We start from the raw sequence: 56902 nt of genomic DNA, 5'->3' as shown, positions 1-56902 counted from the left end.
TTACCATGGATCGCACCAACAGCATTGCGCTGCTGGAGCTGGCGCAGCTGCGCTATGACGCTGCCGACTTCACTACCGCCGGTCAGTACTATGACACCTACCGCACCGTGACCCGTCAGCAATCTGCGCGGGGTTTGTGGCTGGGTATTCGCCTCGCGCGCCAGCAGGGTGACCTCAATGCCGAGGGTAGCTATGCACTGGCGCTGGAAAACCTGTATCCGACGTCGGCGGAATACGAGGCCTATAAGCGGACTCTGTAATCGTGACCAGTGACATAACCGCACAGGCAGAAATTTTTGTAACCCCGGGCAGCATGTTGCGCACCGCGCGCATCAGCCAGGGGCTGGGCGAACGGGAAGTGGCCGACCGCCTCAACCTGATGCCCAATTATGTGGACATCCTTGAGCGCGATGCCTACGACGAGTTGCGCAGCCCGGCTTTTGCCCGCGGCTATGTGCGCAGCTATGGTCAGCTGGTAGGCATGGACGAAGACGCATTGCTCAAGGCCTTTGACGAATACCGTCAGGGCCAGGGAGCCAGGAAGAAACGGGTCGAAACCAAGGCCCTGCAGTTGCAGAGCACCGGGCTGGGTGTGGTCATCGGACTGGCCACGCTGTTGTTACTCACTGCCGGCTTGTGGTTCTGGCGAGGTTAAGCATGAATACAGAATCTCCAATCAAGCGTCGCGAGTCGCGCAAGATCTGGGTGGGCGATGTGCCCGTCGGCGGCGATGCACCGATCAGCGTGCAGAGCATGACCAATACCGAGACCTGTGACGTGGCGGCCACCGTGGCTCAGGTACAGGCGATTGCCGAAGCGGGCGCAGACATTGTGCGCGTATCGGTACCGAGCATGGATGCCGCCGAGGCCTTTCGTGAAATTCGCCAGCAGGTGAGTGTGCCGCTGGTGGCAGACATTCACTTCGATCACAAAATCGCCCTCAAAGTGGCGGAGTACGGTGTGGATTGCCTGCGCATCAACCCGGGCAATATCGGCCGCGACGACAAAGTGCGCGAAGTGATCAGCTGTGCCAAGGACAAGAACATTCCCATTCGTATTGGCGTGAATGCTGGATCCCTCGGCAAAGAGTTGCAGCGCAAGTACGGTGAACCCACGCCCGCGGCGCTGGTCGAATCCGCGATGCACCATGTCGATATTCTCGACAAACACGATTTCCATGACTTCAAGGTGTCAGTGAAAGCCTCTGAAGTCTTTATGGCCGTGGAGGCCTACCGGCTGCTGGCCAAGGAAATTGATCAGCCGTTGCACCTGGGTATTACCGAGGCGGGCGGCCTGCGCGGCGGTACCGTTAAGTCGGCAGTGGGCCTGGGCATGCTGCTCATGGACGGCATTGGCGACACCATTCGCATTTCCCTGGCGGCTGACCCGGTTGAGGAAGTGAAAGTGGGCTTTGAGATTCTCAAGAGCCTCAAGTTGCGCACCAACGGCATTAACTTTATTGCCTGTCCCAGCTGTTCGCGCCAGAACTTCGATGTGATTGGCACCATGAATGCTTTGGAGCAGCGCCTGGAAGATATTCGCACGCCAATGGATGTGGCTGTTATCGGTTGCATTGTGAATGGCCCGGGTGAAGCCCGCGAGGCGGATGTCGGTATGACGGGCGCCACGCCCAGCAACCTGATTTATGTGGATGGCGAGCCCGACCACAAAGTCAGCAATGAAGAATTTGTCGATCACCTGGAGAAGGTGATCAGGGACAAGGCCGCGGAGCTGGATGCAGCGCGCGCAGAGCAAGAGGACAAACTCATCCTCAAGAGCTCGGCCTAACCCGTTTCAAGGAGTAAATGTGAGCACGATTAGAGCCATCCGTGGGATGAACGACATCCTCCCGGATGAGAGCCCCCACTGGCAGCACGTAGAATCCGTGGTGCGTCGCCTGATGACAGGTTACGGCTACAGCGAAATCCGCATGCCTGTCGTGGAGCAGACTGACCTGTTCAAGCGCGGTGTGGGCGAGGTAACCGATATCGTCGAGAAGGAGATGTATACCTTTCTCGATCGCAGTGATGACAGCCTGACCCTGCGCCCAGAGGGCACTGCAGGTTGTGTGCGCGCCGCCATTCAGCACGGCCTGCTGAATATGGCTCAGCGGCTCTGGTATGCCGGCCCCATGTTCCGCTACGAGCGGCCCCAGAAGGGACGCCAGCGCCAATTCCACCAGTTTGGTGCCGAGGCCTTTGGCATTGCCAGCCCGGATATGGACGCGGAGATGATTCTGCTGACGGCGCGCCTGTGGCGTCAGCTGGGTGTGGCCGAGCATGTGCAGCTGCAGTTGAATTCGATTGGCGGCGCCGAGGCGCGGCAAGCTTATAGAGACGCGTTGGTGGTATACCTGCGCGAGCGTTTTGATGAGCTTGACGAAGACAGCCAGCGCCGCCTCGACAGCAACCCGCTGCGCATTCTCGACAGCAAAAATCCTCAGACCCAGGCGCTGCTGGATGACGCTCCGGAGCTTGCTAACTATCTGGATGAGGAATCCCGTGCCGATTTTGCGCGCCTGTGCGAACTCCTCGACGCAGCGGGGGTAGCCTACGCGGTGAACCAGCGCCTGGTGCGTGGCCTCGATTACTACAACAAGACTGTGTTCGAGTGGGTGACCGACCAGCTCGGCTCCCAGGGCACCGTATGTGGCGGTGGCCGCTATGATGGACTGGTGGAGCAGCTCGGCGGCAATCCTGTGCCCGGTGTCGGCTTTGCTATGGGTGTTGAGCGCCTGGTACTGCTGCTGGAGGCCTGTGGCACGTTGCCCGCGGCCCCTGCCCAGGCCGATGTGTACGTGGTGAGCTTTGGTGACGACGCCCAGCGTCAGGCTATTGCGACCACCGAAACCCTGCGCGATGCCGTACCCCAGCTGAACATTGTGCAGCACAACGGCGGTGGCAGTTTTAAAAGCCAGATGAAGAAGGCCGACAAATCCGGCGCGCGCCTGGCCCTGATCTGGGGCGAAGATGAGGTGGCTGCAGGTACGGTCAGCCTCAAGGCGCTGCGCGCAGACGATAAAGAACGTATCCCCCAGCAGGCATTGCCGCTGGGTGAATTGGAACAGACTCTGCAAGCATTGCTCGCAGAATAAGACCGGTGGAAAGGAAGTAACAGAAGTGGAACAGTACCGCACAGAAGAAGAACAGGTTGAAGCACTGAAGAAGTGGTGGGACGAAAATGGTCGCGGCCTGATTGTGGCCGTGATTGTAGCCCTGGGCGTCGGCTTTGGCTGGCAGGGCTGGCAGAAGTACACCGCCGATGAAGCCGCCGCGGCGTCGGAACGCTACCAGGCGCTGCTGCAGCAACTGGCGCAGATCACTGACAGTGGTGATCAGCAGGAGGCCATTAATATGGCCCGTGAAATTAAGACTGAACACAGCCGTAGCACCTATGCGGAATTCGCTGGCCTGCACCTGGCCCGTCTGGCCGCTGAGCGCGGTGACATGGCGGAAGCCGAAGCACAGCTGCGTTGGGTGCTGGGACGTGCGGATAACGGCAGTGAAGTGTATCTGCTGTCGCAACTGCGTCTGGCACGGGTGCTGGCCTCCAATGGCGATATCTCCCAGGCCAAACAAATTCTCAATGCGACCGAAGCAGGCCCCTACGAGGCCTCTTACGCGGTGGCACGCGGTGATATCGCGATGATGGAAAACGACGTGGAAGCGGCGCGCGCTGCCTACACCCTGGCCCTGGGCCTGGCGGCACAAAGCGGCGGCGGTGCAGTGAACCTGGGCCTGGTGCAGCAGAAGCTGCAAAGCCTGAGCCCGGTTGAGCCCCGCGAGCTCGCTGGCGCAGCGGCACCGGTTGCCAACGTCGATGAGCTGAGCAACACAGACACGGCCGCAGCCGATGCTGCGGACGAAATTACCACCGAAGCACCTGAGGCACAGGAGTAACGCCATGCAGACCAGGACACGTTGGCTCGCTGCCGTATTGATGTCAGTCGCCCTCAGTGGCTGCAGCACGGTGACCGGTTGGTTCGAAAGCGACGATGATGACCCTCGCGAGCCTGCCGAGCTGTTCGATATTGAGCAGTCCGTGAAGATCAAAAAGCTCTGGTCCGTGGGTGTGGGCAACGGTCAGGGGAAAGGCCTGTATAAGCTGCAGCCGGTGATCGACGGCGATACGATATACGCCGCCTCCGCCAACGGTGAGGTGAAGGCCATTTCCCGCGAACGCGGTAAGCAGGTGTGGAAGACCGACCTGGAGATGGCGCTGTCCGGTGGCGTCGGCGTATCTGGCGACGCATTGCTGTTGGGCAGTTCCGACGGTTCAGTCCTCAAGCTCGACGCCAGCAATGGCGACTTGTTGTGGTCCACCCGCCTGCAGGGCGAAGTGCTTGCACCGCCCCAGGGTAACGGCCGGGTTGTGGTCGCCCAGACCTACGACGGCAAGCTGCAGGGCCTGGATTTCGCCACGGGCGAGCGCCTGTGGACTTACGACAGTAACGTGCCGGTGCTGACGATTCGCGGCACCAGCACGCCGATTCTCTACAACAACACCGTGTATGCCGGCTTTGCCAACGGCCGGGTGCTCGCATTTGACGCCCAGACTGGCGCGATTGACTGGGAAGTGCGCGTAGCCATTTCCCAGGGCCGCTCCGAGATTGAACGCATTGTCGATGTAGACGGCACCATGGCGCTGGTGGGCAGTGAGCTGTACGCCGCCAGTTACCAGGGCCGGGTAGTGGCGATTGATGCCGCCTCCGGGCGCAAGATCTGGCAGAAAGACGTATCGTCCTTCTCCGGTGTGTCCCAGGGCTTTGGCAACGTCTATGTCACGGACGACGACGGGACCATGAGCGCCTACCTGCGCAACGGCCAGGGACTGCGCTGGCAGCAGGATGCGCTGTCGTTCCGCGAGCTGTCGCGACCTACGCCGGTCAGCAGCTATGTGGCGGTAACAGACTTTGAAGGTGTGCTGCACCTCGTGTCCCAGGTAGACGGTGAGTTTGTCGGCCGTACCAAGGTGGGCGGCGACGGCGCGCGCGCCGATATGCTCGCAGACGGTAATCTGCTATATGTGTATACCAATGACGGCAAGTTGATTGCCTATGAGGTGAGTGCGAAAAACTGATGATCCCGGTCATCGCCCTGGTAGGGCGCCCCAATGTCGGTAAGTCGACCCTGTTTAACCAGCTCACCCGGAGTCGGGACGCGCTGGTGGCTGACTTCCCCGGCCTTACCCGCGACCGCAAGTACGGCGAGGCCCGGATTGGTAATCAGCCCTTTGTGGTAATCGATACCGGCGGTATCAGTGGCGACGAAGAGGGCATTGATCATGAGATGGCCGAGCAGTCGATGGCCGCCATTGAAGAGGCCGATGTGGTGCTCTTTATGGTGGATGCCCGCGAGGGCCTGAACGCCGCAGACGACAGCCTGGCCCGCCACCTGCGCCAGCGCAACAAGCCCTTCCATCTGGTGGTTAACAAAATCGATGGCATTAACGAGGACGTCGCCACCAGCGACTTCTTCTCGTTAGGTATTACCTCGATGTACTCGATTGCGGCGAGCCACGGCCGTGGCGTGCGCCAGATGATCGAGGATGTACTGGCAGAATTTCCGCCGGAAGAGCCCCGCGAAGAAGACGAAGATTATTACAAGTCGATCCGGGTGGCCGTGGTTGGCCGTCCCAATGTGGGCAAGTCCACTCTGGTGAATCGCCTGCTCGGCGAGGATAGGGTTGTCGTGTATGACCAGCCCGGCACCACCCGCGACAGCATCTACATTGACTACCAGCGCAACGACAAAGACTACACCCTGATCGATACTGCTGGAGTCAGACGTCGCAAGAACGTAAAGCAGACCGTGGAGAAGTTCTCCATCGTCAAAACCCTGAAGGCGATTGACGACGCCCATGTGGTGATTCTGGTGATGGACGCCCACGAGGGGCTGGTCGAGCAGGATATGCACCTGCTGGGGCACTGTATCGAAAAGGGCCGTGGCCTCGTATTGGCCGTGAACAAGTGGGATGGTGTGGAGCCTGACCAGCGCGACTGGATCAAGACCGAGTTGTCCCGCCGCCTGGTGTTTGCCGAATACGCCGATACCCACTTTATCTCGGCGCTGCACGGCACCGGGGTGGGGCACCTGTACAAGTCAATTAATGCCGCGTTCGACTCGGCTACCCGCAAGCTCAACACCAATGCACTGACCCGCATTCTTGAAGACGCGGTGTTTGACCACAATCCCCCCATGATTAATGGCCGGCGGCCGAAGCTGCGCTATGCGCATGCCGGTGGCCAGAACCCGCCGCTGATTGTGATTCACGGTAACCAGACCGGCAAAGTACCTGCCAGCTACCAGCGCTACCTGGAAAAGATCTATCGTCGCGAACTGGACCTGGTGGGCACACCCGTGCGTATCGAGTTCCGCACCTCTGACAACCCCTACGCCGACAAGCGCAATAAACTGACCCAGCGTCAGGTTCAGCGCAAGCGGCGCTTGATGGCCCACGTCAAGAAGTCGGAAAAGAAGAAGAAAAAGAAGAAGTAGGTGCCGGCGGTGCCTGACCTCGATAGCCGAGCACAGGTAGAACAGTTTGTTGAACGGTTCTACGAGCGCATGCTCGCCGACGCTACCCTGGCCCCCATTTTCATCGATGTGGCGGCGATAGACCTTGATGTTCACCTTCCCCATATCAAGGATTACTGGTGCAAGCTGTTGCTGGGAGAGCGAGGCTACCAGCGTCACACCATGAATATCCATCGCCAGCTTCATGGCAAGCGCAGCCTCGAAGAGGCCGATTTTGCCCGCTGGCTGAGCCACTTCGAGGCCACCCTGGACGCCCATTTTGCCGGCCCCCAGACCGAAAAAGCCCGCCGAATTGCCGGTGCTATAGCAGCTAACATGGAGAAAGGGCTGGAGTTCTAGCCTTTTTGAACCTCTTAACTATCTGATATTTATGGGAAAATAAAATTTCTCCAGATAATTCCTTGCGATATACATAACTAGTGTTATAGTTGCGTATAACACCAATTCAGTGAGGTAGGGAAAAATGAGCATCAAACCACGGCAGCAGGTTATAGCCAGGAGCGACAAGCGGGGCATTGTGCACGCGGGTCTGTTCATCATCTGCGCCATGCTCAGTGCGCTCGGTATGGGCTTTACCGCCTTGTGGGCATTTTTGCCCGCGGCCGTATTGCTCGAAGTGTTGGGCAGGTTCAGCCCCGTGCGCCACGCCCGGCGCATGTAGGAGCGGCATCATGTGGCGTTATATTTCTGTTTTCTTCCTGATTGGCCTTGCAGTAGTGATTGTTCACTCGCAGGCTGGTCAGGTGGCACCGGCGCACGTGGCGCTGGTGCAGCTTCAGGATTGCCTGGAGCTGAATGCCGCCCAGCCAATGGCAGGGCAGGGTGAAGGATTGTCGTTCAATGCGCTGGGACGTGCGCTGATGATCGGCTGCCTGAGCATCCTTCTCTTCGTGCCCGCAGCACTGCTGGCCGAATATTTTTCTGACGGCAGTGATGATCACACTGCGGCCTGAATCAGGAGAGCAACAATGATCAAATATACGTTTATTCCCGCGTCTTTTTGTTTGGCCACATTGGCCGCAGCTGAATCCATGACCGTGGACGATGTTCACGCCGATTCGATACTGGTTGTGGGCAGCGTCGAAGTGGAAGTGTCGCAGGGCGATGCTTTCGAGCTGCAGGTGCGTGGCGACCGTGATGAACTTCAGCGCACGCCTTATTACATTAAGGGCAACACCCTGGTATTGGGCGCGGCCAGGCGCAATGACAACTACGACTACGGTTCCCTGCAATACAAAGTCACCATGCCCCGACTCGAAGAACTGGCACTGACAGGCAGCGGTGATGTTTTCATTAAGCCAATGGATGTGGATACTCTGGAGCTGAATGTGTCGGGCTCTGGCGACATCAAGGCCTTTTCGGTAGCCGCCGATGATGTCGAGCTCCGGCTCGATGGTTCCGGTGACCTGAAGGTGGCGAAACTGAATACGCCTACCCTCGAAGTAGTGGTGGCAGGGGCGGGCGATATCGCCATGGGTGAAGTAACCCTGGATGTTGTGCAAGCGGTGATTAGCGGCTCGGGTGACATCAAGATCAAGTCCTCCAATCAAGCGGCTTCCACCGTTGATATGAATATCATCGGGGGCGGCACCATCGATTTCAGCCCAGTCGATTTTGACTGGGCTGAAATCAATATTATTGGTTCGGGCGATGCCCGGCTGGGTGAGGTAAAAGCCATGGAGGTGAACATTATTGGCAGCGGCGACGTGCAGTACAGCGGCGAGCCGGAAATCGACAGCAACATCATTGGCTCTGGCGATCTGAATCGCCGCCGCTAATCGGGAATTCTTGACGTGACTGTCGAATGGAATGATAAACAGCCGATCTATCGCCAGCTCCGCGACCTGGTGGCAGAGCGGATCATGGACGGCACCTTCCCTGAAGGTGAGGCTGTGCCCTCGGTGCGCCAGGTGGCATCTGATTACCAGATCAACCACCTGACCGTAGGTAAGGCCTACCAGGAACTGGTTGACGCCGGCCTTCTGGAAAAACGCCGTGGTCTGGGCATGTTTGTCCGCGAGGGTGCCAGCTCGGCGCTCACCAGCAACGAAAAACAACAGTTTATAGATGAGGAGGTGCCCGCGTTTCTCGATCGGGCGCGGGTTCTCGGTCTCGAGCTTCAGGAAGTCGTTGACCTGTTGCTCACCTCAGGGGGAGAAAAACAATGAGTACCATAATCGAAGCCAGGGGGCTGACCCGCCGCTTCGGAGATCTGCGTGCGGTTGATGAGGCGAGCTTTACCGTCAACTCCGGATCAGTGATGGGATTGATCGGGCCAAACGGCGCGGGCAAGACAACTTTGCTGCGCTCGCTGTTGGGTCTTACCGAGTTCGATGGCGAACTCGAGGTGCTCGGCTGCAGCCCACTTCGCGAGCGCGCCAAGCTGATGGAACAGGTGTGTTTTATCGCCGACACTGCGGTATTGCCACGGTGGATGAAAGTGGCGCAGTTGCTGGACTATGTGACGGGTATTCATCCCCGCTTTGACCGCGATCATGCCGAGGCCTTTCTACGCAATACCGATGTGAGCCTGAAGCGTCGCATTCGTGATCTCTCCAAGGGCATGATGGTGCAGCTGCACCTGGCTATGGTAATGGCGATTGATGCCAAGCTGTTGATTCTCGATGAACCGACGCTCGGCCTGGATATTCTGTTCCGCAAGCGCTTCTTTGAGCAGTTGATATCTGACTATTACGACGGTGAACGCACTATCATCATTTCCACCCACCAGGTGGAAGAGGTGCAGAACATTCTCACCGACGTCACGTTTATTGACCGTGGCAAGCTGGTACTGAGCCGTAGTATGGAATCCATCGAAGAAGATTTTGTGCAGCTGGACACCGTGGGTGAAAACGCCCAGCGCGCCATGGATATTCCGCACCTGGGTGCCCAGAGTATTCTCGGAGGCAAGTCAGTGATTTATGAAGACGTTGATCGCGCGCTGTTGGGGTCGCTGGGCAAGCTGCGCACACCGTCAATCGCCGATCTATTCGTGGCGATGATGGGAGGAGAAAAATAATGGCTACGATCAATACCCACCGTATCTATACCCTGGTGCAGCGTGAGCTGCAGGAATTCCACGTATCGCTGGTGATTACCCCCATTGTTACGGCCGCGATTCTGGCGGTGCTGATGTTTGCCAGCGTCATTCTCGCCGGCCGCATCACCGCCATCGGCGACAATATGTTCGAGGCCATTTTCAATGCTGACGATATAAGCCCGGTAATTGCGGTTCACATTGATGATGATCACGGCCTGGATCCTCCGTACCAACCAGCACCAGCACCAGCACCAGCACCAGCACCAGCACCAGCACCGGCACCGGCACCGGCACCGGCACCGTCACTGCCGTCCGAAGCTGTTGAGTTTGTAGAGATTGTAGCGGATGACCCCAACGCGTCGGAGGAATGGGACTTCTCGCGTGAGTGGCGTTTCGAACCCGGCGCCGATAGCGACGATGATGCGGAGTGGGAAGTGGAAGAGGTCGGCAGCCTTAATCCGGCACTTAATGTGCTCCACGGTATGCTGTTAATTACTTTGATCGTCGCGACCGTAAACTACCTGCTGAGTTGCCTGTACAACGACCGCAAGGACCGTAGCATTTTGTTTTGGAAGTCTATGCCGGTATCGGAGTGGGAAGAGGTGTTGGTGCGCCTAAGTGTGGCCCTGTTTGTGGCCCCCGCGATGTATATAGCGGTGTCGTTGATTCTGCAGATGGTGTTTATATTGCTAGCCATGGTGTTGGTGTCGCAGATGAATAAAGACCCCTTTGAAGCGGTGCTGGGCAATATTGAGTTTGGTCACCTGCTTGTGCAGCAAATTGGTGGCTGGCTGCTGACCGCACTGTGGGTGGTGCCGGTGTACGCCTACCTGATGTTGGCATCAGCATTTGCCAAGCGCTCGCCTTTCCTGACCGCTGTTGTGCCGGTGATTGGTATGGTCATTGTTGAGGGCCTGTGGTTGGGTACGGATTATGCCGTTACCGCGGTGAAGAATCATTTGCCTTATTTTATAGGCGGCGAAAGCTCGGTGGGCTTTCACCTCCACGCCGGTTTCTGGGCCAATATCGATTATCTCAGCTTGTTCCTCGGACTGGCGTTTGCCGCAGCGGCTGTTGTAGCATCGGTGTATTTGCGGCGATATCGATTTGAAATCTGACTCCGTCAATCATTCAGCACCCCGAAGCCCCGGACCATTTGGTCCGGGGCTTCTTGTTACTGCAGCTTTCATCGGGCCGGGTACGGTGACCACTGCCAGTGTTGCCGGCGCCAGCTTCGGCTATGCCCTGTTATGGGCGCTGCTGTTTTCTGTAATCGCCACCGCGGTGCTCCAGGAAATGTCTGCCCGGCTCGGGCTCGTGACCCGCCAGGGCCTCGCCCAGGCGTTGCGCGATACCTTCAGCGGCCGCTGGTACGGCACGGTAGCCGTCATTCTGGTTGTGGCCGCCGTGGGCTTTGGCAATGCCGCCTATGAAGCGGGGAATATCACCGGCGCCGCGCTGGGCTTGCAAGGGCTTAGCGGTGTTGATGGTTGGATCTGGTCGCTGCTCGTGGGCGGCGCCTCAGGCGCGCTGTTGTTCAGTGGCCGCTACAAAATGATTGAAGGCGTGCTGGTGGTATTGGTGCTGTTGATGAGCACCGTGTTCTTGCTCACCTTTATCATGGTGCGCCCCTCGCTGGCGGAATTCTTCGGTGGCATGCTCAGGCCGACCCTGCCCGAGGGTAGCCTGCTCACAGCCATCGCCCTGATCGGTACCACAGTGGTGCCCTACAACTTGTTTCTGCACTCCAGTGCTGTGCAGGAGAAGTGGCCTGCGTCCGAAGGTTTGGATAGGTCACTGCGTGCGGCGAGAGTGGATACGGGTGTCTCCATAGGCCTGGGCGGCCTTATCACGCTGGCGATCATGAGCACCGCCGCAGCGGCATTTTTCGGCAGCAACATGGAGATCACCGCCGCCAATATTGCGGTGCAGTTAGAGCCACTGCTGGGCTCGGCATCGCGCTACTTCTTTGCCATTGGCCTGTTTGCTGCAGGCCTGAGCAGTGCCGTGGCCGCGCCACTTGCAGCGGCCTACGCCGTGAGCGGTGCCCTGGGCTGGCAGGCGGATCTCGCCTCATGGCGCTTCCGCAGCATCTGGCTGGCCGTGCTGCTATGCGGCACATTCTTTGCCGTCATTGGCACCAAACCACTTACCGCCATCCTCTTTGCCCAGGCCGCTAATGGCTTCCTGCTGCCCATCTGTGCGATTTTCCTGTTGCTCATGGTCAATCGCAAAGCCGCCATGGGTGGCCACTGTAATGGTCTCGCCAGTAACCTGCTGGGCGCGGTAGTGGTGGCAGTAACACTCGGCATAGGCGGCCTCAAGCTGTATCAGGTATTGTTCTGACAGCCTGATCGTGCACATCAGTCGTTAGGGAACTAATGACCAGCGTGATTGCGGTTTGTTCGCTGGTGGTCGGCGCGATTAACTTCGTGCCCGTTGTCGGCATGCTCCCAGGCCAGAAAATCCAGAGTGCATGCGCTGTCATGTTCGCCTCCAGCGATCTCACAATTCTAATGCGTCATCAGGCACTGTATTTTTCGTGCTCAGCGGCTCGATCCTCTTCGCAGTTTTTTATGTCCGCCTATCAGGGCGCCGCTATGCTGGTGGCAGGCGACAGTGCAGTTGGCATTGCTGCACTTGTTCACCTTGAGGGTGACACTACTACCACGGTTCACAGGGCGCTACTGGTTGATTATGTGGGTATTCGGTACTAGCTTTAGTAGCAGCAATGAAGCACGTGGTGGCGCGTCAATAGCGAGATATATCAATAAAACGATAAGGACATATCGTGTTTTGGCAGCACAGTGTTGAGCTGCGGCCAACGTCCGCTTTCGTCCACAAAGCGGCCGTTTGATTGCCTAAGCCGAATAGGCTTCTATCGCCTAATTCCTGCCTTCTAGCGAGCTTTAATCGGACGCGGCACAGGTCAAAAAATCGTGAACACAGGCGATTGCGCATGATTGAGCGAGTTTGACAGTGTCAAATACTTAGATTAACGTTGAACAAAAATGTCTAAAAGCACCATCGGGCGTAGACGACGGATGTTTTCAATAAAGCGTTTTTGCTCTCTTCTTCTGGTTACTGTTTCTGTAAGCGCAATGGCCCAAACGTCATTTGTGTTGGGTGAAGCTAGATGGGGTCAAGCTACCTGGGGTGCAAGCACCAGTGGGCCTGCAGTTGCAGCCCCCATACCTGCCATGCCGATTGAGGGTTTGGCTGCACTGGTCGCTCTCATGGCGTTGCTGCCTTTCTGGAAGGCCTTTAGGCCGCTATTGAAGCGCAAGCGCTTAACAAAACAAGCGCTACCCATCAACTAAAACGACGCCCACGCTGATATGCAGGTAGGTCGTCACACAGCTAATTAATAATAAATAGGATTGAAGGATGAAACAGAGCCAACACCGGTGCTTAGTTGTGACTGTATCACTACTGCTCTCTGGCGCTCTGTCGCCCATAGCGAACGCGCAGGTTACAGTGCCCAATGTGTTTGAGAATGGCCAAGTCGCCGATGCCGACGAGGTGAACGAAAACTTCAAGGCGCTGGCCGATGGTATTAACAGCCTGCCTGCTGGTGTCAAAGGTGAACAGGGCGACCAGGGCCCACCAGGTCCAGCCGGAGCAACAGGTCCAGCCGGAGCAACGGGAGCAACGGGAGCAACAGGTGCTGCTGGTGCCAAAGGAGAAAAGGGCGACGAGGGTGCCTCCTGCACCGTTAGCGCATGCGCCGTATCGAGCCAAGCGACCCTTTCATGTGGTGACACATCGGTGCCAATACCCTGTGTTCGTGTTGATCCTGCAACCGTTTTCGTGACGAGCGAAACCTATTCCGGCCGCCTCGGCGGTCTCGCCGGTGCCGATGAGAAGTGTAACACGCTTGCCGCTGCCGCTGATTTGTCGGGCAACTATAAGGCCTGGCTCTCGGATACTTCGGAGAGCCCCTCAACACGTTTCGCCAGGTCAACTGTCCCGTACGAACTGGTTGATGGCACGCGGATCGCGGACAACTGGGACGATTTAACAGCTTTCCCTGTATCACTATCAAATGCGATCGTTGCAGATGAGTACGGAGCATTAAGATACATTGGGACTCCATCCTTGGTCTGGACATGTACTTTGGTTAGTGGCTCCTCATCCTGTACCGGTAATACCATCTTCGATTCTTGTAATGATTGGAAATCGAATTCGCCCTTTGAATCCGCTCGATCTCTTGGCAGCACAGACGCTACGGATAACGGTTGGACTCGAGCGGTCCCACAAGTATCTGCGCCATGTTTCGATCGGTTTCCCCTTTATTGTTTCGAGCAATGAACGACAGCGCCTCACGGCACGTCACGGTGTGGGCGACAGTCTGCCCGTGGCCCCGGTGAGGGCCTTCTGTTCGACCAGTACCTGCGTCCCGAGTAAACCTGCGCACACCCAACGCCACCAGCGTGTTGCGTAGGCCCCAATGCGGGCTCGGCCCGCACCTTGCTCATAAAGCTTGGTGATTCGCTCACGAAAGCGCGCGATGGTGTCTTTGGCTGGCGTCACGCCAGCACGGGTGTGGTGGTAGCCCAGAAACGTAAAGCCCCGGTCTATCTTGCCCACCCAGGTTTTGTCTGGATGGGTGTTGAGTTTGAGCTGCTGCAAGGTCTGCTGGATCAGGCGAATACCCCGCCTGAGTTGGTGACGGCGAGGCGTCATGATGACCCAGTCATCCATGTAACGCACATAGGCGATGCCGGCGCGGTCCATCACATCATCCAATGGCTTGAGATAGATGGCCGCTAACAGCGGGCTCAGGGGCGAGCCCCGGCCTATGCCTTTTTTGATGACGTTAAAGATGCCACCCGATTCCACTGTGCGGCCAATGACCTGTGTGAGTAACCGCAACACTGCTTTATCGGGCACCAGCGCATCCAGCTGTTGCAACAACACGGTGTGGTCGATGTTCTCGTAGTAACCCTTGACGTCGGAGCGAAAGACAAACTGATTCTGCGGCAGTTTAGCGCGCAACCAACGCAGCGCCCCCTTCAGGCCACCCTGGCCTTTTACATGAGTACAGCGCGGCGAGACCGGCAAGGCTGAGCCCAGTACCATCGCCATCGCTTTCTGTACCAGGGCATCTTCGGCACACCACAGGTGGATGGGCTTGCCGTTGGCACTCAGCAGCCGCTGCTGCGGGCTGAATTGATAGTCGCCGCTGCGTAGTTGCGCAATGAGTTCGGGGCGACGACTCTGCCAATGAAAACGCAGATGCCAAATATCGGCGTTGGCTGGGTAGCGACGGCGTTGCTGGCAGAGCCAGGCATAGGCTGCATCGATGGTGGCGTCATCGGCGATAGCGTCAAGCAGTGCTGACTCGAGCGGTCTATTCATAGGGCGATACAAGCGCACAGACGGCTCCGTGTTGACTATTATAAAAGCATAGACCTGTTTGCCCGCAGCGACAGTGTGCAGGCTTGAGTGCCCGCTGAGTGCAACGACATATATGCGATTTTATATCTCTGTCCCCAGATCGATATGATCTATGAGACTATAAAGCCGGCAAGAAAAGAAGTTTGATCAACGTCCGCGTTTGGCCCCAAAGCTGACACTGGATTCCCGCCTTCGCGGGAATGACGGGAAGTAGCCCATTAGCTGACATTAGTGAATATGGCGAGTTTTGATGGCCCATAGCGTCCACAAACCCAGCATCGTTCGAGTTAAGTTGGACTAAGCGAAGCTGTCCCTTCTGAACGACTAACAATGCAGGCTTATCGTGCATGAACATACCAGAATTTTATCAACAAATTATCACCTCACCCGGTTCAGCCACTCTGAGTGTTCTTTCCAAGGACGGTTCTATCCAATCTACGCTTGTATGGCCTGATTACGATGGCCAATTTATAAAACTTAATATGTTGTCCGGCTCCCCAAAGGAGGCAAGTATTAGGCGAGAAGGTAGAGCTACGATTCTTGTCTCGCATCGAACTAATGAGAATCTCTACATTTCAATACGCTGTGAGTTAGAGTCCATTGAGTCAGAAGGTGCGTTAGCGCACTTGGACAAGATCACGCAGCGAAATATGGGTGTCAGAAGCTGGTATGGCGAGGTTGAGCCGGCCGATTCAGAGTCAATGTCTCGACGGGTGATTGTTTACTTGAAACCGGTGAGAATCTATCACACATAGTAGTGCCCACTCCTGGTCCCTAAAAAGTCGGAAGTGGATTGTGCTAGTCTTCCAGATGAAATCTATCCATAGAACGATCGAGCAGACTACAAAAAAATGGCCAGTGCATACTGCTTTCGTTTTATGCTGGTTTGAAGGATGACCTCGTTAGCATGGACGACATCGATACTCGACGCAGCACTGCCATAACACCAGACGGTGTCGGGATTGCATACCAACTGTCTGGTTGCGGGCCAGCGCTCATTTGTGGTCATGCCATGGGGATGGATCACAGCATGTACGATCGCCATCGTGCATCGTTTTCTCAGGCGCACACTATGATTACGTTTGACCAGCGGGGTTCCGGTATGTCTGATCATCCGCCGTTCGAGGAAGGCGAACACAGTGCCTATACGGTCGAGCGTTTTGGCGACGATTTGAAAGCGGTGCTGGATGATGCGGGTGTTGAGAAAGCGATGATTCTTGGCTTTTCCATGGGCGCTGTTTCAGCGCTCTCGTTCGCCACACGATGGCCGGAGCGAGTCGATAAGCTCATATTGGCGTCTGCCATGGCATCGCGATTACCCCAGCCGATTATTGATCGGGCACGTCAGGTTGAGGACATGTTGGAACAAAGAGGGGTTAAGGAAACCCACGAGTTTTACTTTTCTGGGCCCTTGTTCGAAGGCCTGATAGAGCAGGAGAATACTCGCGAGCAGATTGTACGGGGAGGGGAGCAGGCAACGGCCCACGGGTTCAAGGGTTGCTTCCGCGTCACCATTGACCGTCCCTCACTCGTGGAGCATTTACACGTGATCGATAGCCCGACACTGATTATGGTTGGTGAGACGGATACGCACTACCTCGCTGAGGCCGAGTTATTGGAGCGAGAGATCAAAGGGGCTAAACGCGTCGTTATGCCGGGTGTAGGCCACGCTATGTGCGCACAACGTCCGGAGCAATTCGAATCTACCGTTCTGGAATTTATTGCGTAAGTCTTTCGCGGACGCGGGCTTTTTTATTCAGCCGACCACTTACTAGGATGTATCTCGATCAACTCAATCAGCGTGCCATCAGGGTCACGGCAGATCGCAATGTCTGCCAACTCTCCGACCCCTGCTGTGGGTGCTGATAGAAACTCAATGCCGGCTTGCTTCAGTAGTGCGTAGTCAGCGGCAAGGTCCTGTGTCGCCAGACACAGGCGCACCATGCCCAGGTCGTCATTCGCGCCGGCTGGCCGCGGTGCGTCCTTTGCGTATTCGGTCAGGTCGATTTTGGGGAAGCCATTATCAAGCTGCATGATGCACGCCCGCGCCTTGGTCCCTTCCGCTACGTTCAAAGCGTTCGACTGGGCGGCGGGGATGGCTGAGGGCCTGTCTTTTCCAATACCCAGATAAGGCACCCCAGGTATCAGCACGCTGAAGCCGAACTTCTCGTAGAACGCAATTGACGCGTCGAGATTGCTCACATTGATGTTGATATGTCCCCAGCTGAGGTTGGGTGTTGACATCGTAATCGTCTCTTCTTTGTCTTAGTTCGCATACTAGTGGTCACGCCTGTCTCTGCGAGCATACCTAATCTGGAGGCGGCTTTCCGCAGGTGGCCTCTATTGGTGAGCTATTTCAGGCGACCACGTATCAGTCTTACGGCCGATTGGCTAACTGACGAGCCATATTGTCATGATCTGGGCATGATTCACGCGATTGCGATGTGCAATGCCGGGGAATTGGTCGCAGGTATGGTCATGAACTTACCGGTGTCGGGGCGCGCAGTGGATTCCCCAGGAGGCGACTGTGGCGTCCGCCAGAGAGGCAAAAATTGATCTCTATGCGACCTACGATGGTACCTTCATCGCCCTCTCGCTGCCCGGCGGAATCACGGTGCATGTGGTTGCGCTGGATGACGTCGGCAATGAGTACTTCAACGAAGTGATCACGATGAGTGTGAATTTCGACTGATATCGGCGGCGCGATCCCCGGCCTATTGATCGGGGTTTTTTCCGCTTGCGTATCTTTACGCATGTCGAAGAAGAACCTGCCGGTAAAGCTCTGCCCCGTCTGCCTGCGCGAATTCACCTGGCGCAAGAAGTGGGAGCGCGACTGGGACTCGGTCAGATATTGTTCTGAACGCTGTCGTCGCTCTCGGTCAACACGCCAGCGCATCCATTAGTTCAGGCGCTCAACCCGGCGCAGATCGTATTGCTTGTCGAGTATTGCTGCCTTGGACTCGTACATGCGCACCACAGCCCTCAAGTAGCCGGCGGGAATGGGCAGCCAGTTCTTGGTTTTGTCCTAGGGTTCGCCCGCCGATAGGGTAGTCTCTGCATAGAGGTTGGTCACAGCAATCTTGAAGTAACGGCCATTGGTGTCAGGCGTGTGAAAGATGCGCGGCTTTTCGCTGATATCAAACTAGGCGCTGAAGTACAGGGTGTCGTTGTTGGGTAAGCGGATATTGCCCGCGTTTTGCGGGCCAACAATTTCTGGAAAGCGATAGAACCGGTTAATAGGGGCATAGACGCGCTGGTCAGGCTCCACAACATGGGTTTCATTGTGCGCCTGTTTGTACATGTCCACGATCGGGTAGCCTTAGAGGTAGGCGAGGGTGCCAATGCTCGCCGCCATCTGTTCGGCAATAATCGCATCGTTGCGCAACTGCTGGGAGCGAATGAGTGACGCGCGATTAAACGCGTTCACGGTAATAGCGATAGGGATTGCTACGGTGAGCAACACCCAGAAGATTTTTTAGTCAGCACATTGCCCATAACAGCACGACCCCTTGGCTTAATCGGTTCCTTGGGTAGTCAAAGCGCCACGTGATCAACAGGTGCTGTCGTCGATCTGTGGTCTCGCTATTGAAACTAGCGGCGAGAATAAGGGCATGTTGAGCTAAATGGGGCCGCTTGGTGAATTCCCTGGCGGCTTTGTGGGTACTGGCTGGAGTGATTCCGCGGCCCGGGGCCAGGCTGGATTCGCCGCCGCCCACACTATGCCTATACTTGGAGGTGCGAGGTGTTTGAGGATCGCTTCATGAAGTGCATCAAAACAGGTGCGTTGTTGCTTTTCGTGGTGGTTGCCCCGCTGTCTGCCAGCGAGTTCACGTATATCTGCATCGACACCGCCACGGGCGAAGTCAATCCCAGTAACACCCTGTGTTCCGCCAGCGGCGGAACCGGCTATGTCCCGCCACCTCCTCCCAGTGCAAACCCGGGCGTGGTGAGTGAGCGGGTTAGCCCTGTCGCCCCGCGCACGCCAGCATCCAGTTCCCCCAGACCAGCACCTCCCTCAACTCCAGCAATGCAGACAACGCCTAGGCAGCTGCAATCGCCTGCACCGGTAGTCAATGTGTGTGATGCCGCAGGGTGCTGGGACACCAGGGGGAATCGATATACCCAGGGGGCCGGCACCACCTACCATCGGCAGGACGGCAGGAGTTGCCAGAGTATTGGCGGGAATATGCGCTGCAACTAGGTGTCCGCAACAGGTCTGGCGCTGGACTGGGAGTACTCACTGCAGGTTTAACGAAAAGCACCCCGTGGGACGGGGCGCTGATGTAGGCGGAGTGTAGGCGTACAGATTTAGAAGTGAACTCCTTTCATCAGCGCTGCCAACGCCACCTGCTCGTTCGACGCTTCCACTTTCTCCGCTTTCTTGTCGCCGCGGGCGGCCGCTGAGTCGTTAAACATGCGGAACACAATGTTCATCACCACCTCGGAGACACGCGGTGCCAGGGCGTTCTGCACCTGCAGGAAGATGCCCAGGTTAGTGGCAATGCGCTTGGGTTTGTTGATGACTGCATCCACAACCATGTCGGTGGCTTCGTCCGGAGTGAGGACGGGCATAGAGTCGTACACGGTGGTCGCCTCGATCATGGGCGTGCGCACCAGGGGCATGTTGATGGTGGTGAAACGCACATTGAGATCGGAGTATTCCACCGCAGCGGCTTTGGTCCAGGCGTCCAGCGCGCTCTTGGAAGCCACATAGGCGGAGAAGCGCGGGCTGGGGGTGAGTGCCGCAATCGACGACATATTGATGATGTGGCCGGATTTGCGCTCGGCCATGGACGGCAGCAGCGCCATGGTGAGGCGGATTGCGCCGAAGTAGTTCACCTGCATGGTGCGCTCGAAATCGTGGAAGCGATCGTAGGACAGTTCCAGCGAGCGGCGGATGGAGCGGCCGGCGTTGTTGATCAGAATGTCTACGTGGCCGTGGGCGGCCAGTACTTCTGCGGCGAGGCGGTCACAATCTTCCAGTACTGACACATCCGCCTGGTAAATCGACGCCAGGCCACCAAAGCGGGCAATTTCTTCCGCGGTTTCTTCGAGTTTGTCGGCGGTACGCGCCACCAGCAGAACATGCGCGCCGGCTTCGGCCAGGCGAATGGCGGAGTTCTTGCCAATGCCTGAAGAGGCGCCGGTAATCAGCACAATCTTGCCGCCAACGTTACCTTCTAGGGAGTGGTCGATAAACAGATCGGGGTCGAGGTTGCGCTCCCAGTAGTCCCAGACGACGGGCGCGTAGTCGCGCAGCTCTGGACATTGAATACCGGTGCCCTTGAGTGCGCGCTCGGTGTCGCGGTTGTCGTAACGGGTGGGGAAGTTGGTGAACATGGTCACCGAATCCGGCAGGCCCATGTCTGCCAGAATCGTGTTGATGATGCGCTTAATAGGAGGCAGGTTGGCCACAGTGTCGCGAACTACGCGGGGAACAAAGCCGAACATGCGCGTGTCCAGACGCATGTTAAAGCGCGGCGTGTGGCCGGCGTCGGCAAAGATGTTCAACATGTTGCCCATGCTGTGGTGCTCGGGGTCGGTCAGGTGGAAGCAGCGGCCGTCCATGTCGTCCATATGGGCGATGTGGTCCATGGCGTCTACTACGTAATCCACGGGCACGACATTGAACTTGCCGCCTTCAATGCCGATCAGCGGGAACCACGGTGGCAGCACATTGCGCAGTTTCTGCAGGCTCTTGAAGAAGTAGTAGGCGCCATCGATCTTGTCGATCTCACCGGTCTTGGAGTGGCCAACCACCATCGCGGGGCGGTAGATGCGCCAGGGGATCTTGCACTCGCTGCGCACCAGGCCTTCGGAATCGTGCTTGGTGGCGAAGTAGGGGTGCTCGAGCTTCTCGGCTTCCTCGAACATATCTTCACGGAACGTGCCGCGGTACATACCGCCAGCAGCAATAGAGCTCACGTGCTGGAAGCAGCCGGCATCGAGTGCCTCGGCCAGCTGGATCGCATTGCGGGTGCCGTCAATGTTAGTTTTGATTTGCGATTCTGCAGATGCCGACAGATCGTAAATGGCCGCCAGGTGGCAGAAGTGCTTGATGGAGCCCTTCAGGTCGGCAATAGTTGCTTCGTCCAGGCCCAGCAGGGGTTCGCGCAGGTCGCCCTCTACAGGAATCAGGCGGTCGCCGCCGGCGCCAAAGCGCTGTTGTAGTTCCTCAAACTTCTGGCGTGAGCCGGCGCGGGTCAGGACGTAGATATCGCCCTCGCGCTCAATGAGTTTCTCGATGAAAAACTTGCCGATAAAACCGGTGCCGCCGGTAATCAAATAGGCCATGACGCTGCTCCTGGTGGATGAAGTGGACAGCGCTAAGTCTAGGTGGTTATGGGATTCTCACAATGGCGGCAATTGTCAATCGAGGGGGGCAAGAATTTTCAGCTGCTATTGGCACGATATTCCTGGGGGGTCATACCGGTCCATTTCTTGAAGGCGCGATGGAACGTGCTGCTGTCGGAAAAGCCCAGCAGCTCCGCCAGCTCAGCGGTGGTGTGGGCACCCTGATTCAAATAGGACACGGCCGCATCCTGGCGGCACTGATCCTTGAGTTGCTGGAAGGATGTGCCTTCGTCCTTGAGGCGGCGATGCAGGGTGGGGGTGGTTAAATGCAGCCGCTCGGCGACATCCTGCAGGCTGGGCAGGGCACGGCTGAAATCGCTGCCGATTAGGTGGCGAATGCGCTGGGCCAGGCTGTGATCTTCCGGGCTGATGCGAAAGAGCTCCGCCGGGTAGGTGGCGAGCATGGTTTCCAGAGACTGCTCGCTCTGGACAATGGGAAAGTCGAGGTAGCGGCTGTGGAAGGAGAAGGCGTTCTGGTCTGCCGTGAACTTAACCGGCTGTCCAAACACGTCACGGTAATCTTTGCCCGGCTCTGCGGCATCGCTGATCTCGATGGCCTGCAAATCGATAAAGCAGCCAATAAACCAGCCGCAGAGCCGGTGCCACATGGCCATCGACAGTATCTTGCCGGTCAGCCCGGGCAGCCAGTGCAGCGACTCGATGCTGAAGTTTTCTGCCGAGGCGAGGGTCCGGTCACTGTTTTCGTCAAAAATAAAACGGCACCAGGTGGTGTCAGCGCACTGCTCAATTTCGAAGGTTTCACCGCCGGTTTGCATGCGCCGGAAATACACCGAGGCACGTTGCAGGGCCTGGCGCAGATCACGTGCGTGGAGCATGGCCTGGAACATCATTCTGAAGGCGCTGAACAGGCGGGTGTCGTCAGGGTCCATGGCGTTATCGGGCAGGTGGTCCTGAAGTTGATGCACGAGATGGATAAACAGGCGGCCGTATTCCTCCACGGAAATGACGGCGCCGGGCACTGCCTGGGTCTCCAGCAATGCCAGGGGTAATCTGGCCTCGGCCAGGTCAGCGCGCAGTTGGTCCCGCGGCACCGGGGCCAGTCGCAGCAACGACTGGGCGTATTTTAGGGGTATCGTGTCAGCCACGGGATGAACTCCTGAACTGAGCCCATTCTACTGGTGCCGGCCGCTTGGGCAAGCCGTCGCATTGGTGCAAAATCCGCCCACTGAATCCTGCAAAGTCTGCTGGAGGCATTTTCGCCCTCGCGATAAGGCTGGGCAGAAACTGAACACACCGAGAATGACCGATGTCCGAGTTTAAACAGGAATTTGATACTGCACTGGCCGAGCTGACAGGCGAAGGGGCCCCCTTTGAGGTGGCCACCGATGCCCAGGGGCAGCGTTACTACAGCGGCGCGCCGGCTAACGTGCGCGAGGCGCTGGCGGTGGCGCGCAACCATGGTGATCGAGAGTTTCTGATCTACGAAGGCGAGCGCCGCAGCTTCAATGAGCTGATGGATGAAGCCGATGCTCTGGCGGCGGCGCTGCAGGACGCAGGCATTGCCAAGGGCGACCGGGTAGCGCTCGCCATGCGCAACTACCCTGAATGGATGGCGGGGTTTATCGCAGTAACCGCCATCGGCGCGGTTGTGGTACCTATTAACAGTTGGGGGCAGCCGGCAGACATCGCCTTTGCGGTGAACGATGCCGAGGCCAAGCTGGCCATTTGTGACCAGCAACGTGCTGACGGCGGCGGCGCGCTGCTCGCAGAAGCCGGAGTGCGAGTGGTGATCGCCCGCCCCAGTGACGAGAATGATCCCGCCGGTCTGCCTAACTTCGTCCGCGATTTTGTCGGTCAGCAGCCATCCCAGGTGGATATCGATGGCGATGATCTTGCCCTCATCATGTATACCTCAGGCACCAGCGGTAAGCCCAAGGGCGCGGCCTCCACCCACCGGGCGCTGTGCCAGGCGGTGTTTAATATCGAGTGCTTTGCGATAGCTGCGGCAATGACCAATGGCGACCTGATTACTGCCATGCTGGAGCGCGGCCATGAGCCCACTTCACTGCTGGCGGTGCCGCTGTTTCATGTGAGCGGTTGTCACGCTCAGTTCCTGGTAAACCTGCGCGGCGGGCGCCGCATTGTGATGATGTACAAGTGGGACGTGGACCGCGCGCTGCAGTACATCGAGCAGGAGCGTATTACCTCCCTGGCAGCGGCGCCTTCCATGGTGCTGGACCTGCTCGAAGCAGAAGCCTTTGACAGTGCAGATACCTCCAGCCTGTTCTCAGTGGGAGTCGGCGGCGCGGCTACACCGCCCCGAGTGCGCGCACTGCTGGAGGCGAAACTGCCCCAGAACTTCAGCGGCACCGGCTACGGTATGACCGAGACCAATGCCCAGGGTGCGTCACTGACGGGCCACGCATTCAGTGCCAAACCCGGTACTTCAGGTTTCCCCCATCCCATCGTACAGTTCCGTATCTGCGACGAAATGGGCGAGGAGTTGCCCGCGGGCAGCACTGGCGAAATCTGGGTGCGCGGCGTTACCGTGATTCGCGAGTACTGGCATCGCCCCGAAGCCAATGCCAGCGACTTTAGCGACGGCTGGATGCGCACCGGCGACATCGGTTATTTCGATGACGAGGGCATGATCTTCCTCGCGGACCGTGCCAAGGACATGATTCTGCGCGGCGGTGAGAACATCTACCCGATCGAAATTGAAAACCAGCTGCTGGAGCACGAGGCTGTGCGCGAGGTGGCCGCGATTGGCCTGCCCCACGAGCGCTGGGGTGAGGAAGTGGCGGTGGTGGTGTGTCTGCACGACGGNTCCAGCCTTACCGAGGAGGCGCTGCTGGCTTATGCCCGTGAACACCTGGCGGCCTTTAAGGTGCCGAGCAAAGTGATTTTCTCGGACGAGCGCCTGCCACGGAACGCCACGAACAAAGTGCTCAAGAAAGACCTCAAGGCGGCTTTGCAGGCCGCTTGAACGGCGATGGTGTCGCCGGCACCTTAGTGTTAGGCTACGCGCTATGACAGTGATCCTGGGTAACATGTTGCTGTGCGCGCTGCTGGTTTGGCAGTCGCTCGCCGCTGCCGCGCCGATGGACTGCGAAGCGCAGTCGTCGGATCGCGCGCCCTGCCATGAGCAGGTAATAGAACCAGCGCTGCTCTCCATGGATGACTGTGATCACTGTCAGGATTGTCTTGTACCCAACCCGGTTGCGGCGCCCATGGCGCGTATTGCTATGGCACCTGGGCTGACAGTCATACATTCGTTTTCACCGCCCGCTGCGCCTTTGGCCCCGGTGGACGATATCGATCACCCCCCTAACTCCCAATACACCTGAATCACCTATTTTTGTGTATTAGCGCGACCTGATTCGCGCAAGGGAGTTATTAATGCAATACCTGCTTTTTTGGGCGCTGGCTCTATTTACCGGTGCCACCACTGCCGCCACTGTGGAATACGATCTCCATATCGGATACGGCACCCTCAATAAATCCGGCAAGCCCGTCCAGGCCATGCTGGTTAACGACAGTTATCCCGGTCCGGTGCTGCGGTTTACCGAGGGCGATACCGCCCGAATCCGAGTCACCAATCATCTGGACGTGGATTCGTCGATCCACTGGCACGGCTTGCTGGTGCCGCCTGCCCAGGACGGCGTGCCCTATATGTCCAGCTTGCCGATCGGCCCCGGCGAGACCTTTGAATATGAGTTTGCCCTCAAGCATGCCGGTACCTATTGGTACCACTCACATACGGACCTGCAGGAGCAATCCGGTGTGCATGGCGGCATTGTTGTGGCGCCGCCGCAGGGTTTGGGTGACCAGCCCGAGGCAGTGGTGGTCTTACAGGACTGGACGGATGAGGACCCGCACCAGGTACTCCACAACCTGAAGAAAGACGGCCATTACTACGCGCTCAAGAAAGACAGCGTCATCAGTATTGCCGGTTACCTGGAGCGGGGTGCCATGCGCAACTGGTGGGACAGTCGCTGGCAGCGTATGGGCGGGATGGACGTGGCCGATGTGGCCTATGACGCCTTTCTGGTGAATGGCGAGCCCGAGATCCGCCTGTTTGAGACGGCGCAGCCCGGTGAGCGAGTGCGCCTGCGGCTGATTAATGCCGGTGCCTCTACCTACTTTTTACTGCACTCGGCAGGTTTACAGACCCGGGTGGTTGCCGCCGATGGGCTGGATGTAGCTCCGGTGGCTGTTGATGAAGTCCTGCATGCGGTGGCCGAGACCTATGACCTGGAAATCACCATCCCTGACAATGGCGCTGCGGAGTTGCGTGCCACGGCGCAGGACGGCTCAGGGTATGCCTCGATCATCGTCGGCAGCGGCCAGGCCCGCTATGCCACGCCAATGACACCGCCGGACCTGTACGCCAGCCACGCCGACCACGATATGAGCATGGGCGGCGAGCATGCCGATCATCACATGCATCACATGCATCACATGCATCACAGCGGCCCGCGCCGGCTGGCTTATAGCGACCTTGAGACGGTTGAGGCCGCGCGCTATGCGGGCGGTGCCGATGCCCGTACGGTTGAGTTACGACTGACCGGCAATATGGAAACCTATAACTGGTCCTTCAACGATTTGCCCCTGTCCCTGGCGGATAAAATCCTGGTGGAGCGGGGTGAGACGGTGCGGTTCCGGTTTGTAAACGAAACCATGATGCATCATCCCCTGCATTTACACGGTCACTTTTTCCGCGTGATTACAGGTGAAGGACGCGGGCCCATGAAGCACACCGTGGACGTGCCACCCATGGCCACGGTTGAAATCGAGTTTCTGGCCAATGAAGAGAAAGACTGGTTCTTTCACTGCCACAACCTGTACCACGCCAAGACGGGTATGGCCCGGGTGATTCGCTACAACGACTACCAGGGTGCCCCGGCGCTGATGGCGGCCAAGAAAAACAGCCCCGATATCCGCGATACCGATTTCTACTATGCGCTGGAACTGGAACTTCTCAATAACCTGGGCATGGCCGAGGGATGGACAGCCAACGCCCGGCATCGCTTCGAATTTGAGGCCCAATCACTGGATTGGCAGGATGAGCGCGGTGAGCTGGCCTATCTGTATCGCTTTAACCGCTGGACCCAGGGCCTGGCCGGGGTTGAAAAAGACGCGGGTGAGGACCCGGAGTACCGGTTGGGGCTGCGCTATATGCTGCCGATGATGATTGATATGGACGTTTATTTGACAGACGAGGGGCATGCCGGGGTGGCTTTTGATACCCATTTTCAGCTCACCAAGCGGGTTCAGGCCCACTGGGAGTGGGAATCTGAGGGCAAATACCACCTCGGGGTGGAATATCGCTTCAACGAGCGCATTTCCGCTGAGGCCGCCTATACTGACACGGTGGACGCCTCCGTGGGGGTGAAACTCCGTTTCTAGACCTTCACCTGGTCGCTATGCATTCATGGTGTGAATAGCAATAATCCCGACTATCTATTTCAGTTATGTCTGCGCCGGGACTAATATTCGCCCCACTGACTGGCTGACCTCGGTCGCCCGCCATCCATAGTCCCCAATTGAACAGAGGTATCGATATGTCTACTCTCCAGAATGACATCAACGACATCACCGAACTGTGCAGCCAGAACGGTTCTGCATGGGACGGTATCAGCCCCGAATCTGCCGCCCGCATGCGCGCTCAGAACAAATTCAAGACCGGTCTCGACATTGCCAAGTACACCGCTGCGATCATGCGCAAGGACATGGCTGAGTACGACGCTGACACCGCTCAGTACACCCAGTCTCTGGGTTGCTGGCACGGCTTCATTGGCCAGCAGAAGCTGATTGCGATCAAGAAGCACTTCGGTGACACCAACAAGCGCTACCTCTACCTGTCCGGCTGGATGATTGCGGCCCTGCGCTCCGAGTTCGGCCCGCTGCCCGACCAGTCCATGCACGAGAAGACGTCCGTATCAGGCCTGATCGAAGAGCTGTATACCTTCCTGCGCCAGGCTGACGCCCGCGAACTGGGCGGCCTGTTCCGCGCCCTGGACGATGCCCGCGAAGCTGGCGACGAAGTTAAAGCCAAGGACATCCAGAACCAGATCGACAACCACCAGACCCACGTTGTGCCCATCATTGCGGACATCGACGCTGGTTTCGGTAACGCGGAAGCGACCTACCTGTTGGCCAAGAAGATGATCGAAGCCGGTGCCTGTGCGATCCAGATCGAAAACCAGGTATCTGACGAGAAGCAGTGTGGCCACCAGGACGGTAAAGTAACCGTTCCCCACGAAGACTTCCTCGCCAAGATCCGCGCGGTTCGTTACGCGTTCCTAGAGCTGGGTGTAGACGACGGTGTTATCGTTGCCCGTACCGACTCCCTGGGCGCTGGCCTGACCAAGCAGATCGCTGTAACCCACGAAGAAGGCGACCTGGGCGACCAGTACAACAGCTTCCTGGATTGCGAAGAAATCGATCCTTCTGACATGAAGAACGGCGACGTTGTTCTGAACCGTGGCGGCAAGCTGCTGCGTCCCAAGCGTCTGGCTTCCAACCTGTTCCAGTTCCGTGCTGGCACTGGCGAAGATCGCTGCGTACTGGACGGCATCACTTCCCTGCAGAACGGCGCAGACCTTTTGTGGATCGAAACCGAGAAGCCCCACGTTGGCCAGATCGGTGGCATGGTTAACCGCATCCGCGAAGTTATGCCCAACGCCAAGCTGGTTTACAACAACAGCCCGTCCTTCAACTGGACTCTGAACTTCCGTCAGCAGGTATTCGATGCCTGGACTGAAGAAGGCAAGGACGTTTCTGCCTACAACCGTGATGAGCTGATGAGCGCCGACTACGACGAGTCTGAGCTCGCTGCAGCGGCTGACGAGAAGATCCGTACCTTCCAGGCGGACGCTGCTCGCGAAGCAGGTATCTTCCACCACCTGATCACTCTGCCGACTTACCACACTGCGGCCCTGTCTACTGACAACCTGGCCAAAGAGTACTTCGGTGATGCAGGCATGCTGGGTTACGTTGCTGGCGTACAGCGCAAGGAAATCCGTCAGGGTATCGCCTGCGTTAAGCACCAGAACATGGCTGGCTCCGACATGGGCGACGACCACAAAGAATACTTTGCTGGCGACGCGGCCCTGAAGGCAGGCGGTAAAGACAACACCATGAACCAGTTCGGCTGATTCATCGTGTGATCAAAAAAGGCGGGCTTTTAGCCCGCCTTTTTTATTTGGGAAAAAGAATTGGTTTTCACGGCGATTTCACATGCGCTGATTTAGTGTACGCTAGCTTCAGCAGAGGGATTTTTCAGGCGGCCCGTGAAATTACTCCTTATCGAAGATAACACCACTATTGCCGGTCAGCTGGTCACATTTTTTGAGGGCCTGGGCTGGGCGGTGGATTACGCCGATACCGGCGAGCGCGGCCTTGCGGTAGCCCGGGGTGGGGTGTTCGATGTGCTGTTGCTCGATCTCAACCTGCCGGATATCGACGGGCTGGAAGTGTGCCGCACGCTGAAAGCGGAGCTGGACTACAACCTGCCGGTACTGATGTTAACTGCCCGCGATGCTTTCGCCGACAAGGCCTCGGGCTATGGCGAAGGCGCCGATGATTACGTGACCAAGCCCTTTGACCTGCGCGAGCTGAGACTGCGTTGTGAGGCCCTGGGCCGCAGGCATGCACTGCATAAGACGTCGGAAATTTACCTGGGTGAATTAACCCTCGCTGCCAAAAGCCAGGATGCATGGCGCAATGATGTGCCGCTCAAGCTTACCCAGGTGGGCTTTCGCATTCTGTTGCTGTTGGCGGAGGCCTACCCAGAGGCGGTGACACGTTCGCAACTCATGCATCACCTGTGGGGTGATGATCCTCCGGATAGCGACGCGCTGCGCTCGCACATCTACAGCCTGCGCAATGCCCTGGATAAACCCTTTGCCACTTCAATGCTGAAAACCCTGCCCAACATCGGCTACCGCCTGGTGTGTGATGAAAGCTAGCCTGCAGAAACGCCTGTTCCTGGTGCTGGGGATTTTTGTGCTCGCCATTACGGCCCTGTGGGCCGGGCTGTCGCTCATGCTCGCCTACGTTGTTGAGGACGAGATTATTGATCGCCTGCTGGCAGGTGAAGTGGCTCAGCTGCAGCAGACCTATGTCAGCTCCGGTGTCATGGCCCAACCTCGACTGGACGAGGTGGCCATTTATGCCTCGCTCGCGGATGTGCCGGTAGCCCTGCAAGCGCACATTGAGCCGGGTGTGGGCGGCGAGATTTTTACTCCTGACGACACTCACTTTCACTACCGTTGGGTGCAATTACAGGGCGTGCCCCCCATGCTGCTCGTGGCAGAGGTGTCTCCCTGGTTGGTGGTGAGCCGGATGTCGACGTCGCTGTTCATTCTGTTATCTGCGGGCTTGTTCATGGCGCTGCTGCTTAGCCTGGTGGCCGCCTATGTCATCGCCGGCATTACCACGCGCCCCCTGCGGGAGCTCACGGCCGCCATTGAGCAAAACCCCCGACCCAGCCCGCTGCCGCATGTTCACCAGAACGACGAGGTGGGGGTGCTGGCCACGGCCATGGAATCGGCCCTGGACGGCCTGCAGCAGGCACTGGCAAGGGAGAGCGCATTTACCCACGATGTCAGTCACGAGCTGCGCACACCGCTCACCGCGCTGCGCAATGCGGTAGTGTTGCTGCCGGCATCGGTGGCCAATGACGCCGAGGTCAAACAACTGGTGGCCGCCAGCGCTGAGATCGAGAACCTGCTGACCACGCTGGTGGCATTGGCGAGATCTGAGTCCTCCCTGACAACACCACTGCCTATGCGGGCACTGCTCGAAGATGTTCTGCTCGCACGGTCAGAGGTTATCGAAGCGAAGGGGCTGGTCCTTGAGCTGAATGTTGACGACGAGGCAACGGCCCAGGGCAATGAGCAGCTTGCGCGATTGCTGATCGGCAACCTGGTGGATAACGCGCTGCATTACGCCCACCCCGCGAGGCTCAGTATTCGCTATCACGCTGGCCTGCTGGAGTTGGCTAACCCGGTGGGGCAGGGCGAGCGTGCGGCACATCCCGCCAGCCTGGGGCATGGCCTGTCACTGGTGCGCCGCCTGGCTAGCAGCCAGGGCTGGCGCTTCAATACGGCCGAAGCCGACAACCAGTACGTCGCGCGTATTGCGACCTGAAAAACCCGGGATATTTCACGCGGCGTTGACATGCCGCCGCACATACTCACCACATCAACTGCTCAATAGGAGGGCATTATCATGTGGAAGAGTATTGGTATTTCAGTTGTTGGCATTGTTGCCGTCACCGGCGGTCTTATCGCCTGGCTGTTCAGCCTGGTGGATCGTTCCAACGCCCTGGGGATTGACTTAACCCAGCCCCAGGACATCCCCTACGTAAAAAAGCGCCTCGCGCCCGATCGCGGCAGCATTTTGATTGTGCTCACCAGCGAAACCGAAATGGGCGATACCGGTAGGAAAACGGGTTACGAGCATACTGAGCTGTCGCGCGCCTACTATGTGTTCTCGGTGAATGGGTTTGAGGTCGACATCGCCAGTCCCAAAGGTGGCGAGCCCAATGCCATCATCGACAATGAGGACATGGGCGCACTGGACTATGCGTTCCTGAACGACGACGAAGCGATGGCCAAGGCCACTCACACTCTGCCACTGGCAGAGGTGAAAGGCGCCGACTATGAGGCGATTTACTTTGTCGGCGGCAAGGGCACCATGTGGGATTTTCCCGACAACCCTGATGTACACCGTCTGGTGCGCCACTTTGCCCAGCAGGACAAGTTGATTGGTGCGGTGTGCCACGGCCCGGCCGCCCTGGCCAACGTGTTCCTCGATAACGGCGAAGCATTCCTGCAGGGCAAGCCTGTTACCGGTTTTACTAATGAAGAAGAACTGTTCCTGATCCCCGATGCCGAGCAAGTCTTCCCCTTCCTGCTGGAAGATCGCCTGCGTGAACGGGGTGCAGATGTCTCGGTGGGGCTGACTTATCTGGAAAATATTGCCGTGACCGATGGCCTTGTCACCGGCCAGAATCCCTGGTCCGTCTACGCCACTGCCGAAACCATGATCGATCAGCTGGGCTATACGCCGCTGCCCAGGGAAGCTACTGCTATCGAGAATAGCGTGGACGTGCTCATGCAGTACCACTTGCTGGGCAAGATTGGCGCGCGTGAACTGCTCGACACCTATATTGCCAGTGACGCCGCCTTTGATCGCAACCTGGTGGTGATGCACGGCCTGGTGGCGGCGATGCAGTGGCGTGTGAAATCAGCGTTGGAACTGCTGGTGATCGCACAGCACGCCAAGACCCACTCTGCTGGCTGAAAGTTTGCCCGATGCGGGTGTGCGTACCCGCCCGGCATGCAGTAGAATCTTCGCAGCTAACAATATTTACCGGGTGAAATTGCTGTGACTACCCCGCGGCCAGTGATGCCACTGGCCCTGTCTTCTTCCGATGCTTCGCTGCCGTATCTGTCCCTGGGCATGGTGGCGTCCTATCTGCGCGCTTATGGCCAGGGTGAGTTGACGTCTGCCTATGATGTCCAGCCGGTGCGCCTGGCTGGAATCCCGGGGCATCGCCTGGTCGATCTATACCAGGGGATGAGACAGGAAGATGCTCCGGTGGTGCTGCTCTCTTCCTACGTGTGGAATCACGAACTCAATATGCAGGCTACCCGGCGTATTCGCAGCGAATGCCCCGACGCGCTGATTATCGTAGGCGGGCCGGAAATTCCCAAATGGGAAGGCGAGAGCGAAGCGTTTCTCGAGGCGAACCCGGCGGTGGATGTCGCCGTGCTGGGCGAGGGCGAAGTCGCCTGTGCCGAGGTGCTCAAGGCCCTGGCGGCAGGTGGGGAGCTAGCCGCAGTCGCCGGCCTCGTATATCGCGATTCACAGGGTATACACCGCACCGCGGATCGCGACCGTGTGAAGGATCTCGACTCCTTGCCGTCACCTTATCTGCTCGGCGAATTTGACGCCTGGATTAGTGACGTATCTACCGCCACTCTGGAAACCAATCGCGGCTGCCCCTATGGCTGTACTTACTGTGATTGGGGTTCGGCAACGCTGCAGAAGGTGTCACGTTTTTCTCTGGATCGTGTTTCTGCCGAGGTGGAATATCTGGCGCAGAAAAAAATGGAAGCGATTTTTATCGCCGATGCCAACTTCGGCATGCTGGAGCAGGATATTGCCATCGCCGAGGCCCTGGTGGCCTGCCGCCAGCGTTACGGCTATCCGCAGCGGCTCTATACCAATTTCGCCAAGAACGGCGGACGCCGCCTGATGAGCGTGATCTCCATTCTCAACAAGGGCGGTTTGTTGCCTACTGGCATCATCGCCCTGCAGACCACGGATAAGCCCACGCTGGAGGCCATCCAGCGCGACAATATTCGTACAGCGTCCTACGAGAAGATGATGTCGTTCTTCAACGCAGAGCGCATTCCCATGGCGTCGGACATTATGATCGGGCTGCCGGGGCAGACCGTCGACAGCCTCGAGGAAGACCTGCAGTTCTGTTTTGACTGGAAGGTGTCGGCCAATGGCAACTACACCTCGATGATGCCCAACGCGCCGATGGCGGAGAAGCAGTATCGACAGGAGTTTGCCATTGCGGTGGACGCGGACAATATGATCGCCTCTACCTCAACCTTCAGCGCCGACGAGCTCGGCTATATGCGCCGCATGTATCTCACCTACCTGCTGATGGTGCGCATGGCCCTGCTCAAATACGTTTTGTACTACCTGCAGATGGATCACGGCGTGCAGGCGCTGACATTCCTGCGCAGGTGGATGGATCACATGACCACAGGCGATGAGCGTTATCCGCTGTCACTGCGTGTATACCTGGACATTATCGTGCCAGCATCCGAGCGCGGCCACTGGCCGCAGGTGACCTGGGGCGAAGAGGGTAAGTTTCTGTATGACGCGCTGGATGAGTTCTATGCGGAAATTGCCGGGTTTACCCGGGAAGCGTTTGGCCTGGAGCTTGCGCAGGGCGAGCTCGATGCGATCTTTGCCGTGCAGTGTGCGGTGAATCCGAGTACCTCGGCCCGCTATCCGATAAGACTTAGCCTGACGCACGATGTCGCTGCTTACTTTGAACAGTTGCTGCCGCAGCCAACCCTGCGCCGCGACGACTTCAGCGTACAGCCGCTGTCAACTTATGGCGCCGGTGACTTTGTGGCCGGCGATGAGAGTACCCGCGTGGATTCGATTGCCATGCAGGCCATATTGGGGCACTCCGACGAGGGCTGGGAATTGCCCTCACCGTTGCGCTTCCATTGATCAGGCGTCGAGACCGCCCATCAGCATGTACTTGATCTCGACGTAGTCGTCGATCCCGTACTTGGAACCCTCGCGGCCAGAGCCAGATTCCTTGACGCCGCCAAAGGGTGCCATTTCGTTGGAAATAATACCTTCGTTAATGCCCACAATGCCGTAATCCAGCGCCTCGGCAATACGCCATACGCGGCCGATATCGCGGGTGTAGAAGTAGGAGGCCAGGCCAAACTCGGTGTCGTTGGCCATGGCTATCACTTCTTCTTCAGTGCTGAAACGCACTACCGGTGATACCGGGCCGAAGATTTCATTGCGGAATACCGCCATGTCCGGGGTGACTTCGGTGAGTACGGTAGGCTGGTAGAAGGAGCCGCCCAGTGAGTGAGCCGAGCCGCCAGCGGCCACCTGGGCGCCTTGGGCAATCGATTCCTGCACCAGTTTGTCGACATCGTTCATGGCCTTCTCGGTGACCAGCGGGCCGATCACGACGCCGTCGTCTGCGCCATTGCCCACGGTCAGCTCTGCAGTTGCCTTCACAAACTTCGCGACGAACTCGTCGTACACACCATCCTGTACAAAGATCCGGTTGGAGCATACGCAGGTCTGTCCGGCGTTGCGGTACTTTGAAATCATCGCCCCGGTAATCGCTGAATCGATGTCGGCATCGTCGAATACGATGAACGGCGCGTTGCCGCCCAGTTCCATGGATGTTTTCTTCATGGTGGGTGCACACTGCTCAACCAGCATCTTGCCGATGGGGGTGGAACCGGTGAAGGTGAGTTTGCGCACGGTGGGGTTGGAGGTTATTTCGGCGCCAATTTTGCTGGCGCTGCCGGCCACCACATTCACCACGCCAGCGGGTACACCGGCGCGCTCTGCGAGCTCGGCCATGGCCAGTGCCGACAGCGGTGTTTCCGACGCAGGCTTGATCACGATGCTGCAGCCGGCGGCCAGCGCCGGTGCCGCCTTGCGCGCAATCATCGCGTTGGGGAAGTTCCAGGGGGTGATCGCAGCGACCACACCCACGGGTTGCTTGATGCACACAATCCGCTTGTCAGAGGAGGGGCCGGGGATGACGTCGCCATCGATACGCTTGGCTTCTTCACCGAACCACTCAATAAACGCAGCACCATAGGCAATCTCGCCGCGGGATTCAGCAATGACCTTGCCCTGTTCAGCGGTCATCAGCTGGGCGAGGTCTTCCTGGTGTTCCATCATCAGGTCAAACCACTTGCGCAGCACCTGCGCGCGGGCCTTCGCAGGCACCTTCTTCCAGTTTGCCATGGCGGTATCGGCAGCGGCGATCGCGCGCGCAGTTTCAGCTGCGCCTACACTGGCGATCTCGGTAATGACTTCGCCTGTGGCGGGGTTGGTTACCGCAAACGTGGCACCGTCATCCGCGTCTACCCACTCGCCGTTAATATAGGCATGGTGCTTTAGCAGGGTAGGGTCTGAGAGAGTCAGGGGCATGGTTTTTTTCCTTTCGCGTTCGTTAGATTGATTCTGAGGTTAGCACGCGCCACACTGGTTGGCGTCATAATAATAAGGCGTACTCTATGTCCGGTTTTAATCACTGTGTTGCCCTGGTCACCGGTGGCGCCAGCGGCATTGGCGAGGCCACTGTCCGCGCACTTGTTGAGCGTGGCGCCCGCGTTGTTGTCGCTGACCTGCAAGCCGACAGGGGTGAGGCCCTGGCAGCGGAGTTGGGCGATGCGGTGCGCTTTTGCGTCACCGATGTTACCAGCGAGTCGGCTGTTGCAGCAGCAGTGGCTGAGGCCGTGACCACTTTCGGTTCCCTGACCGCACTGGTCAATAACGCCGGAGTGGTAGGCGCGGTGGGCTCGATTACCGATACCAGTATCGAAGCCTATGAACGCACCATGGATATTCACTGCAAGGGCAGTTTCCTGGGAGTTAAACATGCCGCAAAGGTCATGCCCCGAGGCAGCGCCATTGTGTCCCTGGCCAGCACTGCCCGACTGATCGGTGGTCAAGGACCACATGTGTATACCATGGCCAAGCACGCTATTGTTGGCCTCACCAAGTCGGCGGCGTCTGAGCTGGCCACTAAAGGTATTCGCGTGAATGCCGTAGCCCCCAGTGGTACCGTGACGCCCATGATCGACGCGCTGGGTCTGGGTGATGCCGAGGCACGGCGGCGGCCCTGGCTGCAGCTTCGCCGCTGGGTATTGCCTGTCGCGCTGAGGACATTGCCGATACCATTCTGTTCCTGATCAGCGATGCGGCCCGGCACATTACCGGGCAGACGCTTGCGGTGGACGCAGGCCTGACCACCGCAGGATTGACGCCGCCACCGTTCTTCAATGAAGACCCGCAAATGTTGCTGCAGGCCGGGGTAAGGGAGCAGGGCTGACATGATTCAGGGGCGACGCCGGTTGTCGAGGCGATACACCGGGTCGTCCTGACGACCACCGCGCAGGGTGTTTGGTACCAGCTCAAAGTAGGGATCATTGCTGGGGGAGCTACGGCTCCAGTCGACGACTTCACTGCGGTAGGCCAGCTTCCAGGTACCTTCCCGGCACTTGTAGCGGTCGATATAGCGGCCGGCGATGATCATATCGTCGAATCCCGCTTCGGAAGGCACTTTGTGATAGGCCTGGAAGTACACCTCGCCATAGGCTTCATTGCCCTCGACGTCGATCAGGGTATTGCCGATCAGGTGTTGATTGGCGACGTGGTTGGCCAGCGCCTGCAGGGCAAAGTCAATGAGCTCAGTGGAGCTGGCATTCATGAAGCCGTATTCACACCAGCCGTCTCCCCCGAACTGCGCGAGCAGCAGATCGCGATCGCGCCGGTCCAGGCCGCGCATGTAGCGGCTGCTAAGCTCGCCGATCGCCTGCTTTGCGAGTAGCGTTTCCAGGCGCTTATCCATGGGTGTTGTCTCCCTGGAACAGGGCGTAGGAGGGGTCGTCCAGATCGGCACGGCCTTTGGCTAGCGCCGCGAAGGCTTCGTCGTTGCGCTCGTCGTGCATATCGCGAGTTACGCTCCAGTCCATCACCACCTGACGATGCCGGATGCGCCATTGCCTATCTTTACGTTCGAGTGTGTCCAGATAGCGGCCGCGGAAACTCATTTCCTGCTCTGCCCCCCTCAGCAGGTGCGCGGCTTCCACATAGCTCTCGCACTGGGCGAGTCCACCGTCGACCACAATGGTGACGTTGCTCACGCAGTGTCGCGTAAGCTCGTAGCTCTGGGTGAGGGCGGGCCCAATCAACTCGGCGAAATCACTCGCCGCGCCGACGAAGCTGCCGTAGTCGACGGTGGCGTCTGGCCAGTAACAGTCCCTGATCAGCGCACTATTATTGCGGTCCAGACCGCGGCAGTGACCATCCAGTACGGCAATAATGGCCTGTTGATCTTCGAAGTCAGCGGTCATAGCGGCCTCGTTACGATGGGGTACTTGCAAGGTTGGGGGCTCGGCTCATAGTTATAAAAACAGTCAATCCGGATTGTATTTGCATGAGTGAAGCGCGTCCAGTCATGATGGGGGAGCGAATGTCGGTACAGAAACCGGGTAGTGCCAGGGCCAGTGGTCCCACCGTGGCAGAGACCATCGCTGCAGATCGTGTTGCCCCGCCGGCGCCGTTGCTCGAAAGTGACTACGCTTTTCTCGGTGATGTCGATATCGATTGTGAACGCTACACGTCTGAGGCCTTTGCACGACGCGAAGACGAACAACTGTGGCGACGCTGTTGGCACTGGGCCTGCCGCGAAGAGCATCTACCGGACGTCGGCGATAACTACGTACACAACATTGGCCCCTGGTCGGTGATTGTGGTGCGCGACAGCGCCGACTCGATCAAGGCGTTCGTCAACAGCTGCACGCATAGGGGTACTCGCATGCTCGATGGCGAGGGCAGTGGCTACGGCATGCAATCCTCGGCGTGGGGTCAGCTGACGTCCAATGTTCAGCGCCAGTACACTATCGACTTTGACTCACCAGCAGCAGCGCATACCGGCGCAACATTAATGCCGGGAGCCAGTGGCCCAGAAGAGGAATGAGTAACTTATGACGCCGGGAATCAACGTCGCCAAGCGCGCCAGGATTGCGCACACGGTGCACGAGTATCAACACGATGCATCACATGAATCCTATGGCCTTGAGGCGGCAGAGAAAATGGGTGTTGCGCCAGAGAGGGTGTTCAAAACCCTGGTGGCCAGCCTCGACGGTCGCGAACTGGTGGTGGCCGTTATCCCGGTGGCATTGAAGCTAAGCCTGAAACACCTGGCCAAGGCCGCGCAGGGCAAGAAGGCAGCGATGGCCAACCCGGATGATGTCGAACGGGCAACTGGCTATGTGCTGGGTGGCGTCAGCCCGTTGGGACAGAAGAAACGTCTGCGGACATTCATTGATAAAGCCGCCCAGCAATATGCGACGATCTATGTCAGCGCAGGGCGCCGCGGCCTGGAAATTGAACTCGCCCCCGATGATCTGGCAACGTTGGTGCAAGGTGGCTTCACAACACTGTGTCAGTGAGCTGACTCTGGGGTGCTTAGGTGAGGCTGGCAATCTGCCGGTGCATATTTTGCACTCCGGGTTCGTTGCGCCCGATGATGACCTGGCGGGGTAGGCCGCTGTTCAGGCCGCGGTGGATCTTGTCGACCAGGGTGTAGTCCTCAGTTACTGCAACATCGTTGATCAACTGAAAGTACTGTTCACGTTCGACGAGCTCCGCATCCCTGGTCGGTGCCTGGGGCAGGTACATGCTGTGGTACACCACGGATTGATCGTGGCTCACCGGATAGACGCGCCAGGTCTGAAAGTGATCTTCGACCACGAAGATCACGGTATTCGGAAAGATGTAGTTCACGAACGAGGTGTACTTGCGCGGCTCCCACTGTGCTTCCGGGATTGCATTCAGCTCGCTGATGTTCAGCGTGGCCGAACCCATGGCGTGATTGCGCCCGTACTGATGGAAGGTGCCGAGATTGGAGTAGGCCATTTGGCCGATCGTCTCTGGGTGCAGGCTCTCGAAGTGGTAGAACTCCTGGAACGTGTCCATATTGAGCTTCCAGTTGAACGCTGTATCCACCTTCTTGGTACCCAGGTGGTGGTGATCGCTCAGGCCCGCCTCTGCCAGTCGGGACTCGATACCGCCCAACACCTCGTCAATGTCGAACCGCAGTTCAGGGTTGGGCATAACGAAGATAAAACCGTGCTTCTCCTCTACCTGTAATTCGCGTAGCCCGAGGGTCTCGCGGTCAACGCCCGCGAAGGCGTCTTGTGAGGGTATGCCGAGCAGCCGGCCGTCAAGGTCATAACTCCAGCCATGGTAGGGGCAGGTGAGCATGCGGCCCCTGCGCGCCTGGCCACAGGCAGATTCATTCAGTGGTGCACCGCGGTGAGAACAGGCATTCACGAAAGCCTTGAGTACACCCTCTTGGTTGCGCACCACTAGAATGGGAATGCCCGTGTCATCAAAGGCGAAGTAATCGCCCCCGCGAGGCAGCAGGCAACTGGGTCCCACAAACTGCGGGTAGTTGCGAAACAGGGCAGTTCGTTCAGTCTCGAATCGCGCGGCATCGGTGTACTCGGCGACATCGATGGTCATGACATTGTCAGCCATGGCCGTCGTTTGCTGCGCCACCAGATCCAGGAGTAGGTGGGTCTCGGTGACTAGGTCTGCGTGGTTCACAGCGCGGTGCCCCTAGAGGCCCAGTACCAGCTTGGAGACAATATTGCGCTGCACTTCCTGGGAGCCGCCAAAAATCGATGCGGCGCGATTGTTCAGGTAGCGGGGTAGAACGGCGCTCTCCGGGTCGGGGCGATAGGGGCTGGCGCCCGGCATCGGGTCCATGACCAGCCCGCGGTATCCCAGAATGTCTACAGAGACCTCATTGATGGCTTGTTCGAGGCGCGTGGTGTTGAGCTTGAGTATTGACGACTCAGGTCCCGGGGCGCCACCGGCGCTGACGGCAGTTAGAATCCGCAGTTCAGTAATCTCCAGCGCCTTGAGGTCAATTTCAATCTGACCGATACGACGCTTGATCACCTCATTGCTGTCGAAGTCAGCAACTTCTGCTGCGGTGCTTTCGTAAAGGTCCCAGAGCCGTTCGAGTTCGTGCACGACCAGGGGACCAGAGAAACTGCCGCCGCGTTCAAACTCCAGCAGGTACTTGGCATAGGTCCAGCCTTTGTTTTCCTCGCCAATGCGATTGCTCTGGGGCACCCTGACATTGTCGAAGAAAACCTGGTTAACCTCGTGATCGCCGGCCATGGTGATAATTGGCTCAACAGACACCCCGGGTGTGGCCATGTCGATTAACAGAAAGCTGATGCCCTGTTGCGGCCTCCCTTCGTTGCTGGTGCGCACCAGGCAGAAGATGTGGTCGGCTAAATGTGCATGCGTGGTCCAGATCTTTGAGCCGTTGACGATGTAGTCGTCACCATCGGCCTCTGCCTTGAGCTTCAAGCCCGCGAGGTCGGAACCGGCACCGGGTTCGGAATAACCCTGGCACCAGTAATGTTCGCCCGACAGTATTTTGGGCAGGTACTCCTGTTTCTGCGCTTCACTGCCAAAGGCCATGATGACCGGCGCCAGCATCAGCAGGCCGAGAGGAATCAGCATGGGGGCGCCGGCCAGATAGCACTCGCGGCTGAATATGTACTTCTGGGTAGGGGTCCAACCGGTGCCGCCATGTTCGGTGGGCCACTGGGGCACTGCCCAGCCTTTTTCCACCAGAATGGCCTGCCACTGCAGTGCCAGATCTTTCTCGACGAAGACGCTGGCATTGTTGGCGGTCGTTTCAACAATATCCGCGGTGAGGTTCTCGGCCAGAAACTGGCGGACCTCTTGCTGGAACTGTAGATCGTCGGCGGAAAAGGCGAGATCCATGATGGGCTCCTCATATTATGCCTAGGCAAATTAGCAAACCGATATCTAAAAAACAATCAGAATTGACTGTTTATTTTATATTGGCTAATGTGAGCCTCAGACTGCCGCCAAACGATAAGCAATAACACAACTCCGGCGGCCCATTAGGAGAGCTTCAATGGCCAAGTGCCCAGCAGATTTTGATTTCTTTTCCCCTGAAGTCATCGAGTCACCCTTTGAGTTTTACAAGGTGGTGCGCGAACAGGCGCCTGTGTACCAATTGCCTGAAACGAATATCTTTTTCCTGTCTCGCTGGGAAGATATTCGGACAGTGAATCGCGATACCGCAACCTTCTCCAACGACTTTCAGGACGTCCTGCAAGGGCCGGATCCCTCGGATGAAGTGAAGGCGATTTACGCCTCCGGGTATGCCCAGCCGCCCACACTGCTGACGCTGGACCCTCCCGAGCACAAGATGTATCGCTCGTTGATCAACAAGGTGTTCTCAGCCAAGCGCGTGGAAACCATGCGTCCCTATATGGAAAAAGTCGTGGACGAGTTGCTCGACGACATGCTGGAAAAAGGCGAGTGTGATTTCGTGCATGACTTTGCGACGCCGCTGCCGGTGTATGTGATTGCCGACCAGCTCGGGGTGCCCCGCGAGGATCTGCGCCGCATCAAGACTTGGTCAGATGCCTTTGCGTCGCGCCTGGGCGGTATGGCAGACGAACAGCAGCAGCTTGAAGATGCGAGGCTGATTGTCGAGTGGCAGCACTACATGGCCGACATCATCAATCAGCGTCGCGCCAAACCCCAGGACGATATGATTTCCGACCTGGCCAATAACACGATCAAACATCCCGATGGCGAACGCCTGATGACGATGGAGGAACTGCTCAGCATGATCGAGCAGTTGCTGGTGGCGGGCAATGAGACCACCACTTCATCGCTCGCGGGTGGCTTGCTGTCATTGATTCAGCTGCAGGACCAGATGCAGCTGCTGCTGGACGATCCCGGGCTGATCGACAATGCGGTGGAAGAGATGTTGCGCATGGAATCACCCTCAGCGGGGCTGTGGCGGCTGGTGACCACGGATACCGAGATTCGCGGGGTGTCGATTCCCAAGGGCTCGCTGCTGATGCTTCGCTATGCGGCTGCTAACCGTGATGAAGCGGTGTTCGAGCAGCCTGACCAGATGGACGTCTGCCGGAAAAACGCGGATGAACACATTGCCTTTGGTTACGGAACTCACTTCTGTCCCGGCGCATTCCTCGGCCGCAAGGAGATGCAGGTAGCCTTCCAGAAAATTCTCGAGCGGATGGACAATATCCAGCTTGCCCCGGGCAAGAACGACCTGATGCATTCACCGAATATGGTGCTGCGGGGGCTCAAGGAGTTACACATTACCTACGACAAGCGCGAGGTCACAGCATGAAGGCTGCGGTATTTGAAGGTGTCGGTAAGCCACTGTCGATTCAGGACGTGCCCCGGCCGGCAGCCGAACCCAATGAGCTGGTGGTTAAGGTCGATTACTGTGGCGTCTGCGGCACCGATCTGCACGCCACGCGAGAGGGCCTGACTACCGCCGCTGAAGGTCAGATTCTCGGGCACGAGTATGTCGGCAAGATCGTCGAGGTGGGCCCAGAGGCGCTCGGTGACTGGCAGGTGGGTGACCGTGTGTGTTCACTGCCGTTCATCGCCTGTGGCAATTGTGACGCCTGTCATGCCGGTCGGCCCTATGAATGCCAGAACAAGAAAGTATCCGGTGTGGATGCACAGGGCGCCTATGCGGAGTATGTCGCGGCCGGCGGGCAGGAAACCATCAAACTGCCCGATGATCTCGATTCACAGGCAGCGGCACTGATTGAGCCGCTGGCGGTGGGACTGCACGCAGTGCGTATGGCCGATGTGCAGCCCGGAAGTCGGGTGCTGGTTATCGGTGCGGGGCCAATTGGCCTCACCGTGGCGCTGTGGGCTCGGTTCTACGGCGCGGAGAGTGTTGTCGTCAGCGAAAGGGCGGACAGCCGCGCGGCACTGGCGCAGAAAATGGGTGCCACGGCGGTCATGCGGCCGGCGGCGGATGCCGACGCGGAGACGTTGGCAGCACAGTACGCTGAACTGACGGGCGGCGCGCCCGAGGTGATTTTCGAGTGTGTCGGAGCACCGGGCTTATTACAGCAGTGCATCGAGATAGCCGGACATGGCGGGCAGATTGTGCCGGTGGGCGTGTGCGAACAGCCCGACGCTATTATGCCCATGCTCGGGTTGTTCAAGGAGCTGCGGATTCAGTTCGCTATCGCCTACACCATGGATGATTTCCAGACGGCCATGTCTGCCTTGGCCGAACAGCGTATCGATGTGCAGCCGATGATTACCGATATCGTGACGTTGGATGAATTGCCGGCGGCATTTGAGGCCCTGCGGACACCGCAGGATCAGTGCAAGGTATTGATCAAGATAGACTGATCCATGCCCTGCAGCAGGGGAGAGTGTTATCAGCGGTAGTAGTCCACTCCCACCAGTTCGGCCATAGCGTCATAAAATGCCTCGCCCTGCAGGCAGTTAATCCGCACCCATTCATCATCGGAGACCTTGGCTCTGGCGGCGACCATTTCGTTCGCATCCTTGCCGACGGTGTAGCGGAATTTTGGTGCGTCGGCCTCGATCGCCTCGGCAATAGCAGCGGCGACATCGGTGGGCATTGAAGGGTTTTGCAGGGCGTATTCAAACCAGGTGCCGAGGCGTCCCAGTGAATTCAGGTAGGGCTGCTCAATGGTTTCGTCCAGCGGTGCCACTTTACCCAGCATGGGAGTGATGACGCACCCGGGTTCCACCAGGGCGACCTGAACATTAAACTCGGCCATTTCCATGGCGAGTGATTCACTGAGCCCCACCATCGCCCACTTGGACGCAGAGTAGTGCGCGTGACAGCCCACGGTATTGCGCGCTGCCAGTGAACCGACGTTGATGATTCGGCCCTGGCCCTGCTTGCGCATAATTGGCGTCACCGCGCGCAGTACGTTCACGGTGCCGAAGTAGTTTGTTTCAAAAATCCAGCGCACATCCTCAATCGGCGTCATTTCCACCGCCTGACCTGCACCGACGCCTGCGTTGTTGACCAGGACATCAATGCGGCCGGTTTCCTGCATGATCTGCGCGACGGCAGCCTCAATGCTCTTAGGCTGGGTGATGTCCATTTTCAGCACGGTTACCGGCAGCGATTCGGCGGCTATGGCTGCATGCAGTTCATCGACGCCGTCGGGATTGCGCACCGCTGCGTATGCAGTATTGCCTTTGCGCGCCATGTGCAGTGCAGCTTCCTGGCCAATGCCGGTGCTGGCGCCGGTTACGAGAATAGTCGACATATGGGTACTCAGTCCTTGTTCTGGTGGTGGCCTTGGCGGGCCTTGTAATCGATACGATATTCGCAAGTCACGCAGCGGCGCATACCTTCGCGCATACTGTCGTTCTGGGCTTTCAGTGTGGCCACTTCAGCTTCGAGCTCTCGAATGCGCTGCGCTTGTTTGACCAGCTCTGCTCTGGATTGAAAGAAGTCGCAGAGTGCCACGGCTAGTCGGTCGACCAGCTCATGCGCACGGTGCAGGAGGTTTCGGGCAGGTGTGGGTCGAACTCCATTTTCAGGCCCCCGTTCTCGCCTTTGAAAATCGCTTCAAAGGGCCCTTTGCAAATGGCCAGACAACCTTCTTCGGGCAGGGCATTGGGGTTGGGCAGGTCGGCCTGCCGGCCGCAGGTGTGCCAGGCGCAATCGGGTATGTGCATGACAGTTGCACCGTTGCTGGGATCGAACTCGGTGATCGTGGCGCGGCCTGTTAACCAGTGTGCCGGGTTGAAAGTCTCGAACATGAACGTGCTGAACCATCCTGGTTCGGTCGAGCCATTGGCCTTCTTTTTGGTTTTTTTGTTTTTGTTCTTTTCCGGCATGGTATTCATCATTGCCAGAAAATCACCCATGGTTTCCTGTCCGGTAGCCACCGCGCTGCCAATAACGATTTCATCAAACTGCGTGGGGCTATAGTACTTGCGCAACTCCAGCAGGGCCCACTCCACCTCGCGCACAAAGTTGCCGTAGCGTTTGCGCCATTTCTCCCGGGGTGAATCGAGCAGTCGAACCGTCTCACGCTTGCTCTTGAGTGCTCCCCAGTCGGCATCGACCTGTGTCGCATCGCCGGACAGCCGCAGAATAGGGAGGAATGTGTGTGTCACCAGCAGGGAGGCCTTCTTCACCAGCATGGTGTTGGACATCCACATGTCAATCCAGGCCTGTGGCCCCCAGTTGTACCAGAGGCCGGGTCGCTGGGCCGGCGAGATCCGGCCGCTGCGCTGATCCGAGGTGATGATGTTGTTATCGGCCATAGTCTGAGTCTAGTTCATCATGCGCAGGGTGACACCGTAGGTGGAACCTGGCGCCACAACGCCGGCGTAGCCGCCGACGGTGGGGGCATCGATACCCCATGAATAGTATTCTTCATCCAGCAGGTTGCGGCCCCACAGAATCGCTTCCCAGGTGCGGGCCTGATTGCTGAGTGTGAGACGTAAGTTGATGAGGTTGACTGAGTCGTTTTCCAGGTTGGGGTCGAGATCCTGGTCCAGGAAATAGCTGTCTGTGTAGCTGTGTTCCAGGCGTGCGGTGCCGACCAGATCACTACCCATTTCATGGTCGTACTGAATATAGGAGCTGATAGTCCATTCGGGGGCATTGTCGATGGGCTGTCCCGCCAGGTCCTGCAGGCAGACCGATGCGGTGCCCGGTGTGCCGCCCTGGGCGCCTTCGATGATGTAGTACTGTTCGAATGACTGCTGCACGGTGCACTGGCCGTTATCAAAGGATTTGTACTCGGCCTTGTTGTAACCCAGTGCACTGCCGAAGATGACATTGGTGGTAGGCAGGTAGGTGAACTCCAGTTCCGCGCCATAGCTTTCCATGTCGCCGGCATTGGTGACCTTCAGCGAGGCGCCGTCGAAGGATTGGGCCTGGAAGTCTTCGTAGTCCACGAAGAACAAGGCGCCGTTGAACTGTACGCGACGGTTACCCCAGGAGGTCTTCCAGCCCAGCTCGTAGGAGGTGGAAATTTCCTCGTCGAATTCGCCGGTCTCGCCCAGAGCCTGGCGGCGCTGGTCGTAACCGCCGGACTTAAAGCCGCGACTGACCATGGCATAGCCCATGACGTCCGGGTTGAAGAAGTAGCGGAAGTTCAGCGAGGGTGACAGCGCGGTGTCGCTGCGGTCATCGTCGTAGGCAATATCTGGGCCCGCGATCGGTGGTGTGTCGAAGGGCACCGACGGTGTGGTGATCTGGGTACCGACACGCTCTTTTTTCTCATAGGTATAACGCAGGCCCAGGGTGGTGCTGAAGGCCTCGGTGATATTCCACACCGCTTGGCCGAACGCGGCGTAGCTGGTGGTGGTGTATTCGTTGGTGTCGATATTGGTAGAGCCACCCGGCGAGAAGTCGGCCATGGTAATGTCGCCAAACAGCACAATCTTTTCTAACAGGTCTTCGCGCTGCTCAAAGTCACCCTGCGAATCGAGCGTGGAGCGATAGGCGTACAGGCCCGCCTGGTAGTCGATGGTTTCGCCACCCTCGGAGGTAATGCGCAGCTCCGACGAGTATTGGTCCAGATCGATGTCTGTGGTGGTGCGACTGGCATCGTAGGCAGTAAAGTCGCCGTCGAACATGCTCAGTGATTCATAGAAACGCCAGGCATTAATGAAGGTGAGGGTGCTGCCGCTTTCAAGATCGCGGTTCCACTCCAGCGCTGCGCCACCAACGTCTACCTCATTACCCAGGTCTGCGTTAAACCAGTAGTCGTCGCCAAAGGGATCGGCCTCGGGTGGAGAAAAGCCCTCGGCCGTCTCGAAGTCGTTAAAACGCAGAATGGGCTGTCCCAGTGCATTGTTGCCGAGCATTTCCTGCCATTGCGCAGAGGGTGTGCTGGTAATCGGTGAGTTGAGCGTGGACAGGCCTTCGTAGGTGATTGTCGCCAGAGCGCAGCAATCGGTATCTTCCTTGGAATAATCCAGTGACGCAATAAACTGGCCGAAGCCGTCGGTGGTGGTGTCGCCTTCAAAATTAAACAGCAGCCGGGCGCGGCCGCCGTACTTGTTGGCGTCGTTAATGCCCTTACCCGTATAGGTATTGCGATACATGTGGTCGCCATCAATCCCGTAGGCGGACAGGCGCATGGCGTGGCCGGAATCACCCAGCGGTACGTTTACCATGCCGCGCAGTTCCATGCGCTCTTCGCTGTCGTAGCCGGCTTCCGCCAGGTACTCAAACTCATTGGTGGGTTGCTTGGTGATAATGCTGATAGCGCCGGCGGCAGTGTTTTTGCCGTATAACGTGCCTTGCGGGCCGCGCAGTACTTCAATGCGCTCAACATCAATCAGGTCGGAGATGCTCATGCCGGCCCGACCCTGGTATACGCCGTCGATGAACATACCCACGCTGGGGTCGATGCCGGAGTTGGTGCCGACCGAGCCGATCCCTCGAATGCGGTAGGAGGTGCCGTTGGAGTCGGTGCTGGGTGTGATTTTGAGGTTAGGAGTGTACTGCTCGAGGTCGGTGAGTTGGTTAACACCCGTGCCTTGTAAAAAATCCGAGCCAAAAGCCGACACCGACATGCCAACTTCCTGTAATCGCTCTACCCGGCGGCTGGCGGTCACCAGGATTTCTTCCAGTACCAGTGCGTTGGGGTCGGATTCCTGGGCCAGTGCCGCGGGGCCAGAAACGGGGAGTAGTAGGGAGGCACCGAAAACCGGCAAGTACTTCCTCATAATAAACACCACTTGTCTTATCGTTATTTTCTTGTGATAAGACAGTATCAAATGTGATTTAAAAAACAAACCGAATTGACTGATTTTATTTGTAGCGTTATGTTGGGTCGGTCACACAAATATAAGAGAGTACGTCATGGCTGAACCTATGCCTTCTGATAGCACCTTCCTCAATTTCCCCTGGGCGCCGATCCAGATGGAATGTGAGGCCAGCGACCTGATGATTGAAGGAGAAATGCCCGCTGATTTATCGGGTACGCTCTATCGGGTAGGTCCCAATCAGCGCTGGAGGCCCCGTGGCGACTACCATCTGTTTGCGGGTGACGGCATGGTGCATGCCTTCCACATCAGTGGAGGTCGCGTCGACTACATTAACCGCTGGGTGCGCACCGCCAAGTTCAATATGGAGGATGTTGAAGGGCGTGCGCTGATTAACGCTCTCAACCCCTTTGACTGCGACCCGGATTACTCAGATTTCCCACTCACCGATAAGGAAGGTCTAGCCAATACCGCCGCCGTCTGGCATGGCGGGCGCATGCTGATTATGGAGGAGGGGCACCAGCCCTACGAGATCGATCCAATTACTCTTGATTCGATTGGCAGCTGGACGTATCGCGGCAAGTTGCATACTGCGATGACCGCTCACCCCAAGGTCGATCCGGCCACCGGAGAAATGGTGTTCTTTGCCTATATGGCCACCGGGCCCTTCTCGGAAGATGTTATGGTGCACAAGGTCAGCGCTGACGGCCTGCTCACCCAGAGTATTCATATTCCCACGCCCTACTCGGCGATGGTGCACGACTTCGTGATCACCGAGAACTATATTGTGGTGCCCATATTCCCGATTACGGGCAGCCTCGATCGCGCTATGACCGGTGGGCCTCCCTTCGCCTGGGAGCCCGACAAGGGCGTGCATGTGGCGGTGTTGCCGCGCAATGCAGAGACTGCCGAGGATATTCGCTGGCTGAAGATGGAAACCTGCTTCGTATTCCACTTTATGAATGCCTTTGATCGTGACGGTTTGATCAGTATTGACGCTGTCCAGTTCCCCCAGGTGCCATTGTTCCCCACGCCCGATGGTGAGCCCACCGGTAGTACCAAGAGCAAGCTCTGCCGCTGGACGATCGATATGAACAATCCGGAGGCGGAGGTGATTTCCGCGCCACTGGACGGGTTCGAACTGGAGTTTCCCCAGGTTGATCCGCGCTATGCTGGCCAGGACTACCGGCATGGCTGGTATACCACCACCGATGGCAATGTGAAGAGCGACATGGAGGTGAATGAAAACCTCTACAACACCATTGGGCACTGGGATCACAATACCAATACCACGGTTCAATACTCCTGTGGCAACGGCATGGTGTCAGAAGCACTGTTTGTCCCTCGTTCAGAGGACGCGGCCGAAGGCGAGGGGTATCTGCTCGCGGTGGTGACAGACTTCGATACTCGCCTGAGCGGCATGTGGGTGTTCGACGCCCTGGATATTGCCGCGGGCCCGCTGGCCAAGGCGCATCTTTCGCATCGGGTCCCCCCCGGTTTCCACGGCACCTGGCGACCCGCCGGCTAGCGCTGGATTGTGTTAGAGTGCGCGCCTTCTAGTCCATCGAAGAGGCGCGCTCATGTTCTATATTCGTCTTCTGGCAGCCGCAATGGGTCTGGCTGCTCCTCTCAGCTTCGCCGCTGTCACCCAGGCCGAGGCTTCCTGGGATCGCTCCGTGTGGGAGCAGCAGGTAGCTGCCGAGCGTGACATCAATGAACTGGGGCGCCTGTACCTTGAGCTGACCCTGGAGCAGTCACCTCACAACAGCGTGTTTCGAGGCCTGCATGGCACGGCTGCGGAGCCTACTCGCTACGACGACCGGATGGCGGATGCCAGCCCGGTCGCCCGCGCGTCCTTCGATAGTGCCCGTGAAACGCTGTTGGCCAAGCTCGAGGGCATTGATGCGTCAGCCCTTGCTCGCAGCGATCAGATCGATTTGCATATTCTGAAAAAACGCGTGGAGTTGCACCTGTTCAACTCGCGTGAGTTGGGCAGCGGTGCCAGCCCCTTTACCTGGAGTAGTGCACTGTCCACCGGGCTCTCCTCACTGTTAATGCGTGACTTTGCACCGCTGGAGCAGCGCCTAAGTAGCCTGGGTAAACGCTGTGCTGCGACGGGCGATTATCTTGGTGGGGTGAAGGCCTCTCTCGCGCCGGATGATGTTCTGCCGACAGAACAGCACAAGAAAACCGCCCTGGCACAGCTGGGTGGTCTGGATCGCGACGGCGGTCTGTTTGACAAGACGATTCCCGACTTGTTGGCATCCTCCTCACTGAGTGATGATCAGCAGCGCCAGATTCTTGAAGATTGCAGCGATGCCCGCAAGCAGATCAAGGCGTTCACGGCTTGGTATCAGGCTACCGTGATGCCGCGCGAGGCGAGCGAGTGGCGCACCGGTAAAGCCATTTATGACCGTCAGTTCGATTTGCAAAATGACTACTACCTGACACCGGACGAACTGCTTGCCCGCGCTGAGCAGGCGCTCGAGGATAACAACCGTGAATTGGAGGCGCTGGCCCGCCGTATTCACGATGCCTATCTGGCTGAAGAAATTGAAGCAGGGACCTATGCGCCGGCAGCTGAGCAATCCGATCAGGCGGTGGTGCGCAATGTGTTCGCCAAACTGTCGGAAGATCGGCCTACCCCGGACTCGCTGGTGGAAGACAGTTATGCCCTGGCCGACGGCATTATCGCGTTTGTTAAAGACAATGACCTGATGGGCCTGCCGCCCGCCACCAAATTGCGCATCGAGCCTGTGCCGCCGCAACTGAGTGGCAACTCGGTGGCCTTTATTCAGACCGCTCCCGCCTTCGAGCCGCACCTGGAATCGGTGTGGTTCTGGGACATTGAGCTGCTGCGCAGTGCCCCGGATTACCTGAAAGAGTACAACCGCACCATGCTGGCCATCGTCTACATTCACGAAGGCGTGCCAGGCCATTTCGTTCAGTTGGAGTATTCCAACCGCGCCGAACGCCTGATTCCCAAGGTGTTTTTCAACGGGCCGATGGTAGAGGGCTGGGCGAGTTACATCACGACGCAACTTGTCGCCGAAGGCTATACGGTGTATCCGAATCATCCCCTGGGGCATGAGTTGCAGCAGATGACCGATATCAAGATGGTACTGCGCGCGCTGACTAACGCCATTATTGATCTCAAGTTGAATCGTACGGATTGGTCCGAAGAGGAGGCCCTCGCGCTGATGATTGAGCGCGGCTATCAGCAGCCCGGTGAAGCCCAGGGTAAGTTGGGTCGCGCCAAAATGGGCGCCGTACAGTTATCCAGTTACTACGCCGGCTTCCTGGCCATCGAGGATATTCTCGCCGAGTACCGCGCCAAGAAAGGTGATGCTTTTTCCTACAAGGAATTTAATGAGCGTCTGGTCGGTGCCGGTTCACCACCGTTTTTCGCGATTCGCGAATTTATGCTCGAGGACGAGTGATCACGTAAGCGCTACCCGGGCTTCGCCTTCGAGGAGTACGCCGCGTTTGGCGTGCTCCAGCCAGATGTCACAGTCGGCATAGCGCTCGCCCTGATCTTCAACCACGGCGGTTACCGTGCCTCTGGCGACAACGCGTTAGCCGTCGAGAACTACCTGCGGAAAACGCATGACCAGGCGCCTGATGGCATCTGGTCCCGCCCAGGCGTGCAGCATGTTGACCATATAGCTGAGGCCCAGTGGGCCCTGATTGATTGTGCGTCGGCCGAGCCCCAGAGGGAGTGCGGCTACCGCGTCCCGGTCCCAGTGCAGCGGGTTTGGGTCACGCAATATCGCCGCCATGGTGCGCATACGTTCAGCGGACACTTCAGGCATGACCCACTCGGGAATGGCCTGACCTTCAACACAGTTCACAACGTATTCCTCGTGTAGTGCCAGGTCACGGTAGAGCGGGCGACGGCCCGGTCCTGTGCAGAGACGTCAAACACAAACTGAATGCGATCGTATTCGCGCTCGCTGTCGCGATGCCTCTCAGCACTGGCAATATGGCCTTCCACCCGGTATTCACGCTCTTCCTGCAGTGGCTGGAAAAATTCCCATTCGTAGCTTTCTATCATGATCGAGAGATCTGACTCTGCCTGACCGAGGGCGAACATTTCGGCAATGCTGGTGCCGCTGCCAACAATCGGCAGATGAAATAGCGCGGCGGGATGAGCCAGCCCGCCGGGCAGCAGATCGGCACCCGTGCAACCGGTGAGCAGAACGTTTTCCCAGTGCGCAATAGTGTAGTGGCCGCCTGGGAACTGGTGGCCGGTCAGGGCGCGGATCTCTGCCTCAAGCGGTACCTTGTGCACAGTCAGAGTACCTCGGCGAAGAAGTCGAGCATGGCGCGCCAGGAGCGCTTATCGGCGTGCTCGTTATACAGCACGCCGCCTGCGGGATTATTGGCCGCCTTGCGGGTGAAACCGTGCAGGGTGTGGCCGTAGTTGATTAATTGCCAGTCCGCGCCGCGCGCCGTCATTTCCTGCTGGAATGCGTCTATGGCTTCCAGTGGGACCATCGGGTCGTCGGCCCCATTGAGTACCAACACCGGGGCGGTAATAGGGGTGTCTTCCAGACCATTCGGGGGGAGGATGCCGTGGAACGACACGGCGGCCTTGATGGCAGGCCCGCCCGACCGTGCCAGGTCCAGTGCGCACATGCCACCGAAGCAATATCCCATGCAGCCTATGCGCGCGGTGTCTGCATTCGGGATCTTTGTCACGCTGTCCAGGGCCGCTACCAGCCGCGCCAGCAGCATGGCCCTGTCCTGCATGTAGGGCGCCAGCACCGCCTGCACGGTGTCAAAATCGGTGTGGAATGTGCCGTTGCCGTGGACGTCCAGCGCCAGGGCGATGTAGCCAGCGTCAGCCAGGCGCTGGCACTTGCCACGAACCTCATCTCCGAGGCCGTCCCAGGCGTGTATGACTAGTATCACTGGGAAGGGACCCTGGCCTTCCGGGCTGAAATATTCCCCGTGGCAGCGCAGGCCGCCAACCTCATAATCCAGTCTTGTTCCTTTTTGGGTCACAGCGATTTCCTCATGTTATCCGGCGCCGTTATTGTGCCACTTATTCAGGTGCAGGCAATCGCCGAGCGCCTTGCGCGGGGCAGGTGAAAAGTGGGTGCCCTGGGTGTAAGCAATCGGAATCATGGCCACCTGGCTGTATTCATCGGGAATCCCCAGCAGCGCGGCGATCTCCCGTTCGTAGTTGAGATGCAGTGTTGTCCAACAGGTACCCAGACCGCGCTCTCGGGCGGCCAGCATAAAACTCCAGGTGGCGGGTATGATAGAGCCAAACATACCCGCGATGACGCCGGCAGGCAGGCCTGGCGTATCTGCGCGGCCCTGCATACACGGTATGAGCAGCGCCGGTATGCGGTGCAGGTTGGCTGCCAGGTACTGCGCGGAATTGAGTACCCGCGCCTGAGTTGGTGCCATCGAGGGGTCGTCCAGATGCTGCTTTAGCGGTTGGGCTTCGCTGGCCTCATAGGCGGCGAACGCCTCGCGGTAGTAGGCTGCAATCGGATCGATCAGTGATTGCTCCGTGACCAGCATAAAATGCCAGCCCTGCGAGTTTGAGCCGGACGGAGCCTGTAGGGCGATATCCAGGCACTCGCGCAGTAGTGCCGGTTCCAGTGACCGGTCAAAATCGAGGCGCTTGCGCACGGCTCGCGTTGTCATAAGGACTTCGTCGGCACTCAGGTTCAGCTTGCTCATCATCTTCTCCGCGGCACTGTCCGGCTTAGGCTAGCGCATGTCTCACAAATAAAACAGTAAGTACTGATTGTTTTGATGTGGTGGCCTTGCTAGCATGGCCAAAAACATCAGAGTGTATCGTTGTGGATTTTTCCCTCACCGAAGAGCAGTTACTGCTGCGCGAGAGCGTACAAAAGTACATCCAGCGCGCGGGTGGCGTAGAGCGTCACCGAACGTTGATGGCGGGCGCCGATGGCTTTGATCCAGCGGCCTGGGCGACGTTCGCAGAACTGGGCTGGCTGGCGCTGCCGTTTGCGGAAGCCGACGGCGGCCTAGATGGCTCAGCCACTGATCTGATGGTTTTATGCGAGGCGCTGGGGCAGGGTGTGGTACGCGAGCCTCTCTTGCATACCGTCATCACCTGCGGCGCGCTCTTGGCATCTCTGGCACCGCAAGCGCTACGACAAACCTATTTGCCCGGGTTGATGGCGGGAGAGCGCCAGTGGGCCTTCGCCTTTGCTGAGCGAGGCGGCGGTTATAGCTGGGAGAGCATTGAGGCCTCTGCGAGCGGCGATGCCGACAGCCTGTTTCTGAGCGGCACGAAAATTTCCGTGCTCAATGGCCACATCGCCGACTACCTGTTAGTCACGGCGCTGGTGGGGCATGAGCCGGCGTTGCTGTTACTGGATGCAAACAGACCGGGCATTTCCCGCAACGATTTCACGGTGGTTGATGGCAGTCGCGGCGCACACCTGACGTTTGACGCGGTGGCGGCGACGCTGGTTTGCCACTTATCGTCCACGGCACTGGAGCAGGCATTGGCCCCGGCGATCATCGCTATGGCCGCCGAAGGCGTGGGCGCTATGCAGGTGTTGCTGGACGCTACCGTGGAGTACACCAAGACACGCAAGCAGTTTGGTCAGCCTATTGGTCGATTCCAGGCCCTCCAGCACCGCATGGCCGATATGTACCTCAAGCTGGAAGAGACCCGGTCTCTGCTGTACAACGCCGCTATTCTCACCGACGAGTGCAGTGAGGAGGCGCCGGCAGCGCGCGCGGGGCTTAAGGTGAAACTTGCGGAAGCGAGCCGGTTCGTTTCACACGAGGCGGTCCAATTACATGGCGGGATTGGCATGACCGATGAACTGATCGTCGGTCACTTGTTCAAGCGCTTGCTGCTGTTGTCAAAACTTTACGGTGACGGCGACTACCATTTGGAACGCTACCTGCAGTTGCGGGTAGCGTAAGCTCCCCGCTTAGTTGTTTTTGGCCGAGTGGCGGCCGATAGCGCCTGATTCGCCCTCCTGGAAAATTTCTTCCAGGCGATCTGCCAGGTAATCCAGCATGCGTTTAACACGCTTGTCGCGATTGCTGACAATCTGCCCAACAGCCATGCCTTCCATCAGGAATTTGGTCAGGTCCATGGCAATCAGGAAACGTTCGCCGTGGTCATTCCACTCGCTGAATAATTCAGAGTTGCTCTCGGCAACGTGTTGATCGAACCGACGCGTGGATTCTTCCAGAATTTCCTTCAGTTCTGCGTCTGTACGGCCGGCCACACACAGTTCGTGATAGGCAGTGAACAGGTCGCCCGTCAGGTATTGCCAGTAGGCGTCAATACCGGCGCGACGGCGTTTCTGGCCCTTGGCTGTGGCGGGAATTTTGCGCACGCGACTGCTGTAGTCTTCCAGTAACTGCTGGTGCAGGTATTCGACCGCGGCCTGGATGAGTTCTGTCTTGGAGGGGAAGTGATGCAGCATGGCACCGCGCGACACGCCGGCCGCGCTGGCGACTTTGGCGGTAGTGACATTGGTGTACCCCAGGCCGATGAAGCAATTGATGGCCGCATCGAGAATGCGGTCCCTGGTCATCGCACTTTTTTGTGCCTGCCAGCTGATATCCTGGCCTGTTGCGGCGTCGCCCTTAGCCTTTTCCATGTCCTCTCCGTTTACGTGCAAAACGTCTCGCCTGTTTGTACCCTGCGAGCGGGACACTATTGTAGCGCATCGCGCCCACTTTAGGGCGCGCGTTTCGTAATCGATACCGGGATACTGCTCAGCCGCGGCATGGCCGAGTAACGTTCAATCTCGTGCAGGTTGTCGATGAGTCGATTGGTGTTACTGCCCATGTTGCGAAACTGTGTATCCACGTTGTGCTCAGGGTCGGGGTTGCCGCCCCAACTGTGTGACATGGAGACTACGCCGGGCTTGATATCGTCACTGCGATGCACAATGCCAGGGATGTCGCCGTGGCGCGAGGCAACGCTGATCTCGTCGCCATCCTCCAGGCCCAGTGCCTCCAGATCGTCCGAGTGCATAAAGGTCGGGTTATAGCTGTTCTTGGCGCGCAGCAGGCTGAGTTCCGGGCCGGTGGAATTGTGGGTGTACTTCATGCGCCGGCTGACGAGCAGCAGCGGGTAATCGCTGTTGTTCGCATCCATATCGGCATACGCCGTTGCCAGTTCATCGCCCAGTCCTTCTGGGAACAGTTCCAGGTGACCCTTTGTCGCCGGATCCGCCGGCTCGGCGATCACGTCCGCCAGGTCATACACATGACCGCCCTCGCGCGCAGCGATCTCGTCGATGGGTACCCGCGATCCGCGTGTCATGCTGCGCAACAGGTCGAGCTTGGGTGGCAGGGTCTCCATATCGACCGGTTCGCCATTCAGTTCCAGTGTCACGCCCATGCGTTTGGCCAGTTCCCAGAACACCTGCCACTCTTCGACCTCATCGCCACGAGCGGGAACCACTGCCTGGGTATATTGGCTGTAGGGTTTGTCATGCCAGATATCGGTGAGAAGGGTGACATCCTCGCGTTCCAAGCAAACCTTGGGCGCGAGAATGTAGTCGGCCAGTTGTGCGGTGGCGGACTCCTTGATGTCCACGCACACCAGCAGGTCCAGATCGGCGAGAGCGCGGTGCATTTTTTCCTGGTCGGGGCAGGCCAGCGCCGGGTTGCCGCCGACACAGATGAGTGCGCGGATTTTGCCGTCGCCAGGCTCGAGGATTTCATCCGCCATCAGGCCCGTGGGCATTTCATTGAGAGGGCCGTAAGGGGATAGCACGGTGGTTTCATAGACGTCATCGACGACGCGACTGCGCTCACCTTCCTGCAGCCACTGTGGCTGAGGCGGCATGGCCTGGGCGAACACCGGGGCCTCGGGAGTCAGTACGCCCGTGTTGGGCATGCGCTCGCCAGCGCGAGTGTGGCGGCCGCAAATGGCATTCAGACAAAGCGACAAATGCTGCATCAGGTTGGGGTGGGGACCCATCTCCGGGCCGGTACCTGTGGCAGCAGAACCGCGTGGGCCGCGTCCAAAGATACGTGCCGCCTCGTAAATTTGCGCTTCAGGTATGCCTGCCGCAGCCGCGACTTTTTCTGGTGTGAATGGCTGGGTGGCCTCGTCCAGGGTATCGAAGCTACGCGTGTGTTCCTCGCAGAATGCCTGGTCATAAAGGCCCTCACGAATAATGATCTGAATCATGCAGGCCAGCAGCGCGGCATCCTGACCGGGCTTGATCTGCAGGTGCAGGTCAGCCCGCTTGGCGACCTCGGATTCGCGGGGGTCGATCACAATCAGTTTCAGGCCTCGCTTGCGGCCTTCGCGCAGGGCGTTGGCGGGGCTGAACGAAGGGACGCCGCCGGGCACAGAGAAGTGTGAAATGAGGGTGTTATTGCCGATCACCAGAGAGACATCTGAATCGCTCCACATGTGATTGCCCGCTGTCCACACACCCATGCGAGCGGGGGCAATGGCCACTTTGGCGGGCTGGTCGATGGTAACGCTGGTGTAGTAGGAGGGCGATTCGATGGCCCCGTGAAATGCACGTGCTACCGAGTGGGCCGCGGAGTTCTGAAATGAGTAGGTGCCGTTGTAACTCGCGATAGCGCGGGGGCCGTACTTGGCCAGAATATCGCTCAGCTGTGTCGCGATTTCGTCCAGAGCGTCTGTGCTGGCGATAGGGGAAAGTGAGCCGTCGCTGGCGCGCTTCTGGGA

General features: G+C 58.1%; 59 protein-coding genes (2 of these 59 only partly in view). 38 read left to right on the top strand and 21 right to left on the bottom strand.

All coding sequences use genetic code 11. The features are described from left to right. From pilW to A3709_RS22450, 17 genes are all read left to right on the top strand, one after another. Window positions 1–260 carry the end of a type IV pilus biogenesis/stability protein PilW gene (gene pilW, locus A3709_RS03560; protein WP_156507567.1) on the top strand. The gene continues 508 nt to the left of window position 1, outside the view, so the window shows 260 of its 768 coding nt (coding positions 509–768); its start codon lies beyond the left edge, outside the window; the stop codon is at window positions 258–260. A gap of 2 nt (window positions 261–262) precedes the next feature. Then, window positions 263–655, top strand: a complete 393-nt coding sequence (locus A3709_RS03555; RefSeq protein ID WP_066050172.1) for a RodZ family helix-turn-helix domain-containing protein — start codon at window positions 263–265, stop codon at window positions 653–655. Window positions 656–657: 2 nt separating this feature from the next. Continuing rightward, window positions 658–1788, top strand: coding sequence for a flavodoxin-dependent (E)-4-hydroxy-3-methylbut-2-enyl-diphosphate synthase (gene ispG / locus A3709_RS03550; protein ID WP_066050170.1), 1131 nt, complete (start codon window positions 658–660; stop codon window positions 1786–1788). Window positions 1789–1807: 19 nt separating this feature from the next. Further along, window positions 1808–3094 (top strand): histidine--tRNA ligase, encoded by a 1287-nt coding sequence (hisS, locus tag A3709_RS03545; protein ID WP_082849866.1) that lies wholly within the window; start codon window positions 1808–1810, stop codon window positions 3092–3094. 25 nt (window positions 3095–3119) lie between these two features. After that, window positions 3120–3899 carry a tetratricopeptide repeat protein gene (locus tag A3709_RS03540; protein ID WP_066050165.1) on the top strand — a complete coding sequence of 260 codons (780 nt, stop codon included), beginning with the start codon at window positions 3120–3122 and terminating at the stop codon, window positions 3897–3899. A gap of 4 nt (window positions 3900–3903) precedes the next feature. Further along, entirely contained in the window at window positions 3904–5079 is a 1176-nt protein-coding gene (gene bamB / locus A3709_RS03535) for an outer membrane protein assembly factor BamB (protein WP_066050162.1), read from the top strand. Continuing rightward, a complete protein-coding gene (der, locus tag A3709_RS03530; protein ID WP_066050159.1) occupies window positions 5079–6497 on the top strand; it encodes a ribosome biogenesis GTPase Der in 1419 nt (472 codons plus the stop codon). Before bamB ends, der begins: the two co-directional genes overlap by 1 nt. A 9-nt stretch (window positions 6498–6506) precedes the next feature. Further along, complete coding sequence (locus A3709_RS03525; protein WP_231871093.1) at window positions 6507–6875, top strand: group III truncated hemoglobin; 369 nt, start codon at window positions 6507–6509, stop codon at window positions 6873–6875. A 124-nt stretch (window positions 6876–6999) separates the two neighbouring features. Further along, entirely contained in the window at window positions 7000–7197 is a 198-nt protein-coding gene (locus tag A3709_RS03520) for a hypothetical protein (protein ID WP_066050153.1), read from the top strand. Between the two features lie 10 nt (window positions 7198–7207). Next, on the top strand, window positions 7208–7489 hold the full coding sequence (locus A3709_RS03515; protein WP_066050150.1) for a hypothetical protein: 282 nt from the start codon (window positions 7208–7210) through the stop codon (window positions 7487–7489). A gap of 15 nt (window positions 7490–7504) precedes the next feature. Beyond that, complete coding sequence (locus tag A3709_RS03510; RefSeq protein WP_066050147.1) at window positions 7505–8314, top strand: GIN domain-containing protein; 810 nt, start codon at window positions 7505–7507, stop codon at window positions 8312–8314. Window positions 8315–8329: 15 nt separating this feature from the next. Beyond that, window positions 8330–8704: a GntR family transcriptional regulator gene (locus A3709_RS03505; protein WP_066050144.1), complete on the top strand. Its 375-nt coding sequence runs from the start codon at window positions 8330–8332 to the stop codon at window positions 8702–8704. Continuing rightward, window positions 8701–9555, top strand: coding sequence for an ABC transporter ATP-binding protein (locus A3709_RS03500; protein ID WP_066050141.1), 855 nt, complete (start codon window positions 8701–8703; stop codon window positions 9553–9555). Before A3709_RS03505 ends, A3709_RS03500 begins: the two co-directional genes overlap by 4 nt. Next, window positions 9555–10694: a hypothetical protein gene (locus tag A3709_RS23030; RefSeq protein WP_066050138.1), complete on the top strand. Its 1140-nt coding sequence runs from the start codon at window positions 9555–9557 to the stop codon at window positions 10692–10694. Before A3709_RS03500 ends, A3709_RS23030 begins: the two co-directional genes overlap by 1 nt. Next, on the top strand, window positions 10684–11922 hold the full coding sequence (locus A3709_RS03490) for an Nramp family divalent metal transporter (protein ID WP_066050135.1): 1239 nt from the start codon (window positions 10684–10686) through the stop codon (window positions 11920–11922). Before A3709_RS23030 ends, A3709_RS03490 begins: the two co-directional genes overlap by 11 nt. A 35-nt stretch (window positions 11923–11957) precedes the next feature. After that, window positions 11958–12293: a hypothetical protein gene (locus A3709_RS03485; protein ID WP_066050132.1), complete on the top strand. Its 336-nt coding sequence runs from the start codon at window positions 11958–11960 to the stop codon at window positions 12291–12293. Window positions 12294–12963: 670 nt separating this feature from the next. Further along, window positions 12964–13887, top strand: a complete 924-nt coding sequence (locus A3709_RS22450; protein WP_082849863.1) for a hypothetical protein — start codon at window positions 12964–12966, stop codon at window positions 13885–13887. 21 nt (window positions 13888–13908) lie between these two features. Here the strand turns inward: A3709_RS22450 and A3709_RS03470 are convergent, their stop codons facing one another. After that, entirely contained in the window at window positions 13909–14937 is a 1029-nt protein-coding gene (locus A3709_RS03470) for a reverse transcriptase/maturase family protein (protein WP_066050123.1), read from the bottom strand. A gap of 946 nt (window positions 14938–15883) precedes the next feature. Here A3709_RS03470 and A3709_RS03460 point away from each other — a divergent pair. After that, entirely contained in the window at window positions 15884–16705 is an 822-nt protein-coding gene (locus tag A3709_RS03460; RefSeq protein WP_066050115.1) for an alpha/beta fold hydrolase, read from the top strand. Between the two features lie 23 nt (window positions 16706–16728). Here A3709_RS03460 and A3709_RS03455 read toward each other — a convergent pair whose 3' ends face one another. Continuing rightward, complete coding sequence (locus A3709_RS03455) at window positions 16729–17220, bottom strand: VOC family protein (protein WP_066050112.1); 492 nt, start codon at window positions 17218–17220, stop codon at window positions 16729–16731. Window positions 17221–17503: 283 nt separating this feature from the next. On the opposite strand from A3709_RS03455, the gene A3709_RS23025 reads away from it, so the two are divergent. Together A3709_RS23025 and A3709_RS22445 are read left to right on the top strand one after the other, a co-directional pair. Then, complete coding sequence (locus A3709_RS23025; RefSeq protein WP_156507556.1) at window positions 17504–17668, top strand: hypothetical protein; 165 nt, start codon at window positions 17504–17506, stop codon at window positions 17666–17668. A 61-nt stretch (window positions 17669–17729) separates the two neighbouring features. Further along, a complete protein-coding gene (locus tag A3709_RS22445) occupies window positions 17730–17879 on the top strand; it encodes a DUF2256 domain-containing protein (RefSeq protein WP_082849862.1) in 150 nt (49 codons plus the stop codon). 239 nt (window positions 17880–18118) lie between these two features. Here A3709_RS22445 and A3709_RS23020 read toward each other — a convergent pair whose 3' ends face one another. After that, window positions 18119–18283 (bottom strand): hypothetical protein, encoded by a 165-nt coding sequence (locus A3709_RS23020; protein ID WP_156507555.1) that lies wholly within the window; start codon window positions 18281–18283, stop codon window positions 18119–18121. A gap of 12 nt (window positions 18284–18295) precedes the next feature. Then, window positions 18296–18439, bottom strand: coding sequence for a hypothetical protein (locus A3709_RS23015; RefSeq protein WP_156507554.1), 144 nt, complete (start codon window positions 18437–18439; stop codon window positions 18296–18298). Window positions 18440–18736: 297 nt separating this feature from the next. Between A3709_RS23015 and A3709_RS23010 the strand changes: the two genes are divergently transcribed. Continuing rightward, on the top strand, window positions 18737–19177 hold the full coding sequence (locus tag A3709_RS23010) for a hypothetical protein (RefSeq protein ID WP_156507553.1): 441 nt from the start codon (window positions 18737–18739) through the stop codon (window positions 19175–19177). A 107-nt stretch (window positions 19178–19284) separates the two neighbouring features. Here A3709_RS23010 and A3709_RS03450 read toward each other — a convergent pair whose 3' ends face one another. After that, complete coding sequence (locus A3709_RS03450; protein ID WP_066050108.1) at window positions 19285–21270, bottom strand: SDR family oxidoreductase; 1986 nt, start codon at window positions 21268–21270, stop codon at window positions 19285–19287. Between the two features lie 98 nt (window positions 21271–21368). After that, complete coding sequence (locus A3709_RS03445; protein WP_066050105.1) at window positions 21369–22436, bottom strand: AraC family transcriptional regulator; 1068 nt, start codon at window positions 22434–22436, stop codon at window positions 21369–21371. A 161-nt stretch (window positions 22437–22597) separates the two neighbouring features. On the opposite strand from A3709_RS03445, the gene A3709_RS03440 reads away from it, so the two are divergent. The 8 genes from A3709_RS03440 to A3709_RS03405 all read left to right on the top strand — a co-directional run bounded on the left by A3709_RS03440 (window position 22598) and on the right by A3709_RS03405 (window position 33564). Next, window positions 22598–24277, top strand: coding sequence for a class I adenylate-forming enzyme family protein (locus A3709_RS03440; RefSeq protein ID WP_066050102.1), 1680 nt, complete (start codon window positions 22598–22600; stop codon window positions 24275–24277). 43 nt (window positions 24278–24320) lie between these two features. Further along, window positions 24321–24638 carry a hypothetical protein gene (locus A3709_RS03435; protein ID WP_066050100.1) on the top strand — a complete coding sequence of 106 codons (318 nt, stop codon included), beginning with the start codon at window positions 24321–24323 and terminating at the stop codon, window positions 24636–24638. Window positions 24639–24690: 52 nt separating this feature from the next. After that, entirely contained in the window at window positions 24691–26700 is a 2010-nt protein-coding gene (locus tag A3709_RS03430) for a multicopper oxidase family protein (RefSeq protein WP_066050098.1), read from the top strand. Between the two features lie 155 nt (window positions 26701–26855). Continuing rightward, window positions 26856–28451 carry an isocitrate lyase gene (locus tag A3709_RS03425; protein WP_066050095.1) on the top strand — a complete coding sequence of 532 codons (1596 nt, stop codon included), beginning with the start codon at window positions 26856–26858 and terminating at the stop codon, window positions 28449–28451. 135 nt (window positions 28452–28586) lie between these two features. Further along, complete coding sequence (locus A3709_RS03420) at window positions 28587–29264, top strand: response regulator transcription factor (protein WP_066050092.1); 678 nt, start codon at window positions 28587–28589, stop codon at window positions 29262–29264. Beyond that, window positions 29254–30447 (top strand): HAMP domain-containing sensor histidine kinase, encoded by a 1194-nt coding sequence (locus A3709_RS03415; RefSeq protein WP_066050089.1) that lies wholly within the window; start codon window positions 29254–29256, stop codon window positions 30445–30447. The genes A3709_RS03420 and A3709_RS03415 overlap by 11 nt, the downstream gene beginning before the upstream one ends. 81 nt (window positions 30448–30528) lie before the next feature. Further along, on the top strand, window positions 30529–31605 hold the full coding sequence (locus A3709_RS03410; RefSeq protein ID WP_066050086.1) for a type 1 glutamine amidotransferase domain-containing protein: 1077 nt from the start codon (window positions 30529–30531) through the stop codon (window positions 31603–31605). Between the two features lie 84 nt (window positions 31606–31689). After that, window positions 31690–33564, top strand: a complete 1875-nt coding sequence (locus A3709_RS03405; RefSeq protein WP_156507552.1) for a radical SAM protein — start codon at window positions 31690–31692, stop codon at window positions 33562–33564. On the opposite strand, the gene A3709_RS03400 is transcribed toward A3709_RS03405, so the two are convergent. Continuing rightward, the gene (locus A3709_RS03400) at window positions 33565–35028 is read right to left on the bottom strand and encodes an NAD-dependent succinate-semialdehyde dehydrogenase (RefSeq protein ID WP_066050080.1); all 1464 of its coding nucleotides are present in this window, start codon (window positions 35026–35028) and stop codon (window positions 33565–33567) included. A gap of 86 nt (window positions 35029–35114) precedes the next feature. Between A3709_RS03400 and A3709_RS03395 the strand changes: the two genes are divergently transcribed. Together A3709_RS03395 and A3709_RS24940 are read left to right on the top strand one after the other, a co-directional pair. After that, on the top strand, window positions 35115–35792 hold the full coding sequence (locus tag A3709_RS03395; protein ID WP_082849861.1) for an SDR family oxidoreductase: 678 nt from the start codon (window positions 35115–35117) through the stop codon (window positions 35790–35792). Beyond that, entirely contained in the window at window positions 35723–35932 is a 210-nt protein-coding gene (locus tag A3709_RS24940; RefSeq protein ID WP_082849860.1) for an SDR family oxidoreductase, read from the top strand. Before A3709_RS03395 ends, A3709_RS24940 begins: the two co-directional genes overlap by 70 nt. 6 nt (window positions 35933–35938) lie before the next feature. Here A3709_RS24940 and A3709_RS03390 read toward each other — a convergent pair whose 3' ends face one another. Further along, the gene (locus tag A3709_RS03390) at window positions 35939–36451 is read right to left on the bottom strand and encodes a nuclear transport factor 2 family protein (RefSeq protein ID WP_066050077.1); all 513 of its coding nucleotides are present in this window, start codon (window positions 36449–36451) and stop codon (window positions 35939–35941) included. Beyond that, window positions 36444–36956: a nuclear transport factor 2 family protein gene (locus A3709_RS03385; protein WP_066050074.1), complete on the bottom strand. Its 513-nt coding sequence runs from the start codon at window positions 36954–36956 to the stop codon at window positions 36444–36446. The genes A3709_RS03390 and A3709_RS03385 overlap by 8 nt, the downstream gene beginning before the upstream one ends. Window positions 36957–37039: 83 nt before the next feature. Between A3709_RS03385 and A3709_RS03380 the strand changes: the two genes are divergently transcribed. Beyond that, window positions 37040–37582 (top strand): Rieske 2Fe-2S domain-containing protein, encoded by a 543-nt coding sequence (locus A3709_RS03380; protein WP_082849859.1) that lies wholly within the window; start codon window positions 37040–37042, stop codon window positions 37580–37582. 7 nt (window positions 37583–37589) lie between these two features. Further along, complete coding sequence (gene ybaK / locus A3709_RS03375) at window positions 37590–38057, top strand: Cys-tRNA(Pro) deacylase (protein WP_066050069.1); 468 nt, start codon at window positions 37590–37592, stop codon at window positions 38055–38057. Between the two features lie 16 nt (window positions 38058–38073). Here ybaK and A3709_RS03370 read toward each other — a convergent pair whose 3' ends face one another. Beyond that, window positions 38074–39216, bottom strand: coding sequence for an aromatic ring-hydroxylating dioxygenase subunit alpha (locus A3709_RS03370; RefSeq protein ID WP_066050067.1), 1143 nt, complete (start codon window positions 39214–39216; stop codon window positions 38074–38076). A 12-nt stretch (window positions 39217–39228) separates the two neighbouring features. Next, complete coding sequence (locus A3709_RS03365) at window positions 39229–40416, bottom strand: acyl-CoA dehydrogenase family protein (protein ID WP_066050064.1); 1188 nt, start codon at window positions 40414–40416, stop codon at window positions 39229–39231. A 157-nt stretch (window positions 40417–40573) separates the two neighbouring features. On the opposite strand from A3709_RS03365, the gene A3709_RS03360 reads away from it, so the two are divergent. Then, a complete protein-coding gene (locus tag A3709_RS03360; protein ID WP_066050061.1) occupies window positions 40574–41830 on the top strand; it encodes a cytochrome P450 in 1257 nt (418 codons plus the stop codon). Beyond that, window positions 41827–42861 carry an alcohol dehydrogenase catalytic domain-containing protein gene (locus A3709_RS03355; protein ID WP_066050059.1) on the top strand — a complete coding sequence of 345 codons (1035 nt, stop codon included), beginning with the start codon at window positions 41827–41829 and terminating at the stop codon, window positions 42859–42861. Before A3709_RS03360 ends, A3709_RS03355 begins: the two co-directional genes overlap by 4 nt. A 29-nt stretch (window positions 42862–42890) precedes the next feature. Here the strand turns inward: A3709_RS03355 and A3709_RS03350 are convergent, their stop codons facing one another. The 4 genes from A3709_RS03350 to A3709_RS03335 are packed head-to-tail and all read right to left on the bottom strand — an operon-like array spanning window position 42891 to window position 47190. Continuing rightward, on the bottom strand, window positions 42891–43760 hold the full coding sequence (locus A3709_RS03350) for an SDR family oxidoreductase (protein ID WP_066050056.1): 870 nt from the start codon (window positions 43758–43760) through the stop codon (window positions 42891–42893). Window positions 43761–43768: 8 nt separating this feature from the next. Then, window positions 43769–43963, bottom strand: a complete 195-nt coding sequence (locus A3709_RS03345; protein ID WP_066050054.1) for a hypothetical protein — start codon at window positions 43961–43963, stop codon at window positions 43769–43771. A gap of 2 nt (window positions 43964–43965) precedes the next feature. Then, on the bottom strand, window positions 43966–44769 hold the full coding sequence (locus tag A3709_RS03340) for a hypothetical protein (RefSeq protein WP_066050051.1): 804 nt from the start codon (window positions 44767–44769) through the stop codon (window positions 43966–43968). 9 nt (window positions 44770–44778) lie between these two features. Next, window positions 44779–47190 (bottom strand): TonB-dependent receptor, encoded by a 2412-nt coding sequence (locus A3709_RS03335; RefSeq protein ID WP_156507551.1) that lies wholly within the window; start codon window positions 47188–47190, stop codon window positions 44779–44781. 136 nt (window positions 47191–47326) lie between these two features. Here A3709_RS03335 and A3709_RS03330 point away from each other — a divergent pair, with 136 nt between their 5' ends. Further along, window positions 47327–48757 carry a carotenoid oxygenase family protein gene (locus A3709_RS03330; protein WP_082849858.1) on the top strand — a complete coding sequence of 477 codons (1431 nt, stop codon included), beginning with the start codon at window positions 47327–47329 and terminating at the stop codon, window positions 48755–48757. A gap of 52 nt (window positions 48758–48809) precedes the next feature. Further along, complete coding sequence (locus tag A3709_RS03325) at window positions 48810–50669, top strand: DUF885 domain-containing protein (protein ID WP_066050045.1); 1860 nt, start codon at window positions 48810–48812, stop codon at window positions 50667–50669. Between the two features lie 135 nt (window positions 50670–50804). Here the strand turns inward: A3709_RS03325 and A3709_RS22435 are convergent, their stop codons facing one another. The 4 genes from A3709_RS22435 to A3709_RS03305 are packed head-to-tail and all read right to left on the bottom strand — an operon-like array spanning window position 50805 to window position 52926. After that, the gene (locus A3709_RS22435; protein WP_082849857.1) at window positions 50805–51080 is read right to left on the bottom strand and encodes a MaoC/PaaZ C-terminal domain-containing protein; all 276 of its coding nucleotides are present in this window, start codon (window positions 51078–51080) and stop codon (window positions 50805–50807) included. Then, entirely contained in the window at window positions 51077–51520 is a 444-nt protein-coding gene (locus A3709_RS03315) for a hypothetical protein (protein ID WP_066050042.1), read from the bottom strand. Before A3709_RS03315 ends, A3709_RS22435 begins: the two co-directional genes overlap by 4 nt. Window positions 51521–51522: 2 nt before the next feature. Then, the gene (locus tag A3709_RS03310; RefSeq protein ID WP_197484060.1) at window positions 51523–52236 is read right to left on the bottom strand and encodes a dienelactone hydrolase family protein; all 714 of its coding nucleotides are present in this window, start codon (window positions 52234–52236) and stop codon (window positions 51523–51525) included. A 15-nt stretch (window positions 52237–52251) separates the two neighbouring features. After that, on the bottom strand, window positions 52252–52926 hold the full coding sequence (locus A3709_RS03305; RefSeq protein ID WP_066050038.1) for a nitroreductase family protein: 675 nt from the start codon (window positions 52924–52926) through the stop codon (window positions 52252–52254). 122 nt (window positions 52927–53048) lie between these two features. Here A3709_RS03305 and A3709_RS03300 point away from each other — a divergent pair, with 122 nt between their 5' ends. After that, entirely contained in the window at window positions 53049–54152 is a 1104-nt protein-coding gene (locus A3709_RS03300) for an acyl-CoA dehydrogenase family protein (protein ID WP_066050037.1), read from the top strand. A 9-nt stretch (window positions 54153–54161) separates the two neighbouring features. On the opposite strand, the gene A3709_RS03295 is transcribed toward A3709_RS03300, so the two are convergent. After that, entirely contained in the window at window positions 54162–54842 is a 681-nt protein-coding gene (locus tag A3709_RS03295; RefSeq protein ID WP_066050034.1) for a TetR/AcrR family transcriptional regulator, read from the bottom strand. Window positions 54843–54922: 80 nt separating this feature from the next. Continuing rightward, on the bottom strand, window positions 54923–56902 hold the 3' portion of the coding sequence (locus tag A3709_RS03290; protein ID WP_082849854.1) for a molybdopterin-dependent oxidoreductase. Its footprint extends 189 nt past the window's final position; 1980 of the gene's 2169 nt are visible here — the last part of the coding sequence; its start codon lies off the right edge, out of view; it ends in the stop codon at window positions 54923–54925.

This window comes from Halioglobus sp. HI00S01, assembly GCF_001635445.1.
Taxonomy (GTDB): domain Bacteria; phylum Pseudomonadota; class Gammaproteobacteria; order Pseudomonadales; family Halieaceae; genus Halioglobus; species Halioglobus japonicus.
The sequence above is the reverse complement of the archived record's forward strand: the minus strand, read 5'-3'. Positions and strand labels throughout refer to the sequence as shown.

What these genes read in the sequence shown, in the direction of transcription:
- ispG (WP_066050170.1), top strand. Translation starts at nt 658, where the DNA reads ATGAATACAGAATCTCCAATCAAGCGTCGCGAGTCGCGCAAGATCTGG.
- bamB (WP_066050162.1), top strand. Translation starts at nt 3,904, where the DNA reads ATGCAGACCAGGACACGTTGGCTCGCTGCCGTATTGATGTCAGTCGCC.
- der (WP_066050159.1), top strand. Translation starts at nt 5,079, where the DNA reads ATGATCCCGGTCATCGCCCTGGTAGGGCGCCCCAATGTCGGTAAGTCG.
- A3709_RS03520 (WP_066050153.1), top strand. Translation starts at nt 7,000, where the DNA reads ATGAGCATCAAACCACGGCAGCAGGTTATAGCCAGGAGCGACAAGCGG.
- A3709_RS03515 (WP_066050150.1), top strand. Translation starts at nt 7,208, where the DNA reads ATGTGGCGTTATATTTCTGTTTTCTTCCTGATTGGCCTTGCAGTAGTG.
- A3709_RS03510 (WP_066050147.1), top strand. Translation starts at nt 7,505, where the DNA reads ATGATCAAATATACGTTTATTCCCGCGTCTTTTTGTTTGGCCACATTG.
- A3709_RS03500 (WP_066050141.1), top strand. Translation starts at nt 8,701, where the DNA reads ATGAGTACCATAATCGAAGCCAGGGGGCTGACCCGCCGCTTCGGAGAT.
- A3709_RS23030 (WP_066050138.1), top strand. Translation starts at nt 9,555, where the DNA reads ATGGCTACGATCAATACCCACCGTATCTATACCCTGGTGCAGCGTGAG.
- A3709_RS03485 (WP_066050132.1), top strand. Translation starts at nt 11,958, where the DNA reads ATGACCAGCGTGATTGCGGTTTGTTCGCTGGTGGTCGGCGCGATTAAC.
- A3709_RS22450 (WP_082849863.1), top strand. Translation starts at nt 12,964, where the DNA reads ATGAAACAGAGCCAACACCGGTGCTTAGTTGTGACTGTATCACTACTG.
- A3709_RS03470 (WP_066050123.1), bottom strand. Translation starts at nt 14,937, where the DNA reads ATGAATAGACCGCTCGAGTCAGCACTGCTTGACGCTATCGCCGATGAC.
- A3709_RS03460 (WP_066050115.1), top strand. Translation starts at nt 15,884, where the DNA reads ATGGACGACATCGATACTCGACGCAGCACTGCCATAACACCAGACGGT.
- A3709_RS03455 (WP_066050112.1), bottom strand. Translation starts at nt 17,220, where the DNA reads ATGTCAACACCCAACCTCAGCTGGGGACATATCAACATCAATGTGAGC.
- A3709_RS22445 (WP_082849862.1), top strand. Translation starts at nt 17,730, where the DNA reads ATGTCGAAGAAGAACCTGCCGGTAAAGCTCTGCCCCGTCTGCCTGCGC.
- A3709_RS23010 (WP_156507553.1), top strand. Translation starts at nt 18,737, where the DNA reads ATGAAGTGCATCAAAACAGGTGCGTTGTTGCTTTTCGTGGTGGTTGCC.
- A3709_RS03450 (WP_066050108.1), bottom strand. Translation starts at nt 21,270, where the DNA reads ATGGCCTATTTGATTACCGGCGGCACCGGTTTTATCGGCAAGTTTTTC.
- A3709_RS03435 (WP_066050100.1), top strand. Translation starts at nt 24,321, where the DNA reads ATGACAGTGATCCTGGGTAACATGTTGCTGTGCGCGCTGCTGGTTTGG.
- A3709_RS03430 (WP_066050098.1), top strand. Translation starts at nt 24,691, where the DNA reads ATGCAATACCTGCTTTTTTGGGCGCTGGCTCTATTTACCGGTGCCACC.
- A3709_RS03425 (WP_066050095.1), top strand. Translation starts at nt 26,856, where the DNA reads ATGTCTACTCTCCAGAATGACATCAACGACATCACCGAACTGTGCAGC.
- A3709_RS03415 (WP_066050089.1), top strand. Translation starts at nt 29,254, where the DNA reads ATGAAAGCTAGCCTGCAGAAACGCCTGTTCCTGGTGCTGGGGATTTTT.
- A3709_RS03410 (WP_066050086.1), top strand. Translation starts at nt 30,529, where the DNA reads ATGTGGAAGAGTATTGGTATTTCAGTTGTTGGCATTGTTGCCGTCACC.
- A3709_RS03400 (WP_066050080.1), bottom strand. Translation starts at nt 35,028, where the DNA reads ATGCCCCTGACTCTCTCAGACCCTACCCTGCTAAAGCACCATGCCTAT.
- A3709_RS03395 (WP_082849861.1), top strand. Translation starts at nt 35,115, where the DNA reads ATGTCCGGTTTTAATCACTGTGTTGCCCTGGTCACCGGTGGCGCCAGC.
- A3709_RS03390 (WP_066050077.1), bottom strand. Translation starts at nt 36,451, where the DNA reads ATGGATAAGCGCCTGGAAACGCTACTCGCAAAGCAGGCGATCGGCGAG.
- A3709_RS03385 (WP_066050074.1), bottom strand. Translation starts at nt 36,956, where the DNA reads ATGACCGCTGACTTCGAAGATCAACAGGCCATTATTGCCGTACTGGAT.
- A3709_RS03380 (WP_082849859.1), top strand. Translation starts at nt 37,040, where the DNA reads ATGAGTGAAGCGCGTCCAGTCATGATGGGGGAGCGAATGTCGGTACAG.
- ybaK (WP_066050069.1), top strand. Translation starts at nt 37,590, where the DNA reads ATGACGCCGGGAATCAACGTCGCCAAGCGCGCCAGGATTGCGCACACG.
- A3709_RS03365 (WP_066050064.1), bottom strand. Translation starts at nt 40,416, where the DNA reads ATGGATCTCGCCTTTTCCGCCGACGATCTACAGTTCCAGCAAGAGGTC.
- A3709_RS03360 (WP_066050061.1), top strand. Translation starts at nt 40,574, where the DNA reads ATGGCCAAGTGCCCAGCAGATTTTGATTTCTTTTCCCCTGAAGTCATC.
- A3709_RS03355 (WP_066050059.1), top strand. Translation starts at nt 41,827, where the DNA reads ATGAAGGCTGCGGTATTTGAAGGTGTCGGTAAGCCACTGTCGATTCAG.
- A3709_RS03350 (WP_066050056.1), bottom strand. Translation starts at nt 43,760, where the DNA reads ATGTCGACTATTCTCGTAACCGGCGCCAGCACCGGCATTGGCCAGGAA.
- A3709_RS03340 (WP_066050051.1), bottom strand. Translation starts at nt 44,769, where the DNA reads ATGGCCGATAACAACATCATCACCTCGGATCAGCGCAGCGGCCGGATC.
- A3709_RS03335 (WP_156507551.1), bottom strand. Translation starts at nt 47,190, where the DNA reads ATGAGGAAGTACTTGCCGGTTTTCGGTGCCTCCCTACTACTCCCCGTT.
- A3709_RS03330 (WP_082849858.1), top strand. Translation starts at nt 47,327, where the DNA reads ATGGCTGAACCTATGCCTTCTGATAGCACCTTCCTCAATTTCCCCTGG.
- A3709_RS03325 (WP_066050045.1), top strand. Translation starts at nt 48,810, where the DNA reads ATGTTCTATATTCGTCTTCTGGCAGCCGCAATGGGTCTGGCTGCTCCT.
- A3709_RS03305 (WP_066050038.1), bottom strand. Translation starts at nt 52,926, where the DNA reads ATGAGCAAGCTGAACCTGAGTGCCGACGAAGTCCTTATGACAACGCGA.
- A3709_RS03295 (WP_066050034.1), bottom strand. Translation starts at nt 54,842, where the DNA reads ATGGAAAAGGCTAAGGGCGACGCCGCAACAGGCCAGGATATCAGCTGG.